Annotated in this window: 55 protein-coding genes (2 of these 55 cut by a window edge); 32 read left to right on the top strand and 23 right to left on the bottom strand. The window is 61.5% G+C overall.

The window, feature by feature from the left end; translation table 11 throughout:
• From EGN72_RS18025 to EGN72_RS17995, 7 genes are all read left to right on the top strand, one after another.
• A protein-coding gene (locus EGN72_RS18025; RefSeq protein ID WP_127050151.1) for an ATP-binding protein crosses the window boundary here: on the top strand, positions 1-334 show its 3' end. Its footprint begins 1,601 nt before the window's first position; 334 of the gene's 1,935 nt are visible here — the last part of the coding sequence; the start codon falls outside the window, past its left edge; the stop codon is at positions 332-334.
• Positions 335-440: 106 nt separating this feature from the next.
• Entirely contained in the window at positions 441-767 is a 327-nt protein-coding gene (locus EGN72_RS18020) for a hypothetical protein (protein ID WP_127050149.1), read from the top strand.
• A complete protein-coding gene (locus EGN72_RS18015) occupies positions 764-2,125 on the top strand; it encodes a DUF6638 family protein (protein ID WP_127050147.1) in 1,362 nt (453 codons plus the stop codon). Before EGN72_RS18020 ends, EGN72_RS18015 begins: the two co-directional genes overlap by 4 nt.
• Positions 2,122-2,388 (top strand): hypothetical protein, encoded by a 267-nt coding sequence (locus EGN72_RS18010; RefSeq protein WP_127050145.1) that lies wholly within the window; start codon positions 2,122-2,124, stop codon positions 2,386-2,388. Before EGN72_RS18015 ends, EGN72_RS18010 begins: the two co-directional genes overlap by 4 nt.
• Positions 2,389-2,401: 13 nt before the next feature.
• On the top strand, positions 2,402-3,052 hold the full coding sequence (locus EGN72_RS18005) for a DUF1523 family protein (RefSeq protein ID WP_127050143.1): 651 nt from the start codon (positions 2,402-2,404) through the stop codon (positions 3,050-3,052).
• A gap of 104 nt (positions 3,053-3,156) precedes the next feature.
• Entirely contained in the window at positions 3,157-5,958 is a 2,802-nt protein-coding gene (locus tag EGN72_RS18000) for a DUF2339 domain-containing protein (protein ID WP_127050141.1), read from the top strand.
• A 153-nt stretch (positions 5,959-6,111) separates the two neighbouring features.
• Positions 6,112-6,645, top strand: a complete 534-nt coding sequence (locus tag EGN72_RS17995) for a ricin-type beta-trefoil lectin domain protein (RefSeq protein WP_158623223.1) — start codon at positions 6,112-6,114, stop codon at positions 6,643-6,645.
• Positions 6,646-6,723: 78 nt separating this feature from the next.
• Here the strand turns inward: EGN72_RS17995 and EGN72_RS17990 are convergent, their stop codons facing one another.
• Both EGN72_RS17990 and dapD read right to left on the bottom strand, forming a co-directional pair.
• Entirely contained in the window at positions 6,724-7,377 is a 654-nt protein-coding gene (locus EGN72_RS17990) for a thermonuclease family protein (RefSeq protein WP_233587182.1), read from the bottom strand.
• A gap of 145 nt (positions 7,378-7,522) precedes the next feature.
• Entirely contained in the window at positions 7,523-8,347 is an 825-nt protein-coding gene (dapD, locus tag EGN72_RS17985; protein ID WP_127050137.1) for a 2,3,4,5-tetrahydropyridine-2,6-dicarboxylate N-succinyltransferase, read from the bottom strand.
• A gap of 159 nt (positions 8,348-8,506) precedes the next feature.
• Here dapD and EGN72_RS17980 point away from each other — a divergent pair, with 159 nt between their 5' ends.
• Positions 8,507-9,328: a TIGR00730 family Rossman fold protein gene (locus tag EGN72_RS17980; RefSeq protein WP_127050135.1), complete on the top strand. Its 822-nt coding sequence runs from the start codon at positions 8,507-8,509 to the stop codon at positions 9,326-9,328.
• 72 nt (positions 9,329-9,400) lie between these two features.
• Here EGN72_RS17980 and mbfA read toward each other — a convergent pair whose 3' ends face one another.
• Positions 9,401-10,378: an iron exporter MbfA gene (gene mbfA / locus EGN72_RS17975; RefSeq protein ID WP_127050133.1), complete on the bottom strand. Its 978-nt coding sequence runs from the start codon at positions 10,376-10,378 to the stop codon at positions 9,401-9,403.
• 173 nt (positions 10,379-10,551) lie between these two features.
• Between mbfA and EGN72_RS17970 the strand changes: the two genes are divergently transcribed.
• From EGN72_RS17970 to EGN72_RS17960, 3 genes are all read left to right on the top strand, one after another.
• Positions 10,552-10,740 (top strand): hypothetical protein, encoded by a 189-nt coding sequence (locus EGN72_RS17970; protein ID WP_127050131.1) that lies wholly within the window; start codon positions 10,552-10,554, stop codon positions 10,738-10,740.
• Positions 10,741-10,804: 64 nt separating this feature from the next.
• On the top strand, positions 10,805-11,440 hold the full coding sequence (locus tag EGN72_RS17965) for a TetR/AcrR family transcriptional regulator (RefSeq protein ID WP_127050129.1): 636 nt from the start codon (positions 10,805-10,807) through the stop codon (positions 11,438-11,440).
• 50 nt (positions 11,441-11,490) lie between these two features.
• Positions 11,491-12,639, top strand: coding sequence for an exo-alpha-sialidase (locus tag EGN72_RS17960; protein WP_127050126.1), 1,149 nt, complete (start codon positions 11,491-11,493; stop codon positions 12,637-12,639).
• A 100-nt stretch (positions 12,640-12,739) separates the two neighbouring features.
• Here EGN72_RS17960 and EGN72_RS17955 read toward each other — a convergent pair whose 3' ends face one another.
• Together EGN72_RS17955 and EGN72_RS17950 are read right to left on the bottom strand one after the other, a co-directional pair.
• The gene (locus EGN72_RS17955; protein WP_127050124.1) at positions 12,740-13,630 is read right to left on the bottom strand and encodes a peptidoglycan DD-metalloendopeptidase family protein; all 891 of its coding nucleotides are present in this window, start codon (positions 13,628-13,630) and stop codon (positions 12,740-12,742) included.
• Between the two features lie 3 nt (positions 13,631-13,633).
• A complete protein-coding gene (locus tag EGN72_RS17950; protein WP_127050122.1) occupies positions 13,634-14,302 on the bottom strand; it encodes a hypothetical protein in 669 nt (222 codons plus the stop codon).
• A gap of 118 nt (positions 14,303-14,420) precedes the next feature.
• Between EGN72_RS17950 and ilvD the strand changes: the two genes are divergently transcribed.
• From ilvD to EGN72_RS17920, 6 genes are all read left to right on the top strand, one after another.
• A complete protein-coding gene (gene ilvD, locus EGN72_RS17945) occupies positions 14,421-16,154 on the top strand; it encodes a dihydroxy-acid dehydratase (protein WP_127050120.1) in 1,734 nt (577 codons plus the stop codon).
• A complete protein-coding gene (locus EGN72_RS17940) occupies positions 16,135-16,728 on the top strand; it encodes a hypothetical protein (RefSeq protein ID WP_127050118.1) in 594 nt (197 codons plus the stop codon). Before ilvD ends, EGN72_RS17940 begins: the two co-directional genes overlap by 20 nt.
• 138 nt (positions 16,729-16,866) lie before the next feature.
• Positions 16,867-17,640 (top strand): DUF6478 family protein, encoded by a 774-nt coding sequence (locus EGN72_RS17935; protein WP_127050116.1) that lies wholly within the window; start codon positions 16,867-16,869, stop codon positions 17,638-17,640.
• Positions 17,641-17,664: 24 nt separating this feature from the next.
• Entirely contained in the window at positions 17,665-18,039 is a 375-nt protein-coding gene (locus EGN72_RS17930; RefSeq protein WP_127050114.1) for a hypothetical protein, read from the top strand.
• 174 nt (positions 18,040-18,213) lie between these two features.
• On the top strand, positions 18,214-20,229 hold the full coding sequence (locus EGN72_RS17925; protein WP_127050112.1) for an NADPH-dependent 2,4-dienoyl-CoA reductase: 2,016 nt from the start codon (positions 18,214-18,216) through the stop codon (positions 20,227-20,229).
• Positions 20,226-20,891 carry a hypothetical protein gene (locus EGN72_RS17920; RefSeq protein ID WP_127050110.1) on the top strand — a complete coding sequence of 222 codons (666 nt, stop codon included), beginning with the start codon at positions 20,226-20,228 and terminating at the stop codon, positions 20,889-20,891. Before EGN72_RS17925 ends, EGN72_RS17920 begins: the two co-directional genes overlap by 4 nt.
• Positions 20,892-20,898: 7 nt before the next feature.
• On the opposite strand, the gene EGN72_RS17915 is transcribed toward EGN72_RS17920, so the two are convergent.
• Positions 20,899-21,144 carry an EF-hand domain-containing protein gene (locus tag EGN72_RS17915; protein WP_127050108.1) on the bottom strand — a complete coding sequence of 82 codons (246 nt, stop codon included), beginning with the start codon at positions 21,142-21,144 and terminating at the stop codon, positions 20,899-20,901.
• A gap of 350 nt (positions 21,145-21,494) precedes the next feature.
• Between EGN72_RS17915 and EGN72_RS17910 the strand changes: the two genes are divergently transcribed.
• Complete coding sequence (locus EGN72_RS17910) at positions 21,495-22,400, top strand: LysR family transcriptional regulator (RefSeq protein WP_127050106.1); 906 nt, start codon at positions 21,495-21,497, stop codon at positions 22,398-22,400.
• 27 nt (positions 22,401-22,427) lie between these two features.
• On the opposite strand, the gene EGN72_RS17905 is transcribed toward EGN72_RS17910, so the two are convergent.
• Genes EGN72_RS17905 through EGN72_RS17895 form a run of 3 tightly spaced genes read right to left on the bottom strand, consistent with a single transcriptional unit; the run spans position 22,428 to position 24,909 of the window.
• Positions 22,428-23,456, bottom strand: coding sequence for an OmpA family protein (locus tag EGN72_RS17905; protein WP_233587181.1), 1,029 nt, complete (start codon positions 23,454-23,456; stop codon positions 22,428-22,430).
• A 23-nt stretch (positions 23,457-23,479) separates the two neighbouring features.
• Positions 23,480-24,190, bottom strand: coding sequence for an N-acetyltransferase (locus tag EGN72_RS17900; RefSeq protein ID WP_127050103.1), 711 nt, complete (start codon positions 24,188-24,190; stop codon positions 23,480-23,482).
• The gene (locus EGN72_RS17895; RefSeq protein ID WP_127050101.1) at positions 24,187-24,909 is read right to left on the bottom strand and encodes a molybdopterin-binding protein; all 723 of its coding nucleotides are present in this window, start codon (positions 24,907-24,909) and stop codon (positions 24,187-24,189) included. The genes EGN72_RS17900 and EGN72_RS17895 overlap by 4 nt, the downstream gene beginning before the upstream one ends.
• Before the next feature lie 160 nt (positions 24,910-25,069).
• Between EGN72_RS17895 and map the strand changes: the two genes are divergently transcribed.
• A complete protein-coding gene (gene map, locus EGN72_RS17890; RefSeq protein WP_199743776.1) occupies positions 25,070-25,861 on the top strand; it encodes a type I methionyl aminopeptidase in 792 nt (263 codons plus the stop codon).
• A 71-nt stretch (positions 25,862-25,932) separates the two neighbouring features.
• Here the strand turns inward: map and EGN72_RS17885 are convergent, their stop codons facing one another.
• Genes EGN72_RS17885 through EGN72_RS17875 form a run of 3 tightly spaced genes read right to left on the bottom strand, consistent with a single transcriptional unit; the run spans position 25,933 to position 28,378 of the window.
• Positions 25,933-26,586, bottom strand: coding sequence for an HAD family phosphatase (locus EGN72_RS17885; RefSeq protein WP_127050097.1), 654 nt, complete (start codon positions 26,584-26,586; stop codon positions 25,933-25,935).
• Positions 26,583-27,164, bottom strand: a complete 582-nt coding sequence (rsmD, locus tag EGN72_RS17880) for a 16S rRNA (guanine(966)-N(2))-methyltransferase RsmD (RefSeq protein WP_127050095.1) — start codon at positions 27,162-27,164, stop codon at positions 26,583-26,585. The genes EGN72_RS17885 and rsmD overlap by 4 nt, the downstream gene beginning before the upstream one ends.
• Positions 27,164-28,378 (bottom strand): NAD(P)/FAD-dependent oxidoreductase, encoded by a 1,215-nt coding sequence (locus EGN72_RS17875; protein ID WP_127050094.1) that lies wholly within the window; start codon positions 28,376-28,378, stop codon positions 27,164-27,166. Before EGN72_RS17875 ends, rsmD begins: the two co-directional genes overlap by 1 nt.
• A gap of 126 nt (positions 28,379-28,504) precedes the next feature.
• On the opposite strand from EGN72_RS17875, the gene EGN72_RS17870 reads away from it, so the two are divergent.
• Complete coding sequence (locus tag EGN72_RS17870; RefSeq protein WP_127050092.1) at positions 28,505-28,993, top strand: peroxiredoxin; 489 nt, start codon at positions 28,505-28,507, stop codon at positions 28,991-28,993.
• A gap of 127 nt (positions 28,994-29,120) precedes the next feature.
• Positions 29,121-30,278 (top strand): ribonuclease D, encoded by a 1,158-nt coding sequence (gene rnd, locus EGN72_RS17865; protein WP_127050090.1) that lies wholly within the window; start codon positions 29,121-29,123, stop codon positions 30,276-30,278.
• A 47-nt stretch (positions 30,279-30,325) separates the two neighbouring features.
• On the opposite strand, the gene EGN72_RS17860 is transcribed toward rnd, so the two are convergent.
• The 8 genes from EGN72_RS17860 to EGN72_RS17825 all read right to left on the bottom strand — a co-directional run bounded on the left by EGN72_RS17860 (position 30,326) and on the right by EGN72_RS17825 (position 39,425).
• Complete coding sequence (locus tag EGN72_RS17860) at positions 30,326-30,631, bottom strand: 4a-hydroxytetrahydrobiopterin dehydratase (RefSeq protein ID WP_127050088.1); 306 nt, start codon at positions 30,629-30,631, stop codon at positions 30,326-30,328.
• The gene (locus tag EGN72_RS17855; RefSeq protein ID WP_127050086.1) at positions 30,628-31,230 is read right to left on the bottom strand and encodes a glutathione S-transferase family protein; all 603 of its coding nucleotides are present in this window, start codon (positions 31,228-31,230) and stop codon (positions 30,628-30,630) included. The genes EGN72_RS17860 and EGN72_RS17855 overlap by 4 nt, the downstream gene beginning before the upstream one ends.
• 49 nt (positions 31,231-31,279) lie before the next feature.
• Positions 31,280-32,452 carry a GNAT family N-acetyltransferase gene (locus EGN72_RS17850; RefSeq protein ID WP_127050084.1) on the bottom strand — a complete coding sequence of 391 codons (1,173 nt, stop codon included), beginning with the start codon at positions 32,450-32,452 and terminating at the stop codon, positions 31,280-31,282.
• A gap of 53 nt (positions 32,453-32,505) precedes the next feature.
• Entirely contained in the window at positions 32,506-33,276 is a 771-nt protein-coding gene (locus EGN72_RS17845; RefSeq protein WP_127050082.1) for a glycerophosphodiester phosphodiesterase family protein, read from the bottom strand.
• 111 nt (positions 33,277-33,387) lie between these two features.
• Positions 33,388-33,849 carry a RidA family protein gene (locus tag EGN72_RS17840; protein WP_127050080.1) on the bottom strand — a complete coding sequence of 154 codons (462 nt, stop codon included), beginning with the start codon at positions 33,847-33,849 and terminating at the stop codon, positions 33,388-33,390.
• An 85-nt stretch (positions 33,850-33,934) separates the two neighbouring features.
• A complete protein-coding gene (locus EGN72_RS17835; RefSeq protein ID WP_127050514.1) occupies positions 33,935-35,248 on the bottom strand; it encodes an HlyD family type I secretion periplasmic adaptor subunit in 1,314 nt (437 codons plus the stop codon).
• Positions 35,249-35,313: 65 nt separating this feature from the next.
• Positions 35,314-37,050: a type I secretion system permease/ATPase gene (locus EGN72_RS17830; RefSeq protein WP_127050078.1), complete on the bottom strand. Its 1,737-nt coding sequence runs from the start codon at positions 37,048-37,050 to the stop codon at positions 35,314-35,316.
• 176 nt (positions 37,051-37,226) lie between these two features.
• A complete protein-coding gene (locus tag EGN72_RS17825; protein WP_127050076.1) occupies positions 37,227-39,425 on the bottom strand; it encodes a transglycosylase domain-containing protein in 2,199 nt (732 codons plus the stop codon).
• A 265-nt stretch (positions 39,426-39,690) separates the two neighbouring features.
• Here EGN72_RS17825 and EGN72_RS17820 point away from each other — a divergent pair, with 265 nt between their 5' ends.
• On the top strand, positions 39,691-40,029 hold the full coding sequence (locus EGN72_RS17820; protein ID WP_127050074.1) for a P-II family nitrogen regulator: 339 nt from the start codon (positions 39,691-39,693) through the stop codon (positions 40,027-40,029).
• A 16-nt stretch (positions 40,030-40,045) separates the two neighbouring features.
• Positions 40,046-41,368 (top strand): ammonium transporter, encoded by a 1,323-nt coding sequence (locus EGN72_RS17815; RefSeq protein ID WP_127050072.1) that lies wholly within the window; start codon positions 40,046-40,048, stop codon positions 41,366-41,368.
• Between the two features lie 57 nt (positions 41,369-41,425).
• Here EGN72_RS17815 and EGN72_RS17810 read toward each other — a convergent pair whose 3' ends face one another.
• Positions 41,426-43,339 (bottom strand): bifunctional 2',3'-cyclic-nucleotide 2'-phosphodiesterase/3'-nucleotidase, encoded by a 1,914-nt coding sequence (locus EGN72_RS17810; RefSeq protein ID WP_158623222.1) that lies wholly within the window; start codon positions 43,337-43,339, stop codon positions 41,426-41,428.
• A gap of 209 nt (positions 43,340-43,548) precedes the next feature.
• Between EGN72_RS17810 and nudC the strand changes: the two genes are divergently transcribed.
• Both nudC and EGN72_RS17800 read left to right on the top strand, forming a co-directional pair.
• Positions 43,549-44,514 carry an NAD(+) diphosphatase gene (nudC, locus tag EGN72_RS17805; RefSeq protein ID WP_127050068.1) on the top strand — a complete coding sequence of 322 codons (966 nt, stop codon included), beginning with the start codon at positions 43,549-43,551 and terminating at the stop codon, positions 44,512-44,514.
• Between the two features lie 122 nt (positions 44,515-44,636).
• Positions 44,637-45,110, top strand: a complete 474-nt coding sequence (locus EGN72_RS17800; protein WP_127050066.1) for an SRPBCC family protein — start codon at positions 44,637-44,639, stop codon at positions 45,108-45,110.
• Between the two features lie 38 nt (positions 45,111-45,148).
• Here EGN72_RS17800 and EGN72_RS17795 read toward each other — a convergent pair whose 3' ends face one another.
• On the bottom strand, positions 45,149-46,177 hold the full coding sequence (locus EGN72_RS17795) for a serine aminopeptidase domain-containing protein (RefSeq protein ID WP_127050064.1): 1,029 nt from the start codon (positions 46,175-46,177) through the stop codon (positions 45,149-45,151).
• A gap of 142 nt (positions 46,178-46,319) precedes the next feature.
• On the opposite strand from EGN72_RS17795, the gene EGN72_RS17790 reads away from it, so the two are divergent.
• Positions 46,320-47,342 (top strand): AraC family transcriptional regulator, encoded by a 1,023-nt coding sequence (locus tag EGN72_RS17790; protein ID WP_127050062.1) that lies wholly within the window; start codon positions 46,320-46,322, stop codon positions 47,340-47,342.
• A 607-nt stretch (positions 47,343-47,949) separates the two neighbouring features.
• Here EGN72_RS17790 and EGN72_RS17785 read toward each other — a convergent pair.
• Positions 47,950-48,780 carry a prephenate dehydratase gene (locus EGN72_RS17785; protein ID WP_127050060.1) on the bottom strand — a complete coding sequence of 277 codons (831 nt, stop codon included), beginning with the start codon at positions 48,778-48,780 and terminating at the stop codon, positions 47,950-47,952.
• Between the two features lie 120 nt (positions 48,781-48,900).
• Between EGN72_RS17785 and EGN72_RS17780 the strand changes: the two genes are divergently transcribed.
• The 6 genes from EGN72_RS17780 to EGN72_RS17755 form a co-directional block, all read left to right on the top strand.
• On the top strand, positions 48,901-49,416 hold the full coding sequence (locus EGN72_RS17780; protein WP_127050058.1) for a cytochrome c family protein: 516 nt from the start codon (positions 48,901-48,903) through the stop codon (positions 49,414-49,416).
• 210 nt (positions 49,417-49,626) lie between these two features.
• The gene (locus EGN72_RS17775) at positions 49,627-51,498 is read left to right on the top strand and encodes an extracellular solute-binding protein (protein ID WP_370323341.1); all 1,872 of its coding nucleotides are present in this window, start codon (positions 49,627-49,629) and stop codon (positions 51,496-51,498) included.
• A 25-nt stretch (positions 51,499-51,523) separates the two neighbouring features.
• A complete protein-coding gene (locus EGN72_RS17770) occupies positions 51,524-52,603 on the top strand; it encodes a microcin C ABC transporter permease YejB (RefSeq protein ID WP_127050054.1) in 1,080 nt (359 codons plus the stop codon).
• Complete coding sequence (locus tag EGN72_RS17765) at positions 52,603-53,703, top strand: ABC transporter permease (RefSeq protein WP_127050052.1); 1,101 nt, start codon at positions 52,603-52,605, stop codon at positions 53,701-53,703. Before EGN72_RS17770 ends, EGN72_RS17765 begins: the two co-directional genes overlap by 1 nt.
• Positions 53,700-55,313, top strand: a complete 1,614-nt coding sequence (locus EGN72_RS17760) for an ABC transporter ATP-binding protein (RefSeq protein WP_127050050.1) — start codon at positions 53,700-53,702, stop codon at positions 55,311-55,313. The genes EGN72_RS17765 and EGN72_RS17760 overlap by 4 nt, the downstream gene beginning before the upstream one ends.
• On the top strand, positions 55,310-55,539 hold the 5' end (the start) of the coding sequence (locus tag EGN72_RS17755) for a glycosyltransferase (RefSeq protein ID WP_127050048.1). Its footprint extends 1,003 nt past the window's final position; the window shows 230 of its 1,233 coding nt (coding positions 1-230); the start codon lies at positions 55,310-55,312; its stop codon lies beyond the right edge, outside the window. The genes EGN72_RS17760 and EGN72_RS17755 overlap by 4 nt, the downstream gene beginning before the upstream one ends.

Here is a 55,539-nt window from a genome sequence, read left to right as displayed (position 1 = left end):
GAAGGCGATCCAAGAGGCCGACCCCCGCTTTACCGGCCGCGCGATCAAGAACATCACCGATGCTGTGAAAGTGCGGGCGATGGATTTTGAGCTGCCGGATGAATGGATGGAACAGCCGGATTTGTTCCTGTTCAAACCCTATGACGAGAAGCTGGCGATGATCCGGGGCATGACGCAGAAGATCACGGTGGAGATGGTGATACAGGAAATCAACCGCTATGCGGATAGTGAGTTCCGCTATGCCGATAAATCGGATGAGGTCGCGATTTCCAACATGGTCCGCGATTTTGGCCGGCAGGAAGAAGCCAAGCGGCGCTATCTGGAGGGGAAATGATGGGTATTTGGACCAGCGGCGGGGGGCTGTCTGCCCCCCGCACCCCCCGAGGATATTTGTGCCGAAAAGAAAGCGGGACGCGGTTTCACATTTGCGGGGTGGTTGGATGACCTATCTGATTGTTGCGGCCATTGTGATCTTGGCTTTCCTTTATGTCGCCTTTGTTATTGTGCCTTTTGTCACCCGCCCCGCCAGTCTGTTTTCGCGCGGGCCGGCGCATGCGCGGATGAAGGGGATTTTTCTGATCGGGTTTACGGCGGTGGCGCTGTTGTTCATCGTTAACCCCGACCATCTGACAGAGATCAAGTCGCGGTTTTGGGAATCGCTGGCGCTGGCCGGATTTTCGGCGGTGTTCTGGTTGCCTGTCTATCTGGTTCTGTTCAGTCGTCGGGCGGAGAGTGTGATGGCGACCAAGCCGAAGGACATGCCATGAAACGGCTGATCCAGAAAGGTCTGATGTTCGGCAATCTGGTCGAGGTGTCCTCGCCCGCGTTGATCGAACGCTATAACCGCGCGTTGGAGCATCTGGCGGGCAAGCGCACCGCGCTTACCGATTTTCACATTGATATTTCCGGCTATTCCCCAGAGATCGGGGATGAATTGGGCGATGATCGTTACCTTAACCCCAATGGCTGCAACCGGCAGTTCATCTTGCTGACCACGGCGCAGAAAACCGCGCCTTTGCTGAATGTCACCTTTTCCACCTCTCGCGGGATTTTGCGGCAATTTATCGAGGCGAATGAGGCGCAACTGTTTGCGCTGACCGCGCGGGATGCCGTGGCGGGGGAATTGTTCAACAGCGTTTATGAAGTGTCCAACCCCGCGCGGCTGCTGGACATTCGCCGGATCACCATCGAGGCGGATACGATCGGGGGCCATGTGGCCGATGCAGGCAAGCTGGCGCAAAAGATCGACCAGTTTCGCCGCGACCCAAAGGGCTGGCGCGATGATGTTCTGATCGCCGAGATGATCGGTTTGGCCAAGAAAACCGGTGATGTGACGCGGGTGCCGATTGCCTTGCCAAAGATGACCTTTGAACAGGCGAATTTCTGGACCTCGCATTTCGGCGGGCTGTATGTGTTTCGGGATGTGAAGGTGCCGGCGGTGATTTCGGTCATGCCCAAAGCCTCTCTCGGCAGTTTGCCGAAGATCGAGGTGATGGACCTGACCAACCGCAACCATATCGCGGATTGGATGGAGCGGAACGGGCTGGTGGAACCCATCGTCAAGGCGCGCGGCATGGATAGTGCGGCGGTGTTGCGGCAAAAGATGGATTTCATTCTGGTCGAGGCGGCGGATGCGCTGAACCTTGATCTGGGCGCGGCCACCCGCAACGATCTGCGCAAGATCGCGCAGCGGTTGGGGGCCAGCCTGCCGGATGAATTCCTTGGCCTTGCGCGCTTGCTGACCTGGGTCGAAGGTGGCGGCGACTGGCCGCGCATCACGTCGGAACATCCGGCCTATTTCTATACGCTGCGCGCGCGCCCGCATGCGGACCGCGATCTGGTGAACATGCTGCTGAGCCAGCTTGCGCCTTTGGATGTGCGGCAGATGTTCATCACGCATAAGGAATTGTTCTACGCCAGCTATGCCCGCTGGTCGGACCGCAAGCGCGGCTATGTTGCCGATTTTCTGGAACGGGAGTATCAGGTGGATAAGGCAGGCGCGCGCGCGGCCTTGTTCGGTGCCGAACCCGGCATGGATGAGGCAGAGCGGCCAGAACCCAAACCCGCCCCCAAGATGGTTGACCTTGTCGGCCCATGGGGTGCCGTGCGAAAGGCCCAGCGATGATCGGTTTCATGCGTCTTGCCGTCTTTGGCCTGATCGGGCTGACCGTGCTTTATGTTCTGGTCAGCATCTATTCCCGGTCCACCCAGCGGGAGGAGCTGGAGAAGGAATGGGATGCCGCCCAAGGCCCGGGGGAGCGTGAGGACTATATCGCGGCGGGCATGGCGCAATATGAAAAGGGGCTGCGCAAGAAACTCATCTGGCTTGTCTATGTTATCCCGACCATCGCCGTGATAGCGGCTGTGTATCTTTTGAACTTCGCCTGAAAAGGGGCCGCCCATGCGCTATGTAAAATGGACCTTCCTTAGCCTCATCGCTTTGCTGCTGTTTTCGTTCTTTCACTACACCTTGCCGCAAACCGATATCGCGCGGGTGGTGGGCACGGAAAACCGGCGCATTGATTTTGGCGAGAATTCGTTTTTCTGGGCCAGCCCTGATGTCGGCACGGCGGTGGACAAGAACCGCGATGTGTTTTTCATTCAGACCTTCCGCGCCGATGGCAAGCCGATGGTGTATCGCAATGAAGATACCGGCTGGGGCTGGCCGCCCTATTTCAAGCTGGACAGTTCCAACCTGCAAGCCGAGGCGCAGGGCATGGTGTCCAGCGTCGACAACCCGCGCTGGGTCGCGATCACTCATTACGGTTGGCGCAATGAGTTTCTGACGATTTTCCCCAATGCGATCAGCATGCGCCCGGTAGAGGGGCCGGATGCCAGCATCTTCCCGTGGTTCAATGTGATCTTCTTTGTGGTGTTGGGGGGCGTTTTGCTGCTGCTGTGGCGGATGTGGGCGCAGTTCCGCGAGCGCACGATTGACCCGGCGCTGGAAAGCATTGGCGACACGATTGACGAGGTGGACGCCCGCGCCGATGGGCTTTGGGCGCGGTTCAAGGCGTGGCTGGCGACATGGACAGGCAAGCCGCGCCGCTAAAGGCCCTTTTGGGGGCCGCGCGTTTGCGTTGCGGATTTTGGGCGTTTGGCAGTAGCCTTGGGCCAAGGGGCGGGTGACGCCGCAGGCAGATAAGGGGTATGGGCATGGATGGGCTGGAAGCACTGGCGATATTGCTTGGTCTGGTTGCGGTGTTCAGCGTGCTGGCGGTGCCCTTCCTGCTGATTTCGCATCTGGGGCTGAAAGCCAAGGTGCGGGATCTGGAGGCTTTGGTGATGCGCGGGGCACGGGCCCCTGAGGCAAGGCCGCAAACCACCGCACCCCGGCCCGCGAGCGCGGCAACGGAGACCCCGGCGCAAACGCAAGAACCGCTGCAACCTTGGGCCCCAAAGCCCGCCGCTGTCGTGCCAGAGCCGCAGCCGGAGCCAGAGCCGGAAACCCCTGCCGCCTTTGTGTTCAAGGCCGATCTGGTTGACAAGCTGTCGGCGTGGTTGCGCGAAAACTGGGTGCTGGCGATTGCGGCGGCCTCTCTCGCTTTGGCGGGGGTGTTTATGGTGCAATATGGCATTGAAAACGGTCTGATCACGCCGTTCTGGCGCGTCATGGGGGCGCTGGCCTTTGGTGCGGCCCTTATCGGTGGCGGCGAATATATCCGGCGCAAAGGCGGCGATGAGGTGGAGGATGGCGACGCCGTGGGGGCCACGCGGCACCTGCCCTCTACCCTGTCGGGGGCCGGGATCATCGTGCTTTATGTCGCCGTCTTTTCCGCCCGCGCGCTTTATGATCTGATCGGGCCGCTGACCACGCTGATCGGGCTTGCGGGCGTGTCGGTCGTGTCCTTGGTGCTGGGCTGGTTCTCTGGCCCGGTGCTGGCGGCGGTGGGGATATTGGGTGCCACGCTGGCCCCCTTCGTGGTGGGCAGCAGCTCCAATAATTCCTGGATGGTGCATTACTATCTGGCCCTGATCGCGCTGACCGCTTTGGGCGTTGATACCATCAAGCGTTGGGCGTGGATTTCCGCGCTGGGCTTGCTGGCGACCTTGGGCGGCAATGCGGTGCTTTATGCAGCCAAAGGGGCGGACCTGCATTTCCTTGCCGCCACGCTGATCATCGCTTTCGGCGCCTTCACCATCCCCGAGCGCGGGCTGATCCCGCGGCAATCCGGTGCCTCGCTGCTGGACGCGATCTGGAGCCGGGGCAAGCTGCGCCCCGAGTTCCCCACCCGGCTGACGCTTGGCACCACCTTCGCGGCCACGCTTGCGGCGGTTCTGGTGATGCAGGATGCCACCACGCCCGATACCGTCTGGCTTGCCATCCTTGCGCTGACCCTCCTGTTGGCCGCCACGGTTGTCTGGGCGCGACAGGCCCCCGCGCTTTACGATCACGCGCTGATCCCCGGCATCGCTATCCTTTTGCTGCTGGCCTTTGAAAGCCTTGGCTACGGCCCGCTGTATCGCGCGTTTCAGAATGCGGCACTGCCTGTCACCGATGGGCCAGCCCCCGCCCTTCCGATGACGATCTGGGTGCTGTCGGGCCTTGGCGCGCTGGGCAGCGTGCTGATGTTCGCGCGGATGAACTGGGCGTTGCAGGGCGAACCCTCGGCCCCGCTGGCCCCGGCCTATTGGGCGCTGTGTTCCACCATTTTCGCCCCCGCTACCTTGCTGATCCTTGAATTCATGTGGGGCCCCGGCGCGGTGCTGGGCGACTATCCTTGGGCGCTGGCCGCCATCGCTATGGCCGCGCTGATGGTGTTGCTGGCCACCCGCGCGGCCACCGCCACGGACGACGGCCGCGCCCTGCGCACCGGGCTTTTCGCCGTGGGCGCGCTGACGCTGATCACGCTGGCGGTTTTCCTTGTGCTGACCAAAGCCGCCTTGACGGTGGCGCTGTCGGTCATGGTGCTGGGCACCGCCTATCTGGACAGGCGCACGCCGTTGCCGCCCCTGACATGGTTCATCCAGATCGCCGTGGCCATCATCACCTTCCGGCTGGTGGTCTGGCCCGGCCTGCCTTGGGCGCTGGATATCGGCTGGAACGGCCCCGCCAACCTTGTGCCTTACCCCGAGGTCGCCTTTGCCTTTCTCGCCACGCTTGCCCTGCTGGGGGCCGCATGGTGGCTGTCACGCGGGCAACGGCTGAAAACCGCGCTGGTGCTGGAAAGCGCCTGCTGGACGATCTTTGGCATCTTCCTTGCCGTCAGCATGATCCGCGCGGTCGGGCAAAGCGATGTGGATACCCATTGGATGATGGGCCTTTTGTCGACCATATGGGTCGCCCTCGCGCTGAACCAGCTTTACCGGATGCAAGGCGGCGGGCGGTTCAGCACCGTGCTGCGCGGGTTGCTGACGGCGCTTTATACGCTCACAGCGCTTGGCACCATGATCGCCTTGTTTACCGCGCTCAGCCCCTTTGCCTATGGCGGGCTGGTGGTTGGCCCGCCGGTGTTTGACAGCCTTTTGCTGGCCTATCTGCCGCTTGCGGCGGTGTTTGCCGTGGGCGCGTGGAAAATCCGCCATTTTGGCCGCCTGCCGCGCCTTGGCTTTACGGTGGTCGCAGCCTTTCTGGGGGCGATGTATATCGGCACCGAAATCCGCAGGCTCTGGCGTGGCCGCGACCTTTCGGTGCCCGGTTTCTCTGACCCGGAGCTTTACAACTACACCATCGCGATGCTGATCGCCTCGGTGGCGCTGCTGGTCTTTGCCTTCGCGCGCCGCTCGGACATCCTGCGCAAAATCGCGATGGCAGGCGTGGCGCTGACGGTGGCCAAGGTGTTCCTTGTCGATATGTCGGGCCTGTCGGGCCTGATCCGCGTGATGTCCTTCATGGGGCTGGGCCTGTCGCTGGTGGCATTGGCGTGGCTGAACCGCAAAATGACCGCGCAATGGGATCGGGGGGAGGCGGGGGGATCAGGAAGATCGGGGCACCCACCCGTAAACCCGCCACAATAGGTCCGTTCATGCGTCAATCGCTGCGCATCTGCGACGGAAAGGCGGGCGGCGGGCGTTTGACGGGCAATGTCAAAGGCAGTTGGACTTGCAAGCCTTAAAGCCAAGCATCACTGCGCAAGCAAACGAAGCAAATACGTCATAAAGGATATCCCCATGTTTTCACGCTGCACCCTCGCCACCCTTTTCGGCGCAGTGCTCATTGCTGGCACCGCGATGGCAGAGCCGGTTGAGATTTACCTGACAGATATGTTGGACAATACGCAGAACGGCTATTGCCTTGATATTGCCCGCGCACAGGGGGCGCAGGCCAATCCCGATGACGGTTTGCAAGGCCACACCTGCTACAGCCCCTTGGGCGAATTGATGGTGGATCAGATATTCGACAGCACAAAATTTGCTGATGGCCAGCTTTACATGCCGGAATTTGATGTTTGCGCTCTGGCGCTGTCGTCAGAGACGGGTAGCACGATTGATCTTGCCGCGTGTGATGGCAGCGCGGCACAAGGCTTTGTGTTTTCCGGCAATGGCACGATAACTCCGGCCTCTGCGCCCGATATGTGCCTTACCGTGGCAGAGGACACGCGCAGCGGTCGCAGCGATGCGAACCAGATCAAGGCCCTGACACTGGAACCCTGCGACGCCAGCAAAGCCGCCTATCAGACATGGAGCACCCGCACCGCATCGTGAGGCCGTCGCATGGCTGCGCTGCTATAAGACCGCGCATTGGGATTACGGGGATTGGGGCGCGGCAGGCGACCCAGCGGGTTAAGGTTGGTCCTGCCTCTGCTTGGCGGCCTGTTTCGCATCAAACTGCGCCCAAACATACATGCGGCCTTTTTGCCGCGCATCGGCCAGCCACAGCTTGCGGCGAGCATCGGGCGTTTCCAGATTGCGGTAGATGCCGCCAGAAAACTTGGCCCAATCAAGCGCCAGCCCGGCCTTTACCATTTCTGCGGAAAGGTCGCGGCCATCGGGCAAAGTGCAAAGCGCGACCGTGCGGCCATGGGTGTCAATGGCCAAGACTTTTGCGCTGACGCTGTGACCTTTGCATAGTTTGATCAATGCCCATTTGGCTTGGGTTCCGAGTGGGTGGTTCATCTCCGGAGCATCCACCCCGAACAACCGGATCTGGGTTCTCTGAATGACCAAGCTGTCGCCATCAATGATATAGGCAGGGCCGGACAGGATTGGGTTTTCCGGTAGTGCCACCGCGCCACGGGCGTCAAAAGGGTCGGGGGCCGCGCTGTCTGCTTTTCTGGGTATCGCAAAGCTTGTGTTGATGGGGCTATCGCTGTCCGGCCTGACGCGCCGTTGCATTCTGGATCGTCGCTCAATGTGGCGGCCCGTTCTCCGCGCCGCGCGATATACGAAGCGAAAAACCCAGACTCCTAAAACAAGTCCAACGGCCAAAACTTCCATTGCAAACCTCATAGGGAAAACGCGTATCCGCACCGAGGTCGAAGTCGCGCAAAGTATGAACAATGCGTTAATTTAAAATCGAAAATTTCATAAAATCAAGATATTGCCCTTGGAATCGCGCGCGATTCCAAGGGCGGTTTCGCACTCAATCGCGCAGCAACTCGTTGATCGAGGTTTTGGACCGCGTTTTCGCATCCACCTTCTTCACGATTACCGCGCAATAGAGGTTGATCCCGTTCTTCGACGGCATCGACCCCGCCACCACAACCGACCCGGCCGGAACCTCGCCATACATGACCGCGCCGGTTTCGCGGTCCACGATTTTCGTGGACTGGCCGATGAAAACACCCATCCCCAGAACCGAGCCTTCGCGGACGATACAGCCCTCGACCACCTCGGACCGTGCGCCGATAAAGCAGTTATCCTCGATGATCGTCGGCCCGGCCTGCATCGGCTCCAGCACGCCGCCAATGCCGACCCCGCCCGACAGATGCACATTCTTGCCGATCTGCGCGCATGACCCAACTGTGGCCCAGCCATCCACCATCGAGCCTTCGTCGACATAGGCGCCGATATTGACGAAAGACGGCATCAAGACCACGCCCGGCGCGATATAGGCCGACCGCCGCACAATGCTGCCCGGAACCGCGCGAAAGCCTGCCTTGCGCCAATCGGCCTCGGTCCAGCCCTGAAACTTTGACGGAACCTTGTCCCACCAGTTCGTCCCCCCGTTAGAGCCCGAGATTTCATACATATCGGTCAGCCGGAACGACAGCAGCACGGCCTTTTTGGCCCATTGATTGACATGCCAATCCGCCCCGCGCTTTTCGGCCACCCGCAGGCTGCCGCTGTCCAGCGCGGTCAAAGTGGCCTCGATCGCGTCGCGGGTCTCACCCTTGGTGGCGGGGCTGATCCCGTCGCGGGCCTCCCATGCGGCTTCGATTGCGGCTTCCAATGCGGCATTGCTCATGGCGTCTATCCTTGGCTGAGGGTCCTGGAATGAAGTTCCCGCCGGGTTTAACGGCGCGGCAGGCTTTGCGCAACAACCCAATGCCTCGCATGGCTTTCCTTGGGGGGCAAAGCCCGCTAGCCTGTGCGTCCTTGAATAGCCCGTTGAAAGTGGTTCCCGATGAAAGACGACACCCGCAAGCACCCGTTCCGTGACAGCCAGCAAGACGTGAAAGCCGCGCGCGATATTCCCGACACGCCGCAAACCCGCGCCCCGGCTTACCGGCTTGCATTCACCGATAATGAGTTCATGTGCCGCGAAGAGCTGCGCCCCGTGCGTCTGCAACTGGAATTGCTGAAACCCCAACTGGTGATGGATGAACGCGGCATCGACAGCACGATCGTGCTGTTCGGCGGTGCCCGTATTCCCGAACCCGCGCAAAAAGACAAAGCCCGCACCAAGACCCTTGCCGAGTTGACGAAATACTACGCCGAGGCGCAGAAATTCGCCTATCTGATGACTGAGCGTTCCATGGCCAGCTATGGGCGGGAAAACGTGATTGTGACAGGCGGCGGCCCCGGCGTGATGGAGGCAGGAAACCGCGGCGCGCATGAGGCAGGCGGGCAAAGCATCGGCCTGAATATCGTGCTGCCGCATGAGCAGGCCCCGAATGAATATGTCACCCCGGACCTGTGCTTCAATTTCCACTATTTCGCGATCCGCAAGATGCATTTCCTGATGCGCGCCGCTGCGATCTGCGTCTTTCCCGGCGGTTTCGGCACGCTGGATGAGATGTTCGAAAGTCTGACCCTCATTCAGACCGGGCGAATGAAACCCGTGCCATTCCTGCTGTTCGGCAAGGATTTCTGGCAAAAGATCATCAACTGGGACGCCTTGGCCGAAGCCGGCACCATATCTCCCGAAGATCTCCAGCTTTTCCGCTTCGTCGAAACCGCCGAGGAAGCCATCGCAATCATCGACGCTTGGCCGACCAAAATATAAAGTCGGTTTCAGCTTTCATCTGGTCAAAAATATCCCCGGGGGGGGCATGCCCCCCGGCCTTCGGCCCCAGGCCTAGCCCGCGCCGATCAGCATCCCGGCAGCCAGCACCAGCCCGCCGCCCAGCACCACCTGAAATGCCGCGCGCAGGAAAGGTGTTTCCATATAGCGGTTCTGAATCCACGCAATCGCCCAAAGCTCCACAAAGACAAGCGCAATCGCGATGATGGTCGCGGTCCAGAAATCGGGGATCAGATAGGGCAGGGCATGGCCCAAACCGCCCAGCGTGGTCATCACCCCCGCCGAAATCCCGCGCTTGATCGGGGATCCGCGCCCTGAAAGCTGCCCGTCATCGGATGCGGCCTCGGTAAAGCCCATTGATATCCCCGCGCCAATGGCTGCTGCAAGGCCGACCAGCAAAGTCGTGTGGTTATCCTGCGTGGCAAAGGCCACCGCGAAAATCGGGGCGAGGGTGGAAACCGACCCATCCATCAACCCGGCAAGCCCCGGCTGCACCCATGTCAGCACGAATTGCCGGTGGGCGTTGCGGTCCTCCTCGCTTCGGGTATCGCCGGGCAGATGTTCGGCTTCCAGTTCCTTGGCGTGGTTTTCATGCGCGGCCTCTGCCGCCGCCAGATCGCCGAGCAATTTGCGGGTTTCGGCATCGCTGGTGCGGGCGGCGGCGCGCAGATAGAAATCATGGGCGTCGCGTTCCATCGCGGCAGCTTCCCCGCGGATTTTCTCCAGCCCGAGGTTTTCGGTCAACCAGACCGGGCGGCGCGCGTAAAACCCGGCCACATGTTCGCGCCGGATCAAGGGGATCACCTTGCCGAAGCGCGCAACATGCAGATCAATCAGGCGCTGGCGATGGCCATCCTCTTCTTCGGCCATACCGTCAAACACCGCCGCCGAGGCCGGAAAATCCGCCCGCAACCGTTCGGCATAGCTTCGATAGATCCTTGCGTCATCCTCTTCCGATGAAATCGCCAGCGCCAGAATTTCCTGTTCGCTCAGATCAGAAAAACGGCGGCGGTTGGAAAAGCCGGGGATCATGGAAGCCTCCTGTTTAGAATAATTCTAAGTTAGTAGGGCTGCCAAAAAAGAGCAACCCCCGAGGCGCGCAAAAAACTAAACCGATCAGTTCAGTTTTTGCTTGCCAATCGGCGCGACTCAGTGCATTTATAACTGAACTAACCAGTTTAGTTTAGCTTGGAAAGGTAAAACCCATGACCCCCCGTATCCTGCTCGCTGCTATTGCTGTTTCGCTTGGGGCCACCGCCCCGACCTTCGCCCAATCCATCCCGGATTTGCCGCGCCTGACATGGCCCGAGGCTGCGCCGATCACAGCGCCCGTAACCCAAGGCTGCACGGATGCCACCCAACCCGGTGCCCCGCAGGGCTGCCCCCGGTCCTGACCCAAGGGGACGGCTTGCGAGAACTGAACCGTCTGGTCTATGCTGCGCGCTAAGGGGAGAACCAATGCGCGCAGCCACACCGCCCGCCCGGAAGGGCCGCAAATATGACGATGTGCTGGAAGGCGCGCGCACAGTGTTTCTGGCGCAGGGCTTTGAAGGTGCCAGCGTCGATGACATTGCCCGCACCGCAGGCGTCTCCAAAGCCACGCTTTACAGCTATTTCGGCGACAAACGCATGCTGTTTCTGGAGGTGGCAAAGGCCGAATGTTGCCGTCAGGTGAATGAGGCCGAGGGCAAGATCGGCCCGGAGGTCAGCCTTAAGCACGCGCTGACCATCGCCGCCGTGACGCTGGTGGAGTTTTTCACCTCGGAGTTTTATCTCCGCATGTTCCGCGTGGTTGTCGCGGAAAGTGAGCGTTTCCCCGAACTGGGCCGCCAGTTTTACGAAACCGGCCCGAAGATGGCGCGCGAACGTATGGTCGAATATCTGACAGAGGCCGAAGCGCGGGGCGAGGTGCAGATCGACGACAAAGCGCTTGCCGCTGACTTGTTCGGCGAAATGTGCCGCGCGGATCTGTTCAATCAGATGCTGTTCGGCATCGCCAGCAAGGTCACGCAAGCCCAGAAAGACCGGATCATCAATGGCGCGGTTGCCATGTTTCTGGCGCGATACTGCACGGGTGCGGACAAAAAAACCTAAGACGATTCGTCAAAGCTTTGCTAGCATCCCGGCATCAGCAGGGGGGCAAAATGGCAGGCACACGGATTCTGGTTGGCACGACCAAAGGTGCGTTTCTGGTGCAGGCGGCCCCCGATCGCGGCCAGTGGCAGCTGTCTGGCCCGCAGTGTGACGGGTGGCCGATCAACCATTTCGCCAGTGACCCCGAAACCGGAACGCTTTGGGCGGCGGGTGGCAATGATATGTTCGGCGCAGGCGTCTGGCGGTCCGAGGATGGCGGCGCGACATGGGAGCTGAGCTTGCTTGCCAATGGGCAGTTTGACGAAATGCTCGCCAATGATCCCGAGATTGCCGCTTATGTCGGGCATGGCCCGGCCCCGGACGCGCCGTTCAAGGGGCAGATCGCGGCGCTGTGGTCGCTGTGCCTTGCGGGGGATACACTTTATGCCGGGGCAAAACCCGCCGCGCTGTTTGCCAGCAAGGATCGCGGCATCACTTGGGCGCGGGTGCAGGGCCTGTCGGATCACCCTTCGGGTGACAGTTGGCAACCCGGTGGCGCGGGGCTGACGCTGCACACCATCCTTGCCGACCGCGCAGACCCGGCCAAGCTGTGGGTGGCGATTTCGGCGGCGGGCGTTTTTGCGAGTGAGGATGGCGGCACCTCATGGGAGCGCCGCAACCGTTTGGACAATACCTCTGATGCGGCGCATGATCATGGGCCCTGCGGCCATGAGATTGGCCATTGCGTGCACAACATGGCCCGCGCAGCCGGGGCGGGCGAGGTGATCTATCAGCAAAACCACCACGGCACCTTTCGCAGCCCCGATGGCGGGCGGTCATGGCAGGATATCACGGCGGGGCTGCCGTCCAATTTCGGCTTTCCCATCGCCGCACATCCGACCGACCCGGCCACCGCTTGGGTCTTGCCGCTGAACGGCGACACGCAAGGCCGCTACCCGCCAAATGCCTCTGCCGCTGTGTATAAAACCTCTGACGCCGGGGCGACATGGGCGGCGAAAACCAAGGGGCTGCCGGTGGAAAACTGCTTTTTCACGGTGCTTCGGCAAGCCATGGCGGTCGATGCCGCCACGCCAACGGGGCTCTATTTCGGCACAAATTCCGGTTCGGTCTTTGCCAGCCTGGATGAAGGCGAAAGCTGGGCCGAGATTGCGCGCCACCTGCCCACTGTGCTTTGTGTTGAGGTCGTGGCCGAAGCTTGAAACCCTGCCCGCCGCTGCACCGCAAAAGCCACCGCCTTGGGCTTCATCTTGGCAAAAATACCTATACCCGGCCTGCGCAACGGCACCGCCGCTTGCCGTTTCAGGCCCTGAACCGCGCCTCATCCAGCCGCAAGATCATATTCGGGTCGGGGCAGATTTGCGCCCAGACACCCCACAGCCCGGCATGACCCACGCCAAAGAAATTGCCGCTGCTTTGTTCCAGCATCGAGGTCATGATCTGGAAATGCAGATGCGGGGCCCAGCCGCCGTTTTCATGCCAATCGCCCAGATGCGCGATCATGTCGCCGGGCTGCACCCTTGCCCCTTCGGACAGCAATTCCGGCAAGCTGCCGCCCAGATGGCCATAAAGCGTGAAATATGGGGCGGGGCCGTCATCATGTTCCAGTATCAGCACATTGCCATAATCCAGCGGATCGGATTGATAGGTCAGATGCCGCACCGTTCCGGCCAGCGGCGCATATACCGGGGTGCCTGCCGGGGCAAAAACATCAATCCCCAGATGCACGGTGCGCCGTTCATGGCTGGCCATATCGGCAAATTGGTCACTGGCATAGACCGAGCGGTTTTCGCCGTAAAGCCCGATGCCGTAAGGCACGCCCTGCTGGGCGAACCACGCGTCAAAGGCGCGGTCGGAAAAGGCAGGCATATCGGCGCGCTGCCCTGCCGTTGGCAAGGCGATGCTTGGGCCGGCCATGATTTCGGGTCGAAAGATCGGGGCAGGGGTTGCGGCCTGTAAATGGGCCAGAATCGCGGCAAACCCCTCTACCGCCTCCATCCCCGCACCAGCCCGCAAAATCGCGCGCAGCAAGCCTTGATCGACCGAGGCCAAGCGTGCGCGCACCCGCGCATCACAAGCCGCCATCAGGGGCGCAAGCTCTATCGGGCCATCATTGGCGGCGGCGCGATGCAGCAAGGCGTAAAGCTCTGGCTGGCCGGAAAGGCGGGCGGCGATGGCGGCGTAATCGGGCATGGGTTAATCCTTGGCTGTGGCCCAGCGGGGCGGAATGGCAGGGTAGACGATACCGCGCAGCGGCGGAAAATCGGCATAGCGGGCGCGGCGGGCCGCTAGCGGTTCCGCAGGCGTGGCCCCTGCGGCCAACAGTTTGCCGCGCGGCGCGATATAAGAGGAAATCACCCGCTCTGGCCCTTCGCGCCAAGTCAGGTTGAAGGCGGCATTGGTGGGGAAAAACCACATCTCGTGATAGGGCAGATGGTCATGCACCCACCAGGCTAGGTCACGCCAGTCGCGGCCCCGATTATACTGATCGGCAAACCACGGCACCACCACCGACACGCAGGCCCCCATCCGCCCCGCGCTGTCGCGCCTGTCCCAGATATGGCCCGCGTAATTCGCCTCGTTCCGGGCGCATTTCAGGTTATGGTCATTGCCGAACCTGTTGACCTGCGGGCTGCGATAGGCCGATCGCACGGCAATGGGGCCAAAGGTTTCCACCATCGGGTCCAGCAATTCGGTGCAGAACGCGCGGCCCGCCGCAAGGAACAGCTCGACATCTTCGGGCAGGTTTTGCATTGCGTGGAAATTGCCAATCTCGGAATACAGAAAGTCCCGTGCGAAGAAATGCCGCGAAAGCCGCGTCTTTCCCAGCCGTTCCAGCAGATGGAGAGAGGTAATCCCGCGCATTTGGCCCCTTTGCTTGGCACAAAGCCTATGCGGGCGGCGTGTGTCGTGCAATCGCGTCTTGCCCCTTTCGCGCGGCCCCTTTATCCCTTTGCGCAAGCGAATTCCCGGAGGACCAGCCATGACCAACCAGCGTTTCGACAAATCCAAACTACCGTCCCGCCATGTGACCGAAGGGCCCGCCCGCGCGCCGCACCGGTCTTACTTCTATTCCATGGGGATTTCGGAGGAGGAGATTCACCAGCCTTGGGTTGGTGTCGCGACCTGCTGGAACGAGGCGGCACCTTGCAACATCGCGCTGAACCGTCAGGCGCAATCGGTCAAGGGTGGCGTGAAAAAGGGCGGCGGCACACCCCGCGAATTCACCACCATCACCGTGACCGATGGTATCGCGATGGGCCATGAAGGCATGCGTTCGTCGCTGGCCTCGCGTGAGGCGATTGCCGATACGGTGGAATTGACCATGCGCGGCCATTGTTATGACGCCATCGTGGGCCTTGCGGGCTGTGACAAATCGCTGCCCGGCATGATGATGGCGATGGTGCGGTTGAACACGCCTTCGGTTTTCATCTATGGCGGGTCGATCCTGCCGGGCCGGTTGAACGGCAAGGACGTAACCGTGCAAGACGTGTTCGAGGCCGTTGGCCAGCACCAAGCTGGTAATATGTCGGATGCCGAGCTGGAAATTCTGGAACGCATCGCTTGCCCGTCGGCTGGGGCCTGTGGTGGCCAGTTCACCGCCAACACCATGGCTTGCGTGTCCGAAGCGATTGGCCTTGCGCTGATGAATTCCTCGGGTGCGCCCGCGCCTTACGAATCCCGCGATCAGTTCTGCGAGGCGTCCGGTGTGGCCGTGATGAACCTGATTGAGCGTAACATCCGCGCCCGCGATATCGTCACGCTGAAATCGCTGCAAAACGCCGCGCGGGTTGTGGCCTGCACCGGGGGCTCCACCAATGCCGCCCTGCACCTGCCCGCCATCGCGCATGAGGCGGGGATTGATTTTGATCTGTTCGACGTGGCCGAGATTTTCCGCGACACGCCCTATTTCGTCGATCTGAAACCGGGTGGGCAGTTCGTGTCCAAAGACCTTTATGAAGCAGGCGGCGTGCCGGTTGTGATGAAGGAATTGCGCAAGGCGGGACTGATGCACGAAGATTGCATGACAGCGTCCGGCCGTTCGATGGGTGAGGAACTGGACCGTATTCAGGGTGAAGCCGATGGCCGCGTGATCCACCCGGTTGCGACCCCGATCACCAAGACCGGTGGCGTGGTTGGCCTGAAGGGCAACCTTGCGCCCGAAGGCGCGATTGTGAAAGTGGCAGGCATGTCCGCGGATCAGCAGGTCTTTACCGGTCCGGCCCGCGTGTTCGAATGTGAAGAGGATGCATTCGAGGCGGTGAAGGCCCGCCAGTATAAGGAAGGCGAAGTCATCGTTATCCGCAACGAAGGCCCCGCCGGTGGCCCCGGTATGCGCGAGATGTTGTCGACCACGGCGGCGCTGTCGGGTCAGGGCATGGGCAAGAAAGTGGCGCTGATCACCGATGGTCGTTTTTCCGGCGCGACCCGTGGTTTCTGCGTGGGCCATGTCGGGCCAGAGGCGGCGCATGGCGGCCCGATTGCCTTGCTGCAAAACGGCGACATGATCACGCTGAACGCCATTACCGGCGAGTTGTCGGTCGCGCTGAGCGACGCCGAACTGGCGGAGCGAAAAGCCAATTGGAAAGGCCCGCGCCAGACCGAATATGACAGCGGCGCGCTGTGGAAATATGCGCAGCTTGTGGGGGGGGCCCGTCTTGGTGCCGTCACCCATCCCGGCGCCAAGAAAGAGCGCCATGTCTACATGGATCAGTAAGGCGCTGGTTGCGGCTGTTCTTCTGTCGGGGTGCGTGGCACCCGGCGGCGGGCCTGCCACATCTGCCGACAGCACAGCCGCAGCCCCGCGCAGCACCATCGCGCTGGGCACGGTAAAGGTGGCCGGGCCGCAAGGCTTTTGCCCGGTGCCAAGCTCGCGTCAGCGGGTCGGCAATGCCGATTTCGTGGCGCTGGCCCCTTGCAGCGGCACGCAAGGGGCCATTCTGGCCGCGACGATTGGCGAGGCGGGCAGCGCCCAAGGCATCCGGCTGTCTGCGGCGGTGCTGAAACCTTATTTCGGCACAGAGGAAGGCCAGCGCGCCTTGCGTGGGGAAGGCAATTCAGACGTGATCAGCGTGCATGAGGTGCAAGACCAGAGCGGCGCGGTTGTGCTGCGCCTGACGCGCGAAGGCCAGACCAAGGTGGGGGATTCGTGGCGGGCCTTGATGCAGGTGGACGGGCGGCTGGTCACGCTATCGGTGCGGCCCCGTCAAGGCGGCAGCTTGCCCCGACAAGATGGTCACCGTTTGATCAGCCGTTTTGTGGCTGCGATCCGCGGTGCAAACCGGCCCTGACCCGCGCGGATGCGGGCGTTAATTTTTTGGTAATGCTGTTTGCGGGGGTGGAGTCTTAACGATTTTGTGTGAATAAAGGAATCGTTTCCATATGATCAACAATATCTGTGGCAACAAGCGGAAGTGACAGAAGAGAGCATGGCAAAACAAGGCGACCGTCTGATCGACAAGCTGATGCATCGCAGTGTCTTGCGGCGCTGGCGCAGGCTTGCGGATTTTGCCAATGGTCTGGATCTGGAAAGCCTGCGGCGCTATCGCGGGCAAGCCTTGGCGCTGCGGCGCAATCTGGACCGGGTGATCCATCTGGCCGAGCATCAACTGGCGCTGCCTGTCATCGGCTCTAACGCGATCCGCAAACCGATGGGGACAGATTGGGCCTGGCGGCCGATGCTGTGGAAAGGCCCGATTCCGGTGCCGGGGTTTTCCTCGGTGCTGAACAAGGCGATGATTTGTGACGGGGCGACCGTGTTCCACGATTGCCGCCGCAGTGAATTGACGGTGCGCCAGATCCGCAATACCCGCGAATCCGATCTGGCGCCGTTTGGCGTGCGGATGGATGTGTTCCGGTTTGATGGCTCTTTCCTGTCGCTGGTGCTGGAACTGCCACCCGACGCGGTAGAGGGGCTGCGCCTGACCCATCTGATCCGGTTGGATGCGATTGTGGAAATGGAAAAACCGCTGGAAATCTTTGCGCGGTTGAACATCAAGCACGGGCCCAATGTGGAACAGGTCGTGCGCGAATTGCCCTTGAACGAGGAAGAGGTGAAGGTGGAATTTGACCTTGCCTATACCAAGCTGAATGAAAAGCGGGTGGAGCGGATCTGGGTCGATCTGATCTTTGAAGGGCCAGAGATGAACCAGATCATCCTGCGGGATGTGACCTTCTCGCGCAGGCCGAGGGCGGAATTGTGATGCAAGCAGAATTGGGGCCGCAAGATGGGTGAAGCCAAGCTGGTCAAGACGCGGCTGCGGGCAGGCGTTTGGGAAGGGGTGCTGAGCGGGGTCTCCGGCCAGCCCTTGCTGGAGGTGCTGCATCTGGAGGCCCCGGTGGCGGGCACCAGCGTCACTGAGATGCCTGACCGTCCCGGCGATTGGGCGGTGCGCGTGCCGATTCCGGTGGAGGTGTTGTCCGAAGGGGTGCAGACGTTTTTGATCCGCGATGCGGTATCGGGTGACAAGCTGGGGCATTTCACCATCATCACCGGGGTGGCGATGGAAGATGACATCCGCGCGGAACTGGACCTGCTGCGGGCAGAGCTGGACATGTTGAAACGCGCGTTTAGGCGGCATTGTCTGGAGACGATGGGCTGAGCCCTTCCGCGCCGGGCGGTGCGGGGGCGCTGCCCCCCTGGCCTTACGGCCATTCCCCCCGGGATATTTGTGCCGAAAAGAAAGCGGGTTAGGGGTGGAGTGACGCGGCGTTGGGCGTGACAGCGGCCTGCCATCGCGCCATGTTGGGCCAACGCAATTCCCAGAGGTTTCAGCATGTCCACCTATCCCCATCTTCTCGCGCCGCTTGATCTGGGCCATGTCACCTTGCCCAACCGGGTTTTGATGGGGTCGATGCATACCGGGCTGGAGGAGACAGGCGACTGGGCGCGGGTGGCGGAATTCTATGCCACGCGGGCACGGGGTGGTGTGGCGTTGATTGTGACGGGGGGCATGGCGCCGAATGCCGAAGGCGGGGTGTTTCCCGGTGCGGCGGGGCTGTTTTCGGCGCAGGATATTGCCAACCATCGGCAGGTCACCGATGCGGTCCATGCTGCGGGTGGGCGGATTGCGATGCAGATTTTGCATGCGGGGCGCTATGCTTATGGCAAGGAATGTGTGTCGGCCAGTGCGGTGAAATCGCCCATCTCGCCTTTCGTGCCGCGTGAGTTGGACGAGGCGGGGATTGAAAAGCAGATCGCTGATATCGTCACCGCCGCCAGCCGTGCGCAAGAGGCGGGCTATGACGGCGTGGAAATCATGGGGTCGGAAGGGTATTTCCTGAACCAGTTTCTGGTGCGTCATGTCAATAAGCGGACCGACCGTTGGGGCGGCGATTATGCCAACCGGATGCGCTTGCCCGTCGAGGTGGTGCGCCGGGTGCGCGCGGCGGTGGGGCCGAAGTTCATTCTGATCTATCGCATCAGTTTGATTGATCTGGTGCCCGATGGGTCAAGCTGGGACGAGGTTGTGCTGCTGGCCCGCGCGATTGAGGCGGCGGGGGCCAGCCTGCTGAACACCGGGATAGGCTGGCATGAGGCGCGGGTGCCGACGATTGCCACTTCGGTGCCGCGGGCGGCGTTCACTTGGTTGACCGGTCGGTTGCGGCCGGAGGTTTCGATCCCTGTTATCACCTCGAACCGGATCAATACGCCTGATGTGGCCGAAGGGATTTTGGCCGGGGGGCAGGCGGATATGGTGTCGATGGCGCGGCCGTTCCTGGCCGATCCGGAGTTTGTAGCCAAAGCGGCGGCGGGCAAGGCCGCGCAGATCGCACCTTGTATCGCCTGTAATCAGGCCTGTCTGGACCATACATTCAGCGGCAAGCTGACCTCTTGCCTTGTGAACCCGCGCGCCTGTGCGGAAACCGAGCTGCGCTATGCGCCCACCGCCACGCCGAAGCGGGTGGCGATTGTGGGGGCGGGGGCTGCGGGCATGATGTGCGCGATTGTGGCGGCACAGCGCGGCCATTCCGTGACTTTGTTTGAGGCGTCAGGCCAGATTGGCGGCTTGTTGAACCTTGCCAAGGTGGTGCCGGGCAAGGAGGAGTTTCGCGGGTTGGTGGATTGGTTCGGCGTCATGCTGGCCGAGGCGGGCGTTGATCTGCGGCTGAACACGCGGGCAAGCGCGCCCGATCTGGCAGGCTTTGACGAGGTGGTCGTGGCCACCGGTGTGTCGCCGCGCGATCCGGGCATAGCGGGGCAGGATGCGGCGCATGTTCTGGGCTATGAGGCGGTGCTGACAGGGGCACCCGTGGGCAAGCGCGTGGCGATTGTGGGTGCGGGTGGTATCGGGTTTGATGTGGCAGAGTTTCTGGTGCATCAGGGCGACAGCCCGACCGAGGATCTGGCCTTGTGGAAGCGCGAATGGGGCGTGGGCGACCCTGCCGAGGTGCCGGGCGGGCTTGCCGCCGCTGGTCCGCAGCCCGAGGCCCCGGCGCGGGCCGTGACCTTGTTGCAGCGCAAGGCGGAAAAGCCGGGGCGGCGCCTGGGCAAGACAACGGGGTGGATTCACCGGGCGGCCTTGCAGATGAAGAATGTGCAGATGCGCGGCGGGGTTTCCTATGATGCCGTGGTGCCAGAGGGGATGCAGATCAGCACCGCCGAGGGGCCGGAACTTCTGGCGGTGGATACTGTGGTGATGTGTGCCGGTCAGGTGCCGAACCGTGCGCTGGCCGATGCGCTGGCCGCTGCTGGGATCACGGCGCATGTCATTGGCGGGGCCGATGTTGCGGCGGAACTGGATGCCAAGCGCGCCATCGACCAAGGCGCGCGTTTGGGGGCCGCATTTTGAAGCGTCTGTTTTCGGGGCTGGTGCTGTTGGTGTTCATCGCCCTGGGCGGTGTTGGCTTTGCGGCCCCTGCGGTGGCGGCCTATCTTTGCCCGGCTTGTTATGGGTTTTCCCGCGTGGCCCCGCATGTTTATGTGCAGAAGGGCCATGATGCCTCGGCCACGCTTGTGGCGATTGAAACCGCCAAGGCGCGGGTGTCAGAGGCGCTTGGCTGGGGCGATGAAACCCCCACCTTTCTGATCTGTGCCACGCAAAGCTGTGCCGACCGTCTGGGGCCCGGTCCGCGCGCCATGGCCTATGGCAGCGTCTTTCTTTACCTGAACCCACAGGGGGCAAATGCAGAAACCTTGGCGCATGAATTGGTGCATATAAGGGTAAGCGGTCTGGTCGGTGCCAAGGCGCTGTTTCAAGGCCGCGTGCCTGCGTGGTGGAATGAAGGCTTGGCCACCCTGATCGAAGGGGTGCCGCCCCGGCGCGAGGGGTTTGCGGATGTCGATTTGCCTGCCGATGCCAAGCTGTGGCGCAGTCAGGCCGCGCGCGACCATGCGGTGATGTATCCGGCTGCGGCGGCCAAAGTGGCAGATTGGCTGGACCGGAATGCAGGCTTTGCAGGGGCTGTGACCGTGCTGCAAAGCCTGCGCCGGGGTGGGGAGCTTCCCGGCTAACGGGGGTTTATTCTGCCATCAGCAGCTTGGCCCCCATCGCGGCGTCAAGCTCTGCCTGATCAATCTGACCATCCGCTGACGTGTCCATCGCGGCAAAGGTTTCTTCGGTCAGGCTGGGGTAGGCGGCTTTCAATTCCTCCATCGACCACAGGCCATTGCCATCGGTATCGGCAATGGTGGGGGCGTCTTGCGCCAGAACGGGGGCAGCGGTCAGGCCAGCCACAAGGCCAAGGGCGATCATCAAACGGGTCATATCATGTTCCTTTTCACAGGGTCGCGGTGGCACCATGCCAGCGCTTACCCCAATGGCTAGCCGGGTCAGGAACAGGTTTCCAACCCTAACACGCATAGGCGGAAACCCCCGCCGGAATGCCGCCTGTTGGCAGGAAAACGCAGAACATTCTTCCGCCGATGGCGCGGTGGCCCCCCTTTTTCCGCCGCTGCAAATACCCCGAATCCGCGCCCTTTCGCCGGGCGCGTTTTGTTGCGCTGCCATTAACGATCCTCGCAAATACCCCGGACTGGCCGCGTCAGCGCCCCTATCTTGCCCGATTTGGGGAACAGTAAGGGGCATAGACCTGCACTTACCGCATGGGGAAAACAATGGACCGACTAACCGAAATGGAAGCTTTCGCCACCGTGGTGGATCAAGGGGGCTTCACCGATGCGGCCAAAAAGATGGGGATCTCGAAATCCGCCGTCTCCAAGCATGTATCGGCACTGGAGGCGCGCTTGGGCGCCCGTTTGCTCAACCGCACGACCCGCCGCGTTAGCCCAACCGAAATTGGCCTTGCCTATTATGACCGCGCCCGCCGGGTGCTGAATGATGCAGGCGAGGCGGATGCGCTTGTCACCTCGATGCAATCCGCGCCGTCTGGCCTGTTGCGGATTTCTGTGGCCACCGATTTCGGGGTGAACCTGCTGTCACCCATTCTGGGGGATTTCCTGCTGGAATATCCCGATATCACCGTCAACATGGTGCTGAACAACCGCTATGTGGAACTGATTTCCGAAGGTTTTGATATGGCTGTGCGGATCGGTGATCTGGAAGACAGCAGCCTGCGCGCCCGCAAATTGACGGAAACGACGAAGCGCATGATCGCCTCGCCCAGCTATTTCCAGAAATTCGGCCGCCCGATGAAAATCGACGATCTGAACGAGCATAAGCTGCTGCATTATTCCAACCAAGCCAATGGCAATGTGTGGAAAATTCCGGCCGCATCGGGCGAAAAGCGGCAAGTGCGCACCGCAGGTTGGTTGACCGTGAATGACGGGCAATCCTTGCTGAACGCTGCGATTTCGGGGCTTGGCATCGCTTATCTGCCGTCATTCCTCTATGCCGATGCGCTTAAGCAAGGGCAGGTAGAGGAGGCTATTCCCGGCCTTCCGGTGGAAACGCTGGGGGTTTACGCGGTCTATCCGCCGGGGCGCTTTACCCAACCCAAAGTGCGGGCCTTCATTGATTTTCTGGCGCGGCGCTATGCCGACAAAGGGCCGGATAACTGGTAATAGCGGACCTTACGTTTTCCCGGTCTGCTATTGGGTCGAGGTCAATATGGCCTCGACCCTTCGGTTTTTCTGGCGGCCTTCTTCGGTCAGGTTGCTGTCAATCGGTGACAGATAGCCTACGCCTTGCGCCTCTATCTGGGCGGCGGGGATGCCGTAAGCCTGTATCAGCCGCGCCCGCACCGAGGCCGCGCGGCGCTTGGAAATGGTGATATTTGCGTCCAACCCGCCAGAGGCATCGGTATGGCCCACAAGCGCCACGGTTTTATCCGGGTTCTCGGTCAACCAGCGCGCCAAGGCGGCAAGCGAGTCATAGCGCCCTTCGGTCAGTTCGGTGGAGCCGGTGCCGAAATCCAGCCCTTCCAGCACCACCGCGCCCCCTGTGACCAGCCGCGCCACGCCGCTGTTCTTGCTGGGCAATAGCGGCGGACGGTTGGAGGTGGCAAGCGTGACCGTATCCCCCGAAGCCGGGGCAAGGCCGGTGCCCACCTTATTGGTCGCGGCAAACATCGGCGGGCCATCATCGGCCACAGCGCGGGTGATCTGCACAAAGCCCTTGCTGGCCGAGCGGCTGACCAGAAGGCCAATCGCCTCTATCCCCGCCGCGCCTTGCCGTTGTGCCGACAGAAAGCGGAAATCGCCAAGATCGACATGCATATCGGGTTCGGCCATCACCTCGGTCGCAAAGCGGAAGTCAAAGCCGCCGCAGCCCTCGGTTTCGCATTCGAACACCGGCTGAAACCCGGCGTTGATGATTTGCGCGCGCAGGGGTTTCATCAGGTCAAGGCTGGACAGTTTGGGCGCGTCGACATGCCAAGCGGTGCGTTCGACCGTGCCTTCGATCAGCTTGGTCGGCAGGCCGGATTTTTCCCAGCGGGCCGTGGGCAAAGGATAGCTGGCCCCGTTGGCGCGTTGCGTGGCGGCAGGAGTGGCGGGGCCGGGGAATTCAAGCGTCAGCGCGCCTGCCGGGGCCGCAACCAGCCCGCACAGCAGGGCCATCCCCGCCCAAACGGGCGCAGGCCGGGCCTTGCGCGGCATTGCATAGCGATAGCGTGTCACTGCTCCGGCCCCCTCTCAGTGGGTTATTTCTTCCGGTAGTGATATGTTCCCACAACTTCCATTCCAAGGGAAGCATAGAGCGCGCGCGCAGTTGTGTTCGCCTCGGTCACGGCAAGACACAGCCGCGTTGCCCCATGATCTTGGGCCCAAACCGCTGCCATCCGCATGATATTGTTGGCGGAACCCTGCCGACGCTGGCTTGGCACCACCTCCAGCGCGTGCAGCATGGCGGTTTCCCCGTGGCAGGCGACAAATGCCACGCCCGAGGCGCGATCATTCACCCGGCCCAGCAGCACGGTTTTCGGCCCCTGCACCCGCTCCATCACCGCGATGCGCCCCGGCCCGATTCCGGCATCGGCCCAGAGTTGGGTGGCAATGCTCAGCGGTGGCCAAATGGGAAAGGCGGCCATCGCCGATGGTGCTGGCGTGGCGAGCGTGGTAGTGGGCGCGGCATAGGCGACCACCGGGTCATGTTTGCGATAGCCGCGCGCGGCCAGCAAGGCATCCAGCCCGGTATCGCTGTCGCGCAGCATGAACAGCGGCGCTTGCCCCAGCGCCTGCATCGCGGCCTCGGCCTGTGGGATATCCGCATCCGTCACCGCATCTTCGGCGGTGGCCGCCGAAACGCGCTGCCCGCCGCCGCGTCCTTCCCGGATCAGCCAAGGGCCTGCGCGCCGAAGGCTGGCGGCCGGCCATGTCTGTTCCAGCGCCGTATAGAACCAGTCGGGCGTCATGCCGGGAACAGCGCCGCAAGCCGGGTCATCGCTGCATCAATCCGCGCGGCATCGGTGCCCCGGATCACCAGATTGGTGCCATAAGCGCCGTTGCTGGTGAACGGGTAAGACCCCATCGACAAATCGGGGAATTCTGCGGCCAACGCGCCAAACGGGGCCGCAACCTCCCCCTCGCCGCGATGGACACGCAGCGACTGGCTGAGCAATGGCGCGCCGCCGGTCAGGGTGGGCAGCACACTGGCGACCATGGATTGAAAGATATTCGGCACCCCGGCCATCACATGCACATTGCCAAGCGTGAACCCCGGCGCGATGGAAATCGGGTTGTCGATCAGGCTGGCCCCATCGGGGATGCGGGCCATGCGTTGCCGTGCCTCGTTGAAGTCCATGCCCTGACGGTCGTAATGCGCGGCCAGTAGCGCCATCGCATCGGCGCGCTTGGTGATGGGCACGCCAAATGCGGCGGCAATCGCCTCGGCGGTGATGTCGTCATGGGTGGGGCCGATGCCGCCCGATGTGAACACATGGTCATAGGCCGCGCGCAGGGCATTTACCGCAGCGATGATCGCGGCGCTGTCATCGGATACCACGCGCGCCTCGGCCAGCGTGATGCCGTGGCGCGTCAGCTCCCCCGCCAAATAGTGCATGTTGCTGTCACGGGTGCGGCCCGACAGAATTTCATCGCCGATCACCAGCATCGCAGCAGTAGGGTTAGGCATGGCACGGTCCTTGTTTTGGGTTCGCCCCAAGGTATAGGGCGCGGCCGGGGCGGTTTCAAACAAGGATTGCCGCAGGGTCTGGCCATTTTCCGCTTGCGGGCCTATTTAAGGGAAAAGCGAACCAGACGAGGCCGGAACTTTGGAAGATACGCGCGGACGGATGACAAAGGACGGCATTCGCATCTATGAGGATGCGGATTTCGCGGGCATGCATGCAGCGGGCCGGGTTGCCGCCGAGATATTGGATCTGGTCGGGCCATTGGTGGTGCCGGGTGTGACCACAGAGGCGCTGGATGATTTCATCACCGCCGAAGTGACGCGGCGCGGCGTCACCTCTGCCACCATCGGCTATCGCGGCTATCAGCATGCTTCCTGCATTTCGGTCAACCATGTGGTGTGCCACGGAATTCCGGGCGGTAAGGTGATCAAGGATGGCGACATCCTGAACATCGACGTCACCGTGATCGTGGATGGCTGGTTCGGTGATACCAGCCGGATGTATGCCGCTGGCAGCTTGTCGCGCAAGGCGGCCCGGTTGATCGAGGTGACGCATGACAGCCTGATGAAAGGGATTGAGGCGGTGAAGCCGGGCAATACCTTTGGCGATATCGGCTATGCCATCCAATCCTATGTCGAGGCGCAGCGTATGTCGGTGGTGCGCGATTTCTGCGGACACGGGCTGGGCCGCGTGTTCCACGCGCCGCCGAATGTGCTGCATTATGGGCGACCGGGGGCGGGGGCCGTGCTGGAAGAAGGCATGTTCTTTACCATTGAGCCCATGGTCAATCTGGGCCGTCCGGAAACCAAAGTGCTGGCCGATGACTGGACCGCGGTGACGCGGGACAAGTCGCTTTCCGCGCAATATGAACATTCCATCGGTGTGACCGCGACGGGGGCCGAGATTTTCACGCTTTCGCCCGGCGGGCTTTACAAAGCGGCCTTTGCGGGCTGACCCTTTGGGCGCTGCGGCTGTGGCGGGCCGGGTATAGGTATTTTTGCCAAGATGAAATCAGGGCGGCGCGATTAAAGGCCCAGCCCGATTTTTGCGGGAATGTCGCGCAGGCTGTGGATCACCTCGGCCCCGGTGGCGGCAAGCCGCGCGCCATCGTCATGTTCGGCAAGCCCAAGGCAGCGCATTCCGGCGCGGGCGGCCCCGGTGCAGCCTGTCGGGCTGTCATCAATGACCACGCAATCGGCAGGCTCTACCCCTAAGGCGCGGGCGGCATGGAGCCAAAGGCCGGGATCGGGTTTCGGGCAGCCAAGTGTTTGGCCGGAATAAAGGTGCCCCTTGAATCGCGCCAGAATGGCCGGGTGCTGGCCCAGCGTGATCTGCATTTTCTGGTCCGACCCGTTGGAGCCCACGGCATAGCGGATGCCGGCGGCATCCAGCGTGTCCAGCACCTCGGCCACGCCTGTGATCAGCGCGGTGCCTTGGCCCAGGCGTGCATAAAGCCGGGCATAGAAGTCATCGACCCAATCATCGGGCAGGTTCGCGCCAAGCCCGCGCGCGGTGGTGAACAAGCCGCCAATCGTGCCGCCAAGGAATTTCTGTTCCATCTCGGCGCGGGTCAGGTGCAGCCCGTGGCGGGCAAGATCTTCGGTCAGCAGATCAAAGGCCGCGGCCTCACTATCCACCAGCACGCCGTCACAATCGAAGAGGATGGCTTTGGGGGTCATGGTTGGGCCTTTGGGTTGGGGGCGCGCAGCAGGGTGATGGTGGTATCGCCGTATTTGCGCTGGTCGATCTGCGCAAAGCCTGCGGGGGCGGTGATGGCGGTGTTTTCTTCCCAGATTACAATCGCTTCGGGGGCGACCCAGCCGCCCTTGATGGCGCTTGCAAGCGCGGCCTCGCCCAAGGCTTTGCCGTAAGGCGGATCGAGGAAGATCAGCGTGTAAGGCGCGGCGGTGTTGGGGGGCAGTTGGGTCGCGTTCTTGCGCAGGATCGTGGCGGTCTGGCGGGTGATCTTCAGGTTTTGCTGGATCAGGGCAAGGGCGGCCTTGCCATCATCAACCAGCGTGGCATGGGACGCGCCCCGGCTCAGCGCCTCCAGCGCCAAGGCCCCGGTGCCGGCAAACAGGTCCAGCACCCGCGCGCCGGGCAGGTGGTTGGGGCCGCCATCCAGCCTGCCGTTGATCAGCAGGTTGAACACCGACTCGCGCACGCGGTCGGATGTGGGGCGCAGATGCGCCGCCGCATCGCCCTTGCCGACATCGGCCAGATGGGTGCCGCGATGGGTGCCGCCAATGATCCGCATTACTTCAGCAAGACTTTCAGGTCAGTTTCCGGATTGCTCACCGCCTCGGGCGCGGGGGATTTGCCCATGGCCAGCAAGCGCTTGGCCACCATGAAGGCGCGCGGATCGTTCATCGCATCCACCGCCAGCAGGGTCGCGCCCTTGTAATACCAGAACGAGGTCGCCCCTTCGGTCTGGCGCGTGACGATATGGTCATAGCCGCTGTTCAGCCCGGCAATTTGCAGTTTGATATCGAACTGATCGGACCAGAACCACGGTTCCGGGATATAGGGTTTTTCGGCGCCCAGCAGGTTGGCGGCGACCACTTCGGCCTGATCAATCGCGTTTGGCACCGATTCCAGCCGCATTTGCCCGCCGGGTGTGGGAAAGCTTGCGCAATCGCCCGCCGCCCAAACATTGGGGGCAGAGGTGCGGCCCTGCGCATCGGTTTTGATACCGTTGTCCAGCGCAATGCCCGCCGCCTCGGCCAAACCCGTGGCAGGGGTGATGCCCACGCCGACGATCACGAAATCGGCGGGAATTTCGCGCCCATCCGACAGGCGCGCGGCGGTCACATGGCCTTCGCCCAGCAGCCGGTCCAGCCCGGTGGACTCAAGGATTTTCACGCCATGGTCGCTATGCAATTTGCGAAAGAACGCCGAGGTTTCCGGTGCCGCCACCCGTTGCAAGATGCGCGGCGCCATTTCCAGCACGGTGACATCAAGGCCCAGTTTGGCCGCCACCGCAGCGCCTTCCAGCCCGATATAGCCGCCACCCACGATCACAACCCGCTTGCCCGGGGTGAAATAGGGCCGCATCGCATCCACGTCCGACAGATCGCGCAGGGTGAACACGCCGCCCAGAGCGCCACCGATGCTGGCAGGCAGGCGGCGCGGGGTGGACCCGGTGGTCAGCACCAGCGCGTCATAGCGCAACACATCCCCCCCAAGGCTGACCGTTTGCGCGCCCGTATCAATGCCCGTATCAATCGCGGTCACGGTTTCGCCCAGCCGCAGGGTGATATCATGCTCGGCGTAATAGTCGGCAGGGCGCAGATACAGGCGCTCGGCGGGCATTTCGCCCAGCAAATAGGCCTTGGACAGCGGCGGGCGCTGATAGGGGGGCACGGCTTCGGACCCGATCAGGGTGATCGCATCGCGGCACCCCAGACCGCGCAATTTCGCCACCAAGGAGGCCCCTGCCTGCCCCGCCCCAATCACGATAATCTGCTTCATGCCTGCCTCATTCCTGCGCGTGGCCGCCCTTGCCGCAACGGCTTTTTCAAAAACGTCACTGGCCTGCTGCCGCCGCGCAGCCTATATCTGCTGCAACAGGTAACGCAATGCATGAGGGGAAACGATATGGTAATTTCAGTTGGTGACAAACTGCCAGAGGCAGAACTGGTCCGTCTGGGCGATGCAGGGCCAGAGCAGGTCAAAGTATCGGAGCTGACAGCGGGCCGCAAAGTGGTGATCTTTGCCGTGCCGGGGGCCTTCACGCCCACCTGCCATTCCGCCCATGTGCCCAGTTTCATGCGCACCAAAGAGGCGTTTGCCGAAAAAGGCGTGGATGAGGTGATCTGCGTCTCGGTCAATGATCCCTTCGTGATGAAGGCCTGGGGCGAGGCCACCGGGGCCGCAGCGGCAGGCATCAGCATGCTGGCCGATGGCACCAGCGCCTTTACCGGCGCAATGGGCCTTGCCTTTGACGCGCCGCCGGTGGGGTTGATGGCGCGGTCCAAGCGCTATGCGCTGCTGGCCGAAGATGGCGTGGTCAAGGTGCTGCACCTTGAAGAAAGCCCCGGCACCTGCGAAATCTCGGGGGGGGAGGCACTTTTGGCCGCCATCTAAGCCACAGTTGCCCAAAACAATCACAGAAGGCCCTGTTACCCTGCGTAGCAGGGCTTTCTTTTGCCGCATTCGGTGCCTATAGCGATTTTGCGGGATGACCCCGTGCCCATTGCTGATCAGGAATCCGATGCGAACGATTACAACGACACAAGAGCTGGCCACGTTTTGTGAAGCAGCCAAGCGCGAACCCTATGTGACAATTGACACCGAGTTTCTGCGCGAGCGGACCTATTGGTCCAAGCTGTGCCTGATCCAGATGGCGCTGCCGGGGGCCAAGGGCGATGCTGTGCTGGTGGACCCGATCGAGGGGCCCGATATGTCGCTGGAGCCGCTGTATGACCTGTTCCGCCATGAGGCGACGGTGAAAGTGTTTCACGCCGCCCGGCAGGACCTTGAGATTTTCTTTGTCGAAGGAAACTGCTTTCCCAAGCCGCTGTTTGACACGCAGGTCGCTGCGATGGTTTGCGGCTTTGGCGAGCAGGTGGGCTATGAAACCCTTGTGCGCAAGATCGCGCATCAACCCTTGGATAAAACCAGCCGTTTCACCGATTGGTCGCGCCGCCCGCTGAGCGAGGCGCAAAAGGCCTATGCCCTTGCCGATGTAACGCATCTGCGGGTGATCTATGAAAGCCTGTCGGAACAGATCGCGGCCAGCGGTCGGCAGAAATGGGTTGAGGAGGAACTGGCGGTTCTGACCGATCCCGAAACCTATACCATTCGCCCCGCCGAAGCGTGGCTGCGCATCAAAACGCGCACCAATTCGGGCCGTTTCCTGGCGATTGTGAAGGAATTGGCCCAATTCCGCGAAACCTATGCGCAGGCCAATAACGTGCCGCGCAGCCGGGTCATCAAGGATGACGCCTTGCTGGAACTGGCCTCGACCAAACCGACCAATCTGGAAGAACTGGGTCGCTCGCGCCTGTTGCTGCGCGAAGCGCGGCGCGGAGAGATTGCGGATGGGCTGCTGGCGGCGGTCAAGGCCGGGATGGAGGCAAAGCCCGATGAGCTGCCAAAGCCCGACACCAGCAAGGACCAGATGCAGGTAAACCCCGCTTTGGCCGATTTGCTGCGCGTCTTGCTGAAAGCGAAGTCCGAAGAACTGGGCGTTGCGGCCAAGCTGATCGCCTCGGCCTCGGAACTGGACATGATTGCAGGCGGTATGCGCAAGGTGCCCGCGCTTGCAGGGTGGCGGGCCGAAGCCTTTGGCGAGGATGCCTTGCGCCTGTGCCGGGGGGAAATTGCCTTGTCGGCCAAGGGCAACAATATCAAGGTCATTCGGCTGTAACCGTCGGGCAGTAGGTATTTTTGCCAAGATGAAATGACGCGGCGCGCTTAACCCTGTGCCGCGCTTTCTGCCAGCGCGTCCATTTTCGTTGCAAGCTTGATGTCCAGCGCGCTGAGCCCGTCGACATCATGGGTGGTCAGCAGCACCTCGACGGTCTTGTAGACATTCGACCATTCGGGGTGATGATCCCATTTTTCGGCCCAAAGGGCGGCGCGGGTCATGAAGCCGAAGGCCTCGATGAAATTGCGAAAACGATAGGTCTTGACCAGCGCGTCACGGGTCGGGTGCAGGGCCCAGCCCTTGGCCAGCAATGGGTCAAGCGCGCTGCGATCCTGCAATTTTGGCACTTTCATTGCGGCACCAATGCGTTGTCGGCGGCATCGGCGCGCAACCGCGCCGGGCGGTCCTTGATCCGGTTCCAATAGGTGGCAAGTGCCGGGGTTTCGGGGATGGAGCCGAATTGCAGCCCCCAGCCGATCTGGCTGCCGACATAGACATCGGCGGCGGAAAACGTATCGCCCGCGATGAATTCTGCGGCTGTCACGGCGCTGTCCAAGGCCGCGCAAGCCGTTTCATAGCTGCCATAGCCAACCATTTGCTGCCGTTCGGCAGGCGGGATCAGGCCAAGTGCCTTATTCGTCACCGCGGCTTCCAACGGGCCAGCGGCGAACAGCATCCAGCGGTAATAGGCAGCGCGGTTCTTGCCGATCATGCCCGCTTTGGGGAAGGCATCGGCCAGATAGAGGCAAATCGCGGCGCATTCGGTGATGACCTGCCCGTCATGCACCAGCGTCGGCACCTTGCCCATCGGATTAAGGGACAGATAGTCCGGCGCTTTCATTTCGGCCCCGTAGGACAGCACGACCGTTTCATAGGGGTGGCCGATTTCCTCTAGCATCCAGCGGGCAATGCGGCCCCGCGACATCGGGTTGGTGTAAAGCGTCAGGGTCATGGCGGCCTCCGTCTGGTTTGGGTCAGTCTGGCATGGCTTGCCCGCTTTGTCAGTCCTCTGATTGGCTGCGGCGGAAGGGGCCATAGCTGGTCAGCACCTCGATATCCTCGGCCACGGCACTGCGTTCGGCCTCCAGATAGTCGGCCACGGCGCGGGCAAAGCCTTCGTTGCCGATCCAATGCAGGGAGTGGACAGGGCTGGGCAGATAGCCGCGCGCCAGTTTGTGATCGCCCTGCGCGCCCGCCTCAACCCGCGCAAGGCCGTTGGCGATGGCCCAATCCATCGCGCGGTAATAGCACAGTTCGAAATGCAGGCAGGGGTGATCTTGGGTGCAGCCCCAATAGCGGCCGAACAGCGTGTCACGCCCGATGAAATTCAGCGCACCCGCAATGGGCGTGCCTGCATCCAAAGCCAGAACCAGCAAGATATCGTCGCGCATATGCTGGTGAAATTCGGTGAAGGCTGCGCGGGTCAGGTAAGGCGTGCCCCATTTGCGCGCGCCGGTGTCTTGGTAAAACTGCCAGAAGGCATCCCAATGCGCAGGCGTGATGGCATCGCCGGTCAGCGACACGATCTCTAGCCCGGCGCTGTTGGCGGTTTGGCGTTCCTTGCGGATCGCCTTGCGCTTGCGCGACGAAAGCTGGGCCAGAAACCCGTCAAAATCGGCATAGTTTGCGTTGTGCCAATGGTATTGCTGCGTCACGCGATGCATCAGGCCAAGGGCGCTGCAGCGTTCAGCCTCGACCGCGGTGCAAAAGGTAATGTGGAGCGAGGAGAGCAGATTTTGCTCGGCCACCTGAACGGCCCCGGCGATCAGCGCGGCGGTGCCTTCGGCCTCCTCTCCCGGCAGGGTCAGGAAGCGGCGGCCTGTGGCGGGGGTGAAGGGAACCGCGACCTGTAGTTTGGGGTAATAGCGCCCGCCCGCACGTTCAAAGGCATGGGCCCAGTTGTGATCAAAGATATATTCGCCTTGGCTGTGCGATTTGGCAAACATCGGCATGGCGGCGATGGCCTGCCCATCGCGGCGCGCGACCATGGGGCGGGCTTGCCAACCACTGCGCCCCCCGGTGGAGCCGGAGCGTTCCAGCGCCATCAAAAACCGATGGGTGGTGAACGGGTCCACTGGCCTGCCGTTTGCTGCCTCGGGGCAGGCCAGCGCATCCCATTCCGCCGCCGGAATCTCGGCAAAGGCGGAATGGAGGGTGATCTCAATCTCGGCCATGGGGCCCCTTTGGGTTGACGAACGCCTTTAGGGTGGTGCGGTTGCGCGTCAGGTCAAGCGGGGAAGGGGGCGAGATAGCGTTCAAACGTGATGTTATGGGCGAATTCGCGGGCGGCGGCTTCGGCCTCGGGGGAGGTGATCGTCCAGCACAGAATACTGGCCCCTTGATGCCGCAACTCGGTCACGCGCGGGTTTTGCAGATCGCGGGCTTCATGGCTGATGAAACAGGCACCGGCATGGTCGTAATCGGGGATAGAGCGCAGCCGGTCGCAGATGGCAGGGGCGATGGGTTGCCAATCGGCAGGGTCAAAGGACGACGTGGTGATGCCACGCGGAATATCCGAGGCAATACGCGCCATGACAATCACGGAATTGGGGTTGAAGGACATGATGGCCACCGGCCCCTTGTAATCGGCCAAGGCGGCAGCGGTTGCGGCCTCCAGCTTGCCATCGGTGGGGCCAAGCTCTCCCTGCTGGTCCTTGATTTCGATCAGCAGCGGCACCTGACCATCCACGATTTTCAGGATCTCCGGCAGGGTCGGGATGGTTTCGCGCCCGCCGCGCAGCGGGATATAGGACAGTTCGGTCGCGGAGCGTTGGTTCAGCGGCCCGGTTTCCATGGTCAGGCGGTCGAGCACCTCATCGTGGAACACCATCGCCTGCCCGTCGCGGGACAGTTGCAGATCAATCTCGATGCCATAGCCCGCCTTGATCGCGGCTTTCACCGCCGCGCGCGAGTTTTCGGGGCGGCCATCGGTGACATCATGCAAGGCCCGGTGGGCGATGGGTTTGGTCAGGAAGTCGGGGTGCAATGCTGTGGACATAAAGGTTCCGCTTTTGGCAGGGAAGGTGGGGGGCTGTCTGCCCCCCAAGCGGATTTGGCTGTGCCAAACCCGCCCCCCCGAGGATATTTTTAAACAGATGAAACAGTGGCCTCAGGCCTTGATTTCAAAGATGCCTTCGATTTCGACGGCGACACCCAAGGGCAGGGCGGCGGCCGAGACGGCCGAGCGGGCGTGACGCCCGGCATCGCCCAATATCTCGACGAAGAAGTCAGACGCGCCGTTTATGACTTTGGGTTGGTCGGTGAAATCGGGGGTGGAGTTGACGAAGCCGGTGAGTTTGACGACGCGGACCAGTTTTGACAGATCGCCGCCGCAGGCCGCGCGGACCTGCGCCAGAAGGCTGATGGCGCAGCGCTGGGCGGCGGCGGCACCGTCTTCCACGCTCATCCCGTCGCCCAGACGGCCCTTGATCAGGCCGCTTTCGCCTTGGCTGATCTGGCCCGAGACGTAAAGTGTGGTGTCCGAGAGCACGAAGGGCACATAATTGGCGGCGGGGGCCGGGGCGTTGGGCAGGGTGATGCCGCGTTCGGCAAGGCGGGATTCGATGGTCATGATCGTCCTTTCGGGTCGTTTCGCGGGAAACTACCGTGTTTGGGCCGATTGGTGAAACGGAATTTCGCAGGGCGGGCCAGAATGGTCAGGTTTCGCGGAAGGCCCGGGCGAAGTAATCGGTGAAAGGTTTGATCAGATAGGCCAGCGGGGTGCGTTCATCCGTGCGGATGAAAGCTTCGACCGGCATGCCGGGGATCAGCGTCAGCCCTTCCAGCTTTTCCATCTCGCCTACGTCCGGCACGATTTCGGCGCGGTAATAGGATTGCTTGGTGTTCGGATCGGTCAGTGCATCGGCAGAGACCACGGTGATATGGCCCGTCAGTTCCGGGGTGGTGCGGGCCGGGAAGGCCGAGAACACCAGTTTGACCGGTTGGCCGATGCTGATCTGGTCGATGTGGAACGGTTGCACCTGTGCGGCAATCACCAGCGGGCGATCTTGGGGGATAAGGTAAAGCACCGGATCAGCCGGGCGCAGCACCGCGCGCGGGGTGGTGACTTGCAGGCCCAGCACGATGCCGGATACCGGGGCCAGAATATCCAGCCGCGCGATACGTTCGGTCAGGGCGCGGCGGCGTTCGGCCAGTTCCAGTTCCCGGTAGCCGATATCGCGCAACTGTGTGCTGGCCTCTTCGCGGCGGGCCGAGGCGAGGTTGAGGCTTTCGATCTCCAGCTCGGTGATGCGGCCCTCGGCCTGCGCGCGGCTGGCCAGAAGTTCACCAACCTGACCTTCCAGCCGGGCGGTTTCGCGTTCAAGGGCCAGAACGCGGCTGGCTTGGGCCAAGCCTTTATCCAGCAATTCCTGTTGCGATTCACGCTCTTGGTTAATCAGGGCCAGTTGCTGGGTCAGCGCTTTGGATTGGGCGTCGATGCCGGTGATCTGGCTGCTGATCTGGCCGCTGCGCTTGGCAAGCTGATCTTCGCGCTGCGCCAGCGTTTCGGCGCGGACGGCAAACAGGCGGCGCTGGCCTTCGATCAGCGCGGCCACCTCGGGGCGGGTTTCCGCGATTACCAGCAATTCGGTGGGAAAGGTGATGTCGGCCACGCCGTCACGCTCTGCCTCCAGCCGGCCCCGGCGGGCGAGGATTTCAAAGAACTGCCCTTCGACAATCGCAAGCTCTGACTTTATCGCGGCCCCGTCGAGGCGCAGCAGCAAATCCCCGGCTTTCACGGGTTGGCTTTCGACCACATGAATGGAGGCGACCACGCCGCCATCGGGATGTTGCACGATCTGGCGGTTCTGTTCGACTTCGATGCGGCCCGAGGCGACGATAGCGCCGGTGATGGTGGTCATCACACTCCATCCACCGAAACAGATGACAAGCAGAAACAGGGTCAGAAGCCCGATCGCTACCGGACGGCGCACCGACCACGGATTCGGGGCAGATGGTGGTGGTGGCATGGCGGGCTTTGGCGGCTGCGGCTTGGCGGTGGTGTCGGGCGATGGTGGGGCCAGCTTGAGTTCGGTCATGCGACACCTCCCGGCCCGGCGCTGCGGGTGATTTCACTGTGGTTCTTGATAATCTCGCGCAGCACCTGATCCCTTGGGCCAAACGCGCGGCGCGCACCGTCCTCCAGCACCAAAAGCGTATCACATTCCTGAATGGCCGCGGGGCGATGCGCCATGATCAGCACCGCATTCCCTGCCGCTTTCATGGCGCGGATCGCTTGGTTCAAGGCCTGAGAGCCTTCGTTGTCGAGGTTGGAATTGGGTTCATCCAGCACCAGAAACACCGGGTCGCCAAACAGGGCCCGCGCCAACCCGATGCGCTGAATTTGCCCGCCCGACAGGCGGCCGCCAAGGGTGGAAACCCGCGTGTCATAGCCATCAGGCAGTTGCAGGATCATCTCATGCGCGGCGGCGCGTTTGGCGGCCTCGACGATATTGACGGGGTCGGGTTGTTCGGCAAGGCGCGCGATGTTTTCAGCAATTGTGCCATCAAACAGCGTGACGCGTTGCGGCAGATAGCCGATATAGCTGCCCAGCACGTCGGGGTCATATTGATCCAGCGTTGCGCCATCCAGCCGGATCTTGCCCCCCGCCGGACGCCAGACCCCGATGAGCGCGCGCGCCAGCGTCGATTTCCCGGAACCGGATGGCCCAATGACACCCACAGCCTGACCGGGTTGCACATTGAACGACACCATGCGCAGCACGGCTTGGCTTGCACCAGGGGGCACCACGGTCAATTGATTGATATCCAGCAAGGCGCGTGGGCGCGGCAAAGCAGTGCGCTGAGGTTCCTGCGGCTGTTGCGACAGCAGCAGGCTCAGCCGCTCCCACCCTTCCTGCGCGCGCTGCACCACGGCCCATTGGCCCACTAGCACCTCAATCGGGGCAAGGGCACGGCCCAGCAGGATAGACCCCGCGATCATCGCGCCCGCGCTCAATTCCGCTTTCAGCACCAGATAGGCACCCACCCCCAGCATTGCCGATTGCAGAAACAGCCGAAAGGTTTTGGAGGTGATGGTGAATACGCCGCCCACATCCGCTGCCGCCACACTGGACCCCAACGCCTCTCCTCGGGCCTTGTTCCAGCGGTTGAAACCTGCATTCGCCATGCCAAGGGCCTGAATGGTCTCGGATTCCGATTTCAGGTTGTCGCCCATGCGGTCGGCATGGCTGGTGGTCTGGTTTGCCTTGTTCAGCGGCGCTTGGGTCATCTTGCGGTTCAGCAGCGTCAGCGCGACAAGGCAAATCCCGCCCGCAATCGACAACCAGCCAAGCACCGGGTGAAAGATGAAAATGGCAGCGACGAAAATCGGCGTCCAGGGAATGTCGAAAAACGCGAGATGCACGGGCGAGGAAAGATAGCGCTGCATGGCCTCAAGGTCGCGCTGGGCGACAAGGGCATTCATATCATTCGGGGCAAGCGTCAGGCGCCGGACCGAGGCCTGAAACACCCGTTTGTCCAGCGCATCCTGAAACCGCGCGCCGACCCGGGCCATCATTCTGTTGCGCGAATGGTCCAGAAAACCCATCGCCAGAAACAGCACCAGAATCAAGACCGACAGCGCCACAAGGGTTTCTTCGGACCGGCTGCCCAAAACCCGGTCATAGACCTGAAGCATGTAAAGCGGGCCTGTCAACATCAGCAAATTGACGAAGAAACTGAACAGAAAGATCAGCAGATAAAGGCTTCGGCCTTTGTGTCTTGCCTCTTTGAGCTCTTTTAATCCGTCGCGATTTTCTGGCGATGTCATAGGTATAAAATCCGCTTGTTATGCAACGATACGCGGCGCCCGCGTGTTTTATGTTTTAATCGCAAGGACCATATAGCACAGGCCCTTGATATTTTATCAATGCAAAAACACCGTTTTCAAATCGCAAGCCAAGGCGGACAGCAAGGCCGTTGCCCTTGGCGGGGCGGTGGCATGGGTCAGTTTCCGCCCAATATCCCCAACACCTCCTGCAAGATACGGTCTGCCAGATCGTCGCCGGGTTGCGGCGCCTGCGGTTGCTGGGCTTGTGGCTGATAGGTTTGCGGGAATTCCTCTTGCGGGGCCTGTTGCTGCGTTCCGGGGGGCAGGCGTGGCTCTGGCACTTTCATCGGAAGCGGGCGGGCGGGCAGGCCCTCATGCACGCGCAGCATCACCTCATGCCAAATCTCGGCAGGCAGTCCGCCACCTGTTACCCCGCTCAGGGGTGTGTTGTCGTCATAGCCCATCCAGACACCGGCCACATAGTCGGCGGTAAAGCCGATGAACCACGCATCGCGCGCCGCCGATGTGGTGCCGGTTTTCCCTGCCGCTTCGCGACCGTTCAGCCGGGCGCGGGTGCCGGTGCCCTCTTCGACCACCTTATACATCATATAGGTCAGGTATTGCGCCGACTGTTCCGCAATCACCCGCTCGCGGATACCGCCATCCTGCCCCATCAGGGGCGTGTCATCATCGCGCAGGCGCAGATCACGCAAGCCATAAGGCCGCACCGCAGACCCGCCGTTCAAAATGCCCGCATAGGCCCCCGTCATTTCCAGCAAGCTGGATTCCGACGCGCCCAAAGCCAGCGCAGGCCCGGCGGCCAAATCGCTTTCAATCCCGAAATCCGAGGCGACTTTGCGCACGACATCGCGGCCCACCGCTTCGGATATGCGCACGGCGGCGGTATTGACCGATTCCTCCAACGCCTTGGTCAGCGTGATCAGGCCCAGATATTTATTGGTGTAATTCTTGGGCGAATAGGGGCCAGAACCGGGAATATTGATGGTCAGCGGCGTGTCCTCGACGAAATCGGCGGGGGTATAGCCCAGATCCATCGCGGCAGCATAAACGAACGGCTTGAAGGCCGACCCGGTTTGCCGCTTGGCCATGGTCGCGCGGTTGAAACTGCCCGGAGGGGCGGCTTTGCGCCCGCCGACCATGGCGCGCACGGCCCCATCCGCCGACATCACAATCACCGCCGCTTCGGCCTTGGACCCGTCGCGCACCTTGGTGGCGAAAATATCGGCCAGTGCGGTTTCCGCCGCCGTTTGCAACTGCTGGTCAAGCGTCGTGCGCATGATCACGTCTTCGGTGGTGTCCTTGGTCAGAAAGCTGGGCCCTTCGCCCATCACCCAATCGGCGAAATAGCCGCCCGCCCGCGCCTCGGCGGCTTGTGACAGGGTGGCGGGGTTGCGGGTTGCGGCCTCATGCTCGGCCAGCGTCAGATAGCCTTGTTCCTGCATCAGGCCCAGCACCACCTCGGCCCGGTCCTGCGCGCGTTGCAGGTTGTTCGTGGGCGCATAGGTGGACGGCGCTTTCAGCAAACCGGCCAGCATCGCGGCCTGTGCGGCATCCACCTTATTGGCGGAAATCCCGAAATAGCGTTGCGCTGCCGCCTCAAACCCGCGCGCCCCCGCACCCAGATAGGCGCGGTTGAAATAGATCGTCAGAATTTCTTCCTTGGTATATTTGGTTTCCAGCGCAAAGGCGAAAGGCACCTCGCGGATTTTGCGCATCAGGCCACCTTGGCGGCAATCTGCCTCGTAATCCGCTTCTGACTTCCATTGCGTGGGGTCATAGGGCACGCCAAGGCACAAAAGCTTCGCCACCTGCTGCGTGATGGTAGAGCCACCGTTGCCCTGCAACGGCCCGCGCCCTTCGCGCATGTTGATGCGCACGGCGCTGGCGATGCCGCGTGGTGAAATGCCGTAATGCCAATAGAATCGCTTGTCCTCGGTCGCGACAACGGCGTCATGCAGATATTTTGACACGGTTTCGGCCGTGATCGACCCGCCAAAGGTTTCGCCCCGCCACGCAAAAACCTGATCATTGCGGTCCAGCAGCGTGACAGAGCCGCGCGCGCGGGCGTCCAGCATGTCCCCCACCGGGGGCAATTTGGCATAGAAATAAAAGGTCGCGGCGGCAACGATCAGCGTGACCACCGCGCCGATACGCCATGTGATGCCCCAGAACATGCGCCAGATCAGGCCAAAAAACCCAAGGATGAACCCCGAAATCCCGCCCCGGCGCGGGGCGCGGCGTTTCGGCGTCTTGGGTTTCTTGGGCGAAGGCGGCGCTGCCTTTTTGCCCCCGGCGGGGGTTTTATACCGGCGGTCTGCCACCAAGGGTGACGGCCTGTTGCCTGATCTGCTCATCCATCATGCTTTCGTGTTTTCACGCTTTGTTGCTGCGCAGAATAGCCTGCTTGCGCGCGATTGTGGAGAGGGAAGGCAAGGCGCTGCGGGTCGAATTATGGTCAATTTTTAGGCAGATGCTGAAATAAGTGCAAAAATTGTGCAACTTTGCCGTTTCGATGGGCTGAATCCGCCGCCCTTCTCTTGTGCTGCACCTGCAAAGAAATGCTTCTGGTCGCCATAGAGCCGGGCCATGCGCCGGGCAGGTTCAGCAAGGGAGACGGTCGTGAAACTGATCATTGCAGCGATTAAGCCATTCAAGCTGGAGGAGGTCCGCGAAGCGCTCACCTCTCTTGGCGTGCGTGGCATGATGGTAACGGAAATCAAGGGCTTCGGGTCCCAATCCGGCCATACCGAGATTTACCGCGGCGCGGAATATGCCGTGAACTTCGTGCCCAAGATGCGGCTGGAAATTGTGGTGCCGGATGCCTTGGCCGAGGCGGCGGTGGAAACCATCGCTGCAACTGCAAAGACCGGCAAGATCGGCGACGGCAAGATTTTCGTGCTGGATGTGTCCCAGGCGCTTCGGGTGCGCACCGGCGAAACCAATGATGACGCGCTTTAAGCAGCGGGGGAAGGAAATGAGTATCATGAAAACCGGAGTGAAAATTGCAGGTCTTTCGGCGCTGATCGCCGGAACCGCCCTGCCCCTGATGGCACAGGAGGCCGCCGCAGAGGCCGCACCTGCTGTGAATAACGCGTTTATCTTCAACACCTTGCTGTTCCTGATCGGCGGCTTTCTGGTGTTCTGGATGGCCGCAGGCTTTGCCATGCTCGAAGCGGGCCTTGTGCGCGCCAAGAACGTGACCATGCAGTTGACCAAGAACATCGCGCTGTTTGCGATTGCTTGCATCATGTATTGGCTGGTCGGCTATAACCTGATGTATCCGGGCGATGGCTGGACCATCGCGGGCTATATCGGGGCCTTCTCCACCGCCTCCATTCAGGGTGACATTGCGGCGGATGCTGCCTATGCCACCGGGTCGGACTTCTTCTTTCAGTTGATGTTCTGCGCCACCACCGCTTCTATCGTTTCGGGCACGCTGGCCGAACGTATCAAGCTGTGGCCCTTCCTGATCTTCACGGTCGTGCTGACCGGCTTCCTCTACCCGATCGAGGCCTCCTGGCAGTGGGGCGGCGGCTGGTTGTCGGAAGCGGGCTTCTCGGACTTTGCCGGCTCTACCCTTGTGCACGCAACCGGTGGCTTTGCCGCGCTGGCAGGTGCCATCATCCTTGGGCCGCGTCTGGGCAAGTTTTCCAAAGATGGTCGTGTAAACCCGATGCCGGGCTCCAACCTTGCGCTGGCCACCTTGGGGACGTTCGTTCTGTGGCTGGGCTGGTTCGGCTTCAACGGTGCGTCGCAGCTTGCGCTGGGCACCGAAGCGGATGCCAATGCCGTGGCGATCATCTTCGCCAATACCAACATGGCGGCGGCGGGTGGTGCTGTTTCTGCGATGATCCTGACGCAGGTTCTGTATAAGAAGATCGACCTTACCATGCTGCTGAACGGCGCGCTTGCCGGTCTGGTGGCGATCACCGCAGGGCCGTTGGACCCGACATTGTTCGGCGCGCTGTGGATCGGTGCCATCGGTGGTATCATCGCGGTTGTCGTGGTGCCGATGCTCGACAAACTGAAGATCGACGATGTGGTCGGCGCGATCCCGGTTCACCTTGTGGCTGGCTTCTGGGGCACCATGGCGGTTCCGTTCTACACCGAAGGCGCGAATTTCGGCACGCAGCTTCTGGGCTTTGTCGCAATCGGTGTGTTCATGCTGGTGGCCTCGTCGGTGGTCTGGTTTGTCCTGAAGGCAACCATGGGCCTGCGCCCCAGCGAGGAAGACGAAGTTCTGGGTCTCGACAAGGCAGAGCTGGGCCTCGAAGCCTACCCGGAATTCAAAGCCTGAGCCTTTGATCCTTGAAACTGAAAAAGCCCGGGGCGCATGCTCCGGGCTTTTTGCTGTTCAGGCGGAAATGCGGAAACGCACAAAGCCGTCGGGGGTGCTGCCCATGGGTTCCAGCGTCAGCCCCGGCAGCTGCGCCGCCAAAGGCAGGGCGCGGGGCGAACAGTCAAAGCAATAGCTGGTATCGGGGAACGTGCGCAGCCGCCAGTTCGGTTGCGGCACAAGGTTCAGCGGCCCGTTGCGGCAGATATAGTTGTAGATGATCGTCCGAATGGTCACCGAGGCTTGCAGCACCGCTTCGGTTTTGATGAAGCTGTTGAACGCCGATTGCGTGCTGGACCGGTAGTTATTGGTCGCAACGATAAATTCCGCATCAAGATCAAGTGGTTTACCGTTGTAGCACAGGTTATGCACACGCCGGGCTGCACTGTCGATCAGCCTGTGGTCCGCCGAATAGCGCGCGGGCTGCGAGGGGTCGATCTCATATGTCAGGCCAAAGATCACATCGAAATTATACGATGGAAAGGCCTCGTCCAGCAAAGGCTGGTCCGATTGTCCGGGCGTGATCCGGTGAAACGCCGAGGCAGAGCGTTCCAGCCATTCGACAAGTTCGTGGCCGCGCAGGTGCAGCGCGCAAATGGTGTTGGGAAAGCAATACAGATCGGCCACGCTGCGCTGATACAAGGGCCCCGCCGGAATATCGGTGAAATGGTCCGGCCCCGCCCGGCCACCTGCCTTGAACGGCGCAGCAGCGGCCAGCAGCGGCAGGTCGGCCCAGACAGTGCCTTTCAGGCGTTCTGCGACAAAGGCACTTTGGGCATGGCAAACAATCTGCAAGCTTTGACAATCATGGATCATCGCGAAATAGCTGTGGATCGGTTTTAGCGTTTCACCGACCGGGCTGCGCATATAGTTCAGCGTGGCCAGATGCGCGCCTTGCACCGCGCGCAGCACGGGTTGCGCCGATTTGACCAAGGGGCGGCGCGCGGCGGTTTCCGGGTCCCGCAGGGCGATGGGCCGCGCCTCGGACCGCGAGGCCGCAACCCGCCAGCGCCCGTCCTGCTGTTCCAGCAACAGGTCGATGATGCCAAGATGTGACCCCCAGAAGCCCGCCATCACCGCAGGCGTTCCGGCGATGGTTCCGGCTGCAAGGTCAACCCCGGCGGTCTGTTCGAAATAGGGCGAGGGAAAGACAAGATGCGTATGGCCCAAGATCAACGCATCAATCCCCGGAAGTTGCGCAAGCGGGATGGCGGCGTTTTCCATGTCAATGTCATGCGCCGCCTCTCCGATGCCGGTATGGGCCAGCACGACGATGATATCCGCCCCCGCCTGCCGCATTTCAGGGATCAGCGCCGCCGCGGTTTCCACCATGTCGCGGCTGAAAATACGGTCGCGCAGATGCGCCTCGTCCCATGTCACGATTTGCGGCGGCAGCAGGCCAAGCACCCCGATGCGGATCGGGCTTTGCTTGCCCGTGCCATCCTGCACCATACGGTCCAGCAGCACATAGGGCGGCAGCAAACGCTCATCCTCTTGCACGGTTGCGCCGCGTTTGGTCAGGGTATTGGCACTGACAAAGGGGAAATTGCTGGCCCCGATGGCCGCCATCATGAACGGGATGCCATAGTTGAATTCATGGTTGCCCAAAGTGGCCGCGTCATAGCCCAGCGTGTTCATCGCAGCGATGATCGGGTGCAGATCGCCCATGTTCAGGCCCCGGTCATAGGCGATGTAATCGCCCATCGCGCTGCCTTGCAGAAAATCGCCATTGTCCAGCAGAAGGCAGGTCTGCGCCTCTGCCCGCGCCGCTGCGATCAAGGATGCTGTGCGCGCCAGCCCCGTGCCTTCAACCTGCCGGTCCGTATAGTAATCGAAGGGCAAAACCTGCGCGTGCAGATCCGTGGTCTGCAAAATCCGCAAATGCGATTGCCCTGCCGTGGCCTTGGCTGCGATGGAGGACGGAGTGCGCAAATTCTTTCCTTGGGGCGTTGCGGGTGTTTTTATCCGGGCCGATACCAGCGATTTCCTGTGTGAACGTAAAGCGTCATCATGGGGAAATCTATGCCAAGTAAAGCGTTAGGTAAAATTTTCGCGCATAGATTGTATTACTTGTTTTTTCTTGGGTTAGAATTGCCACAGGTCAATGCGCATGGCATCACGCTGCAAAAGGGGGCAGCGGAATGATTTCAGCGGATGTATTGACCTTTTCCGGCTCGGCGCTGGACCGCGCGGCACATTTGCGGTCTGACCCGCAGGAAATGGCGCGGCTGTTGGCGGCAGGGCAGGTTTTGCCGATCTGGCGGGGCAAGCCGCTGATCCGTGACGGGCAGGATCTGGGCTGGGTGCCCTCGGGCCATCCGGTGCTGGCGCATGGGGCAGAGCCTGTGTTTCTGGGGCTGGATGACGGCATCGCCCGCTTTGCGCAGGATATTTCCGACTGGTCGCCCGAAGCCGGGGCCGAGGCGGTGGAGGCCGGGTTTTTCGACCCCTCGGCGCAGTTTCATCCCAGCTTGCCCGAAACCCAGTGCTTTTTGGAATTGCGCGGGGTGATGGTGCAGCTTTCGGCCCGCGCGGCAGAGCTGGCGGCCAGCGCCAAAGCCGTGCTGCACTGGCATCGCAGCCACCGCTTTTGCGCGGTGTGCGGGGCAAAATCCGCCCCGATCAATGGCGGCTGGCAGCGCGCCTGTGGCAGTTGTGCCGCCCAGCATTTTCCGCGCACCGACCCTGTGGTCATCATGCTGATCACGCGGGGCAACAAGCTGTTGCTCGGGCGTTCCCCCGGTTGGCCGGAAGGGATGTATTCCTGCCTTGCAGGCTTTGTCGAACCCGGCGAAACCATCGAGGCCGCCGTGCGCCGCGAAGTGGCCGAGGAAACCGGGGTGCAGGTGGGCGCGGTGCGCTATGTCGCCAGCCAGCCCTGGCCCTTTCCCGCCTCACTGATGATGGGCTGCGCAGGCGAGGCGTTGAGCGACGAGATCACGCTGGACCCCAACGAATTGGAAGCCGCGCTTTGGGTGACCCGCGAAGAGATGATGGATGTGATGGCAGGGCAGCACCCGGTCATCCGGCCCGCGCGCAAAGGGGCCATCGCCTATTACCTGATCGCGCGCTGGCTGGCGGACCGGCTGGACGCGCCGCCCTTGTAACCTTTAGTGAAAAAAGCCCAAGCCGAGGCGCGCAAAATCGGCTATACCAAAGCAACAGCCCCCAAACCGGCAAACGTAAGCAGCAAGAACGGGGCACTCCGAGGCAGGAAAAGGGACGCGGCATGAAACTGAGCGCGAAAGAAGATATCGAGGCACCGCTGGCCTTTGTGAATGAGGTGCTCAGCGATTTTGAGGCGTGGGAACGTGCCGCCATGCGCCGCGGCGCCGAGGTGGACCGCTTGGACACGATGCGCAGCCCCGGCCCCGGCATGTCATGGAAGGTTGGCTTTGCCTATCGCGGCAAGCCGCGCAAGGTGGTCGTGAAAGTCACCGATCTGCAACCGCAGCAGCGCCTTGCCTTCGAATGTCTGGGCACCCCGGCCGAAGGCGATCTGGTGATCGAACTGGCCGAAATGGGGCCGCGCCGCACCCGTGTTGTCGCCACGCTGGAGGTGCGGCCCCGCACGCTGGCCGCCCGCCTGTTCCTGCAATCCTTGCGCTTGGCCAAAACCAAAGTGACCCGCCGTTTCGCGCTGCGCCTGTCGCAGGTCAGCGCCGATATCGAAGACCGCTTCCGCGCGCAGGGCAAACGCTGACACAGCGGGTCGGGGGCATCGCTGCCCCCTTTTTTTCCTTACAGATCGTCGAAAAACCCCTGCACCGCAGCGGCGATGCTCTGGTGGTCCTGCGCCCGCTCCGTGGTGCCTTTTTCGCAGACAAAGGCGTCTTCGGGTTCCTCCTCCTTCAAAATCTCCAACCCGACTTCGGTGCATTCGCCCAGAAAATCGAAATGCGCCAAGCCCGCCGGTTCCAGATAGGTCAGCCGCGCACTTGGAAGCCGCGCCGCCAATCCGCGCGATTCCCGGTCAATGTTCATGCCATGCATGTCCTCAGGTGCCCCGATCACCAGCATCGGACGGTCGATCGCTGCCAAACTCGGCGCGGAAAAGAACGGCGCACCGCCCAGATCGAACACCGCAAAAGCCGCAATCCGCGGGTCCGACAAATCTGCCTCCATCTGGGCCAGATCTTCGGGCGTCTGGGCGATCTGCCAATCGGCAAAGACACCGCAGGCCAGATCATCGGGGGCCTGCGCGCAAGACGCCTCAAACACCGCCCCGTCGAACTGCCCGCCCGCCAGCGACACCGCCGTAAACCCGCCCAGCGAATGCCCGGCCATGAAAATCCGTGCAGGCTCTACCTCTACCCCAATCCCTGCGCCGCCCATCACATAGTCGATCACCCGCGAAATATCGCGCGACCGCTGCCACAGGGCACGCCGCTGGTCCGGGTCTTTGTTGAAGGAGGAACTGCCCGGATGGTTCACCGCCGCCACCACATAGCCCTGCGCCACCAATGCTTGCGCCAGCCATGCCTGATTATTGGCATTGCCATACATGCCATGCGACAGCACCACCAGCGGATGCGCCCCCGCCACCAGCGGCGCATCCGGCACCACGCTGACGGCTTGCCAAACCTTGTTGCCATGCGCCGCAACGGCGCCTTCGGCCTGCGCGGTCGGATACCAGACAAAGCCATCCAGCGCGCGGGCCGCATCTGCGATGTCAAAGGCGACCATGCCCGTGTGATAAGGGGCCTCGGCCCAAAGCGCGGTCGTGCTGGCAAGAAGGGCAAAGGCAGTGGTTGCGATCCGGTATTTCATGGTAGGACTCCGATGGATGTGATGTTGTGCCCTTGACCTTGGCCATAATCGCAGTCGAAACAATAGGTTGACCCCCTGTCTGCTGTCCTGAAACCTGATCCGGGACAGTTTGGCAGGATCAAGGACAGGTAAGACAGACGCCATGATGCAATTCCCGCTGCCCATCCTCAGCTTTCTGCTGGCCCTTGCCGCCAGTGCGCTTGTCTGGCGGGTGGATTTTGGGCTGGCCTTGGCGCGGGCGATGTTCGTTGCCTTCTTTGCGGTGGTTGCCTTGGGGGCCTTGCTGGTGGGGGTGCGCTTTGGCTATGGGCTGGAACAGTTCATCCCGTTGCAACGTGTGCTGCCGCTGCTGGGCGGGCCCTTCCTGTATCTTGGGTTTGCCGTGCTGGGGGCCAAACCGCAACGCGCCCGCCGTATGGTTGCGCTGCATATCGGGGTCGCCGTGGCGCTTGGGGGGCTGTTGCAAACCCATCTGTGGGGCTGGGCCGGCTTTGATGGCAGTATCGCGGCGAGCTATGCGTTCTACAGCGCGGCCTTGCTGTTGCTGTGGCGCAAAGGCCCGAATCATCTGGTGCAGGCGCGGCTTGACCTGACACCCGCCTTGCACCGCTGGATGCTTTGGGCTGCCGGGTTCCTGATCGCGCTGCTGCTGATCGACAGCGCCATCGCCATCAGCTTTGCCTTGCAACGCAGCGCCGAAGCAGTGCGCATCATCTCGCTCAGTTCCATCGGGCTGATCGTGGCCCTGCTGCTGGCCATCATCACCGCTGCGGGCTTTGCCGCCCCCCGCCTGCGTCCCGCCCCACCAGCCCCCGCGCCACAAGAAGAACCCGCCGCGCTGGAACGCGCCGCTGCGGCGTTTCTGATATCCTCGCAGCTTTATCTTGATACCGGCCTGACCATCGAACGGCTTGCCAAGCGGATGCATGTGCCCATGCGCAGCCTGTCCGCCGCGATCAACCAGACCAAGGGCATGAACGTGTCGCAATATGTCAACGGCTTCCGGCTGGACCATGCCGCCGGGTTGCTGCGCGACACCGACCTAAGCGTGACCGACATCGCCGCCCAGTCCGGCTTTCTCACCCGGTCCAACTTTTACCGAGAGTTTCAGCGCAGCTACAACCAGTCACCCGCCGCCTATCGGCAAGGGCAAAATGGCGCGTAGCTGGTAAGCGACCGGAGGGGGAGCACGCTGCGAAATCAGTTTCTGCCGCTGCTAGCGATGTATTCCGACGATTTTGCCGCTTGAAACGCTTTTTCCAAAAGCAACCGAATTGCGATTCTTCGTGGCGTCCCTGATACTGGGCTAGCGCGCTACCACCCACTTTCCTTGTGAATAGCGCACCTTGATAGTGGCCTAGGGCTTTCAAAGCCTTTCAGTGCCATACGTGCGGTATCAGGTCATGATCCTTTCTGAGGCTCCGGCGGCCTTCGTAAGAATATGAGGTTCTCTTAATGGCAACACGCCCTTTAGCTCATAAGCCACCAAGGCAATCCATAAAGCTTCTGATCAGCAGAAAGAATGGGATTCAATTGGAAGCTGAAGGCCGGTTCAGTATCGTCGCAGCCTGTCTTTTGACAGCTTGTATATGCGTGGCAGGGTTTGTCTTTTGGCTTTGAAAGAGTTGTTTCAAGCGCAGCCCTTGGGCAAAGCTATGCCCCGCCTTGCTGCGCGAACGCAGGTTAAGATTGGGTTAAAAAATAAAAATATATGAAGGTATATCAAAGGCTTGTCCGGTCCTCCGCGCGCGATTCCGTGCGGCGTTCCGCACTCAATCCCGTCGATGATCTGCCGGATAGACGCCCAGAATATCATGCTCGGAGGTAAAGAATTTCAGCTCATCCAGCGCCAGCTTTACATTGGCATCCTCGGGGTGGCCTTCGATATCGGCGTAAAATTCGGTCGCGGTGAAGGACCCGCCAACCATATAGCTTTCCAGCTTTGTCATGTTGACCCCATTGGTCGCAAAGCCGCCCATCGCCTTATACAGCGCCGCCGGAATGTTGCGGACCCGGAAGGTGAAAGTGGTCATCATCTTCTCGGCACGGCGCGAAAAATCCGCCTCGCGCGACATCACAAGAAAACGGGTCGTGTTGTTGGACTGGTCCTCGATCTGGCGGGCCAGCACATCCAGCCCGTAAATCTCACCGGCGAGGTCCGAGGCAAGCGCCGCCAAGGCCGGATCGCCCTTTTCGGCCACAGCCTTGGCTGACCCGGCGGTATCGGCCCCCGTGACGGCGCTGATCGCGTGGGATTTCAGAAAGTCCCGGCACTGGCCCAGCAAAACCGTATGGCTCATCGCGCGCTTCACCTCGGCCAGCTTGGTGCCCGGAACGGCCAGCAGGCTGATATGAACGCGGACAAACGCCTCATCAATGATCCGCAGACCAGAGCCGGGCAGCAGCGTGTGAATATCGGCCACCCGGCCATAGGTCGAATTTTCCACCGGCAGCATCGCCAGATCAACCTCACCCGACCGGCAAGCTTCGATTGCATCTTCAAAGGTGCGGCAGGGAAATGGCTCCATCCCCGGGCGGGCCTGACGGCAAGCTTCGTGCGAATAGGCACCCAACTCCCCCTGAAAAGCGATGCGTCCGGTCATTTTAGCTATTCTCCGTCGATAAAAGCGGCATAGAGGCGTTTGGTCGCGCTAGTATACCTTGAATTGGGGCGTGGGAAGCGGTTAGAAGCGCCCAAAGTGAACGCTGATGTGAGGCGCGACATGTTCGACACGATGACTTCGACCAAAATTCTCGGGGCCGCTTGCGGGTCCTTGCTGGTGTTTATGCTGGGCGGTTGGGCGGCTGATGCGCTCTATACCACTGGTGGCGGCCATGGCGGTGAGGGTGAGCAAGCCTACACCATCGACACCGGGGCCGAAGAAGCCACCGAAACCGCTGCCGAAGGCCCGACCTTCGAAGAAGTGTATGCCTCGGCTGATGCTGCGGCGGGTGAAAAGGTATTCGCCAAGTGCAAGGCCTGCCACAAGGTTGATGGCACCGATGGCACCGGCCCGCATCTGAACGGTGTTGTGGATCGGCCCAAAGCCTCTGTCGGTGGTTTCGGCTATTCGGAGGTTCTGGTCGGGATGTCTTCCGAAGCCTGGACCCCGGCAAATCTGGATGCGTTCCTGCTGAACCCCAAGAAATACGCCCCCGGCACCAAGATGAGCTTTGCAGGCTTGCCCAAAGCGACCGACCGGGCGAACCTGATCGCATGGCTGGCAACGCAGCAGTGATCTGACGCAGATTTATGTGACAGGCCGCCCAAAAGGGCGGCCTTTTGCGTTTCAGGGGCCAAAATCACGCAATCGCAACTTGAGGCCGTGACCCGTTCCACACTAGCATTACATCTAAGATTGTTGCCGGTTCCAACGGCGACAGACACAGGCAGGGAGATCAGGATGCGGGTTCAGAAAACGGTGGTATCGTCAAAGGCGCTGGCGCCCATGTCGGCACAGATCAAGGCCGGATTGATGGGCGGGGCCGTGCTGTTGGCGCTGGCCGCCACTGCGATGGGCGCGCGGGCCGAAACCACGATCACCGCGCATGGCATCTCGACATTTGGGGAATTGAAATACCCCGCCGATTTCAAACATCTGGATTATGTGAACCCCGATGCCCCCAAGGGCGGCGAGATTTCGGAATGGACCTCGGGCGGGTTTGACAGCATGAACCCCTATTCGATCAAGGGGCGGGCGGCGGCCTTGTCCTCGGCCCCATACGAATCGATTTTGGAAGGCACCAGCGATGAGATCGGCGCTGCCTATTGCTTGCTCTGCACCACGCTGGAATATCCCGAAGACCGGTCTTGGGTCATCTTCAACCTGCGCGACGATGTGCGGTTTTCCGATGGCAGCCCGATGACGGCAGAGGATGTGATCTTTTCCTATGAAACCTTCCTTGCCAAAGGCCTGACCGATTTCCGCACCATCTTTGCCACCAAGGTCGAAATGGTAGAGGCGCTGGACCCGCTGCGGGTGAAGTTCACCTTCAAAACCGGCATCCCGACCCGCGATCTGCCGCAGGATGTCGGCGGCTTGCCGATCCTGTCCAAAGCGCAATATGAGGCAGAGGGGCTGGACCTAGAAGAAAGCAGCCTGACGCCGTTTCTGGGCACGGGGCCCTATCTTCTGGACAGTATGAAAACCGGGGAATCCATCACCTATCGCCGCAACCCGGATTATTGGGGGAATACGCATCCGCTGCGTGTGGGCACCAATAATTTCGATGCGATCCGGATTGAATATTTCGGCGATTATGATGCGGCCTTTGAAGGGTTCAAGGCCGGCACCTACACTTTCCGCAATGAGGCGTCCTCGATCAAATGGGCGACGGGCTATGATTTCCCGGCGGTGCAGAACGGGTCGATTATCAAGGCCGAACTGCCTTCGGGCGAAAAATCCAACGGCCAGTCCTTCATCTTCAACCTGCGCCGCGAAAAGTTCCAAGACCCGCGCGTGCGAGAGGCGCTGGGCCTGATGTTCAATTTCGAATGGTCGAATGAGACGCTGTTTTACGGCATCTATGACCGTGTGACCTCGTATTGGGGCAATTCCTTCCTTGAAGCGACAGGCGTGCCATCGCCCGAAGAAGTGGCGATTTTGCAGCCTTTGGTCGATGAGGGGCTGTTGCCCGCGTCGATCCTGACGGATGAGGTGGTGATGCCTCCGGCCTCGGGGGCGCGGCAGTTGGACCGGGGCAACCTGCGCAAAGCCTCGGCCTTGATGGAGGAAGCGGGCTGGATCGTGGGCGATGACGGGATGCGCCGCAATGCCAAGGGCGAGGTGTTCCGCGTGGAATACCTGAACGACAGCGCCAGCTTTGACCGGATCATCAACCCTTATATCGAAAACCTGCGGGCGCTGGGCCTTGATGCCGTGCTGACGCGGGTGGATGATGCGCAGATGCAAAGCCGCGAGCGGCCGCCGAATTATGATTTCGACATCATCACCGATTTCAGCCGGACCAACTATTTCTCGGGGACTGAGCTGAAGCAATATTACGGGTCGGAAACTGCCGATGTGTCGGCCTTTAACAAGATGGGGTTGAAAAGCCCTGCCGTGGACCGCGCGATTGAGGTGGTTCTGGCCGCCGACAGTCTGGACAGCCTGACCACGGCTACCAAGGCGCTGGACCGCATCATGCGGGCTGAACGCTTTGGAGTGTTCCAATGGTTCAAGGGCAGCCATACCGTTGCCTATTACGATATGTATGAACACCCGGAAACGCTGCCGCCCTATGCTCTGGGCGAATTGAGTTTCTGGTGGTACAACGCGGAAAAGGCAGCGGCCCTGAAAGCTTCGGGCGCGCTAAAATAACGATAAAAAACGGCGGGTAAGCAGTATGGGAGCCTATATCCTTCGGCGATTGTTGCTGATCATTCCGACATTGGTCGGGATCATGATCATCAACTTCAGCCTTGTGCAATTTGTGCCGGGTGGCCCGATTGAACAGGTGTTGGCGCGGCTGGATGGCGGCGGCGACAGTTTGCAAGGGATTTCCGGTTCCGGTGATGCAGGGATCGAAGGCAGCGGCGGCAACAGCGAATATCTTGGCGCGCGGGGCCTCCCGCCGGAATTCATTGCCGATCTGGAACGCCAGTTCGGTTTTGACAAACCGCCGCTGGAGCGGTTTTTGAACATGATGTGGGATTACGCCCGCTTCGATTTCGGCGAAAGCTATTTCCGGTCTATTTCCGTGACCGATCTGGTGCTGGAAAAGATGCCGGTGTCTATCAGTCTTGGGCTTTGGTCGACGTTGATCGCCTATCTTGTCTCGATTCCCTTGGGGATCAAGAAGGCGATGCGGGACGGATCGCCCTTTGATACATGGACATCGGGGGTGATTATCGTGGCCTATGCGATCCCCGGCTTTTTGTTCGCCATTCTGCTGCTGGTGCTGTTTGCGGGCGGGTCCTATTGGAAAATCTTTCCGCTGCGGGGGCTGACCTCGGATAATTTCGACGATCTGACGATGATCGGCAAAGTGCTGGATTACCTGTGGCACATCACCTTGCCCGTGGTCGCATCGACCATCGCAAGCTTTGCCACGCTGACCCTGCTGACCAAGAACAGCTTTCTGGATGAGATCAAGAAGCAATATGTGATGACCGCGCGGGCCAAGGGCCTGTCGGAAAGCCGCGTGCTTTACGGCCATGTGTTCCGCAATGCGATGCTGATCGTGATTGCGGGCTTTCCGGCGGTGTTCGTGTCGGTATTCTTTGGCGGCAGCCTGATCATCGAGACGATCTTTTCGCTGGATGGTCTGGGGCAGTTGGGCTTCAAGGCGGCGGTGGAACGCGATTATCCGGTGATCTTTGGCACGCTGTTCTTCTTTGGCCTGATGGGGCTTGTGGTCGGGATTTTGTCAGACCTTATGTATGTCTGGATTGATCCGCGCATTGATTTTGAGGGGCGTGGCTGATGGCTCTTTCCCCGCTTAATCAACGCCGCTGGCGCAATTTCAAGGCGAACCGCCGCGCGCTGTGGTCGCTGTGGATATTCTCGGTGCTGTTCGGCCTGTCGCTGATGGCCGAGGTATTGGCCAATGACAAGCCGCTGCTGGTCAGCTATCGCGGTGAGGTTTACGCGCCTTTCCTGAAATTCTACCCCGAGACAACCTTTGGCGGCGACTTTCGCACCGAAGCGAAATACCGCGACCCCGAGGTGCGCTGCCTGATCCGGTCGGGCGGGGTGGAGGCCTGTCTGGATGACCCGGACGCCTCGCTTGCCGCGCTGGAGGCGGGAACGCTGGAGGGGGCGGAGCCGGGTTGGGTTTTGTGGCCCATCGTGCCCTATAGCTATAACACCATCAACGATATTGGCCGCGCGGCCCCCAGCCCGCCGGATGCAAACCATTGGCTGGGCACCGATAACACCGCGCGCGATGTGTTGGCGCGGGTGATTTACGGCTTCCGCATCTCGGTCAGTTTTGCGCTGATCGTGACGCTTCTCACCTCGGTCATCGGGATCGCGGCGGGGGCGGTGCAGGGCTATTTCGGCGGCTGGATCGACCTGTTCTTTCAACGCCTGATCGAGCTGTGGGGGTCAACCCCCAGCCTTTATGTCATCATCATTGTCGCTGCGATCTGGCGGATGAATTTCTGGCTGTTGGTCGGGTTGATGGTGCTGTTTGGCTGGACGGCGCTGGTGGGCGTGGTGCGCGCCGAATTCCTGCGGGCGCGCAACTTTGAATATGTGCGCGCAGCGCGGGCCTTGGGCGTTTCGGACCGGGTGATCATGTTCCGCCATGTGCTGCCCAATGCCATGGTTGCCACGCTGACCATGGTGCCCTTTATCATCACGGGCACCATTGGCTCGCTTGCTGTGCTGGATTTTCTGGGCTTTGGCCTGCCAGCCTCGGCCCCCAGTCTGGGAGAGTTGACCTTGCAGGCCAAGCAGAACCTGCAAGCGCCATGGCTTGCCTTTACCGCCTTCCTTACCTTTTCCATCATGCTCAGCCTTCTGGTGTTCATCTTTGAAGGCGTGCGTGATGCGTTTGACCCGCGAAAGACGTTTCAATGAGTGTAAGTGAAACCGTGTTGGCCGTTGAAAACCTGCGGATCGGGTTCCGGCAGGATGGGCGCGTGGTGCAGGCGGTCAAGGGCGTGTCATTCACCGTGGGGCGCGGGGAAACCGTGGCGCTGGTGGGGGAAAGCGGGTCGGGCAAATCGGTGACGGCGCTGTCCACCGTGGCGCTGCTGCCCGAAAGCGCCGAGGTTGCAGGGTCGGTGGTCTATAACGGCACCCAGATGGTCGGCGCGCCCGAGGCGGATTTGCGCCGGGTGCGCGGCAATGACATCAGCTTTATTTTCCAAGAGCCGATGACCAGCCTGAACCCGCTGCACACGATTGAAAAGCAACTGGCCGAAAGCATCCTGCTGCATCAGGGCTTGGATGGGGCGGCGGCGCGGGTGCGTATTCTGGAATTGCTGGACAAGGTGGGTATCCGCGATGCGGAAAGCCGGCTTGGGGCCTATCCGCACCAGCTTTCAGGTGGGCAACGCCAGCGGGTGATGATCGCGATGGCGCTGGCCAACGGGCCGGAACTGCTGATCGCGGATGAGCCGACTACCGCGCTGGACGTGACCATTCAGGCACAAATCCTTGAACTTCTGGCCGAATTGAAAGAGCGCGAGGGCCTGAGCCTGCTGTTCATCACGCATGATCTGGGCATCGTGCGGCGCATCGCTGACCGGGTTTGCGTGATGCAAGGCGGCGAGATTGTGGAACAAGGCCGCACCGCCGAGATTTTTGACGCGCCCAAGCACCCCTATACCCGCACCTTGCTGGAGGCAGAGCCGAAAGGCCGCGCCGAACCCGCGCCCGCAGATGGTGCCGAGATTGTGCGCACCGAGAACCTGCGGGTCTGGTTTCCCATTCAGCGCGGCTTTTTGCGCCGCACCGTGGGGCATGTGAAGGCGGTGAATGCTGCCAGCCTGTCGGTTCGGGCCGGGGAAACCTTGGGGATCGTGGGCGAAAGCGGGTCTGGCAAGACCACGCTGGCGCTGGCCATCCTTCGGCTGATCCAGTCTGACGGGCCGATCGTGTTCATGGGGCAGGATGTGCAGGGCTGGAATGCCAACCAGATGCGCAGCCTGCGGCACCAGATGCAGATCGTGTTTCAAGACCCCTTCGGCAGCCTGTCGCCCCGCATGACGATTGAGCAGATCATAGCGGAAGGTCTGGGCGTGCATTCCACCGACAAAGGGCTGGACCATCGCAAGTTGGTGGCCGAGATCATGGGTGAGGTGGGCCTCGATCCGGCGATGATGGGCCGCTATCCGCATGAGTTTTCAGGCGGGCAGCGGCAGCGGGTGGCGATTGCCCGCGCGATGATCCTGCGGCCCAAGCTGGTGCTGCTGGATGAACCCACAAGCGCGCTGGATATGACCGTGCAGGTGCAGATCGTGGAGTTGCTGCGCAATTTGCAGCGCAAACAGGGGCTTGCCTATCTGTTCATCAGCCATGATCTGCGCGTGGTGCGGGCGCTGGCGCATAAGGTCATCGTGATGAAACAGGGCGATGTGGTGGAATCCGGTGCCGGGTCTGACATTTTTGACAACCCGCAAACGGATTACACGCGCAGCTTGATGGCCGCCGCCTTTGGACCGGTGCGGGCAGGTGGCCTTTGAAAATTCTGTTTATTCATCAGAATTTTCCCGGCCAATTCCTGTATCTTGCCCCGGCCCTGCGCGCGCGCGGGCATGATTGCCGCGCCCTGACCGATCTCAAGAACCAGCGGCAGGCGCAGATTCCGGTTTTGCGCTATCGCCATGATTTGCCGCCACCTGATCCGGCGGCGACCCGTTTGGGGCGCAATTTCACGCAGATGAACGACAGGGGCGTCTCGGTGGCGCG

It is taken from the genome of Pseudorhodobacter sp. E13 (assembly GCF_003991405.1).
Classification (GTDB): Bacteria; Pseudomonadota; Alphaproteobacteria; order Rhodobacterales; family Rhodobacteraceae; genus Pseudorhodobacter.
This window is presented reverse-complemented; position numbering and strand designations above follow the sequence as displayed.

Bases quoted from the DNA above. Each gene is read 5' to 3' on its own strand.
- EGN72_RS18020 (WP_127050149.1), top strand. From the start codon at position 441: ATGACCTATCTGATTGTTGCGGCCATTGTGATCTTGGCTTTCCTTTAT.
- EGN72_RS18015 (WP_127050147.1), top strand. From the start codon at position 764: ATGAAACGGCTGATCCAGAAAGGTCTGATGTTCGGCAATCTGGTCGAG.
- EGN72_RS18010 (WP_127050145.1), top strand. From the start codon at position 2,122: ATGATCGGTTTCATGCGTCTTGCCGTCTTTGGCCTGATCGGGCTGACC.
- EGN72_RS18005 (WP_127050143.1), top strand. From the start codon at position 2,402: ATGCGCTATGTAAAATGGACCTTCCTTAGCCTCATCGCTTTGCTGCTG.
- EGN72_RS18000 (WP_127050141.1), top strand. From the start codon at position 3,157: ATGGATGGGCTGGAAGCACTGGCGATATTGCTTGGTCTGGTTGCGGTG.
- EGN72_RS17995 (WP_158623223.1), top strand. From the start codon at position 6,112: ATGTTTTCACGCTGCACCCTCGCCACCCTTTTCGGCGCAGTGCTCATT.
- EGN72_RS17990 (WP_233587182.1), bottom strand. From the start codon at position 7,377: ATGGAAGTTTTGGCCGTTGGACTTGTTTTAGGAGTCTGGGTTTTTCGC.
- dapD (WP_127050137.1), bottom strand. From the start codon at position 8,347: ATGAGCAATGCCGCATTGGAAGCCGCAATCGAAGCCGCATGGGAGGCC.
- EGN72_RS17980 (WP_127050135.1), top strand. From the start codon at position 8,507: ATGAAAGACGACACCCGCAAGCACCCGTTCCGTGACAGCCAGCAAGAC.
- mbfA (WP_127050133.1), bottom strand. From the start codon at position 10,378: ATGATCCCCGGCTTTTCCAACCGCCGCCGTTTTTCTGATCTGAGCGAA.
- EGN72_RS17970 (WP_127050131.1), top strand. From the start codon at position 10,552: ATGACCCCCCGTATCCTGCTCGCTGCTATTGCTGTTTCGCTTGGGGCC.
- EGN72_RS17965 (WP_127050129.1), top strand. From the start codon at position 10,805: ATGCGCGCAGCCACACCGCCCGCCCGGAAGGGCCGCAAATATGACGAT.
- EGN72_RS17960 (WP_127050126.1), top strand. From the start codon at position 11,491: ATGGCAGGCACACGGATTCTGGTTGGCACGACCAAAGGTGCGTTTCTG.
- EGN72_RS17955 (WP_127050124.1), bottom strand. From the start codon at position 13,630: ATGCCCGATTACGCCGCCATCGCCGCCCGCCTTTCCGGCCAGCCAGAG.
- EGN72_RS17950 (WP_127050122.1), bottom strand. From the start codon at position 14,302: ATGCGCGGGATTACCTCTCTCCATCTGCTGGAACGGCTGGGAAAGACG.
- ilvD (WP_127050120.1), top strand. From the start codon at position 14,421: ATGACCAACCAGCGTTTCGACAAATCCAAACTACCGTCCCGCCATGTG.
- EGN72_RS17940 (WP_127050118.1), top strand. From the start codon at position 16,135: ATGTCTACATGGATCAGTAAGGCGCTGGTTGCGGCTGTTCTTCTGTCG.
- EGN72_RS17935 (WP_127050116.1), top strand. From the start codon at position 16,867: ATGGCAAAACAAGGCGACCGTCTGATCGACAAGCTGATGCATCGCAGT.
- EGN72_RS17930 (WP_127050114.1), top strand. From the start codon at position 17,665: ATGGGTGAAGCCAAGCTGGTCAAGACGCGGCTGCGGGCAGGCGTTTGG.
- EGN72_RS17925 (WP_127050112.1), top strand. From the start codon at position 18,214: ATGTCCACCTATCCCCATCTTCTCGCGCCGCTTGATCTGGGCCATGTC.
- EGN72_RS17915 (WP_127050108.1), bottom strand. From the start codon at position 21,144: ATGACCCGTTTGATGATCGCCCTTGGCCTTGTGGCTGGCCTGACCGCT.
- EGN72_RS17910 (WP_127050106.1), top strand. From the start codon at position 21,495: ATGGACCGACTAACCGAAATGGAAGCTTTCGCCACCGTGGTGGATCAA.
- EGN72_RS17900 (WP_127050103.1), bottom strand. From the start codon at position 24,190: ATGACGCCCGACTGGTTCTATACGGCGCTGGAACAGACATGGCCGGCC.
- EGN72_RS17895 (WP_127050101.1), bottom strand. From the start codon at position 24,909: ATGCCTAACCCTACTGCTGCGATGCTGGTGATCGGCGATGAAATTCTG.
- map (WP_199743776.1), top strand. From the start codon at position 25,070: ATGACAAAGGACGGCATTCGCATCTATGAGGATGCGGATTTCGCGGGC.
- EGN72_RS17885 (WP_127050097.1), bottom strand. From the start codon at position 26,586: ATGACCCCCAAAGCCATCCTCTTCGATTGTGACGGCGTGCTGGTGGAT.
- rsmD (WP_127050095.1), bottom strand. From the start codon at position 27,164: ATGCGGATCATTGGCGGCACCCATCGCGGCACCCATCTGGCCGATGTC.
- EGN72_RS17875 (WP_127050094.1), bottom strand. From the start codon at position 28,378: ATGAAGCAGATTATCGTGATTGGGGCGGGGCAGGCAGGGGCCTCCTTG.
- EGN72_RS17870 (WP_127050092.1), top strand. From the start codon at position 28,505: ATGGTAATTTCAGTTGGTGACAAACTGCCAGAGGCAGAACTGGTCCGT.
- rnd (WP_127050090.1), top strand. From the start codon at position 29,121: ATGCGAACGATTACAACGACACAAGAGCTGGCCACGTTTTGTGAAGCA.
- EGN72_RS17860 (WP_127050088.1), bottom strand. From the start codon at position 30,631: ATGAAAGTGCCAAAATTGCAGGATCGCAGCGCGCTTGACCCATTGCTG.
- EGN72_RS17855 (WP_127050086.1), bottom strand. From the start codon at position 31,230: ATGACCCTGACGCTTTACACCAACCCGATGTCGCGGGGCCGCATTGCC.
- EGN72_RS17850 (WP_127050084.1), bottom strand. From the start codon at position 32,452: ATGGCCGAGATTGAGATCACCCTCCATTCCGCCTTTGCCGAGATTCCG.
- EGN72_RS17845 (WP_127050082.1), bottom strand. From the start codon at position 33,276: ATGTCCACAGCATTGCACCCCGACTTCCTGACCAAACCCATCGCCCAC.
- EGN72_RS17840 (WP_127050080.1), bottom strand. From the start codon at position 33,849: ATGACCATCGAATCCCGCCTTGCCGAACGCGGCATCACCCTGCCCAAC.
- EGN72_RS17835 (WP_127050514.1), bottom strand. From the start codon at position 35,248: ATGCCACCACCACCATCTGCCCCGAATCCGTGGTCGGTGCGCCGTCCG.
- EGN72_RS17830 (WP_127050078.1), bottom strand. From the start codon at position 37,050: ATGACATCGCCAGAAAATCGCGACGGATTAAAAGAGCTCAAAGAGGCA.
- EGN72_RS17825 (WP_127050076.1), bottom strand. From the start codon at position 39,425: ATGAGCAGATCAGGCAACAGGCCGTCACCCTTGGTGGCAGACCGCCGG.
- EGN72_RS17815 (WP_127050072.1), top strand. From the start codon at position 40,046: ATGAGTATCATGAAAACCGGAGTGAAAATTGCAGGTCTTTCGGCGCTG.
- nudC (WP_127050068.1), top strand. From the start codon at position 43,549: ATGATTTCAGCGGATGTATTGACCTTTTCCGGCTCGGCGCTGGACCGC.
- EGN72_RS17800 (WP_127050066.1), top strand. From the start codon at position 44,637: ATGAAACTGAGCGCGAAAGAAGATATCGAGGCACCGCTGGCCTTTGTG.
- EGN72_RS17795 (WP_127050064.1), bottom strand. From the start codon at position 46,177: ATGAAATACCGGATCGCAACCACTGCCTTTGCCCTTCTTGCCAGCACG.
- EGN72_RS17790 (WP_127050062.1), top strand. From the start codon at position 46,320: ATGATGCAATTCCCGCTGCCCATCCTCAGCTTTCTGCTGGCCCTTGCC.
- EGN72_RS17785 (WP_127050060.1), bottom strand. From the start codon at position 48,780: ATGACCGGACGCATCGCTTTTCAGGGGGAGTTGGGTGCCTATTCGCAC.
- EGN72_RS17780 (WP_127050058.1), top strand. From the start codon at position 48,901: ATGTTCGACACGATGACTTCGACCAAAATTCTCGGGGCCGCTTGCGGG.
- EGN72_RS17775 (WP_370323341.1), top strand. From the start codon at position 49,627: ATGTCGGCACAGATCAAGGCCGGATTGATGGGCGGGGCCGTGCTGTTG.
- EGN72_RS17770 (WP_127050054.1), top strand. From the start codon at position 51,524: ATGGGAGCCTATATCCTTCGGCGATTGTTGCTGATCATTCCGACATTG.
- EGN72_RS17765 (WP_127050052.1), top strand. From the start codon at position 52,603: ATGGCTCTTTCCCCGCTTAATCAACGCCGCTGGCGCAATTTCAAGGCG.
- EGN72_RS17760 (WP_127050050.1), top strand. From the start codon at position 53,700: ATGAGTGTAAGTGAAACCGTGTTGGCCGTTGAAAACCTGCGGATCGGG.